This window comes from Maribacter sedimenticola (assembly GCF_900188415.1).
In the GTDB taxonomy this organism is placed as follows: domain Bacteria; phylum Bacteroidota; class Bacteroidia; order Flavobacteriales; family Flavobacteriaceae; genus Maribacter; species Maribacter sedimenticola.
Map to the genome: position 1 here is coordinate 230,686 of NZ_FZNV01000003.1, position 57,671 is coordinate 288,356.

At 38.7% G+C, this 57,671-nt stretch carries 40 protein-coding genes (2 of these 40 only partly in view); 16 read left to right on the forward strand and 24 right to left on the reverse strand.

The window, feature by feature from the left end; translation table 11 throughout:
- On the forward strand, positions 1–911 hold the 3' portion of the coding sequence (locus CHB68_RS10355; RefSeq protein ID WP_089260810.1) for a Pycsar system effector family protein. It extends 307 nt beyond the left edge of the window; 911 of the gene's 1,218 nt are visible here — the last part of the coding sequence; the start codon falls outside the window, past its left edge; the stop codon is at positions 909–911.
- Here CHB68_RS10355 and CHB68_RS10360 read toward each other — a convergent pair.
- The gene (locus CHB68_RS10360; RefSeq protein WP_089260811.1) at positions 900–3,272 is read right to left on the reverse strand and encodes a GAF domain-containing protein; all 2,373 of its coding nucleotides are present in this window, start codon (positions 3,270–3,272) and stop codon (positions 900–902) included. The genes CHB68_RS10355 and CHB68_RS10360 overlap by 12 nt on opposite strands.
- Before the next feature lie 110 nt (positions 3,273–3,382).
- On the opposite strand from CHB68_RS10360, the gene CHB68_RS10365 reads away from it, so the two are divergent.
- The 9 genes from CHB68_RS10365 to CHB68_RS10405 all read left to right on the forward strand — a co-directional run bounded on the left by CHB68_RS10365 (position 3,383) and on the right by CHB68_RS10405 (position 12,399).
- Positions 3,383–4,279, forward strand: a complete 897-nt coding sequence (locus tag CHB68_RS10365) for a metallophosphoesterase family protein (protein ID WP_089260812.1) — start codon at positions 3,383–3,385, stop codon at positions 4,277–4,279.
- Positions 4,280–4,283: 4 nt separating this feature from the next.
- Complete coding sequence (locus tag CHB68_RS10370) at positions 4,284–5,459, forward strand: helix-turn-helix domain-containing protein (RefSeq protein WP_089260813.1); 1,176 nt, start codon at positions 4,284–4,286, stop codon at positions 5,457–5,459.
- A gap of 75 nt (positions 5,460–5,534) precedes the next feature.
- The gene (locus tag CHB68_RS10375; protein WP_089260814.1) at positions 5,535–6,656 is read left to right on the forward strand and encodes an acyltransferase family protein; all 1,122 of its coding nucleotides are present in this window, start codon (positions 5,535–5,537) and stop codon (positions 6,654–6,656) included.
- Positions 6,657–6,771: 115 nt separating this feature from the next.
- Positions 6,772–7,461 carry an aquaporin Z gene (aqpZ, locus tag CHB68_RS10380; protein ID WP_089260815.1) on the forward strand — a complete coding sequence of 230 codons (690 nt, stop codon included), beginning with the start codon at positions 6,772–6,774 and terminating at the stop codon, positions 7,459–7,461.
- Positions 7,462–7,562: 101 nt separating this feature from the next.
- Positions 7,563–8,879 (forward strand): gluconate:H+ symporter, encoded by a 1,317-nt coding sequence (locus CHB68_RS10385; protein ID WP_089260816.1) that lies wholly within the window; start codon positions 7,563–7,565, stop codon positions 8,877–8,879.
- Positions 8,880–8,889: 10 nt separating this feature from the next.
- Positions 8,890–9,357 (forward strand): RidA family protein, encoded by a 468-nt coding sequence (locus CHB68_RS10390; protein WP_089260817.1) that lies wholly within the window; start codon positions 8,890–8,892, stop codon positions 9,355–9,357.
- A 5-nt stretch (positions 9,358–9,362) separates the two neighbouring features.
- Positions 9,363–10,475 carry a D-TA family PLP-dependent enzyme gene (locus tag CHB68_RS10395; RefSeq protein ID WP_089260818.1) on the forward strand — a complete coding sequence of 371 codons (1,113 nt, stop codon included), beginning with the start codon at positions 9,363–9,365 and terminating at the stop codon, positions 10,473–10,475.
- Positions 10,476–10,477: 2 nt separating this feature from the next.
- On the forward strand, positions 10,478–11,542 hold the full coding sequence (locus CHB68_RS10400) for a dipeptidase (protein WP_089260819.1): 1,065 nt from the start codon (positions 10,478–10,480) through the stop codon (positions 11,540–11,542).
- Between the two features lie 203 nt (positions 11,543–11,745).
- The gene (locus CHB68_RS10405) at positions 11,746–12,399 is read left to right on the forward strand and encodes a hypothetical protein (RefSeq protein WP_089260820.1); all 654 of its coding nucleotides are present in this window, start codon (positions 11,746–11,748) and stop codon (positions 12,397–12,399) included.
- A gap of 22 nt (positions 12,400–12,421) precedes the next feature.
- On the opposite strand, the gene CHB68_RS10410 is transcribed toward CHB68_RS10405, so the two are convergent.
- Together CHB68_RS10410 and CHB68_RS10415 are read right to left on the reverse strand one after the other, a co-directional pair.
- Entirely contained in the window at positions 12,422–14,596 is a 2,175-nt protein-coding gene (locus CHB68_RS10410) for an acylase (RefSeq protein WP_089260821.1), read from the reverse strand.
- A 46-nt stretch (positions 14,597–14,642) separates the two neighbouring features.
- Positions 14,643–15,689 (reverse strand): TPM domain-containing protein, encoded by a 1,047-nt coding sequence (locus CHB68_RS10415; RefSeq protein ID WP_089260822.1) that lies wholly within the window; start codon positions 15,687–15,689, stop codon positions 14,643–14,645.
- Between the two features lie 160 nt (positions 15,690–15,849).
- On the opposite strand from CHB68_RS10415, the gene CHB68_RS10420 reads away from it, so the two are divergent.
- Positions 15,850–17,589, forward strand: coding sequence for an ABC transporter ATP-binding protein (locus tag CHB68_RS10420; RefSeq protein WP_089260823.1), 1,740 nt, complete (start codon positions 15,850–15,852; stop codon positions 17,587–17,589).
- 225 nt (positions 17,590–17,814) lie between these two features.
- On the opposite strand, the gene CHB68_RS10425 is transcribed toward CHB68_RS10420, so the two are convergent.
- The 4 genes from CHB68_RS10425 to CHB68_RS10440 all read right to left on the reverse strand — a co-directional run bounded on the left by CHB68_RS10425 (position 17,815) and on the right by CHB68_RS10440 (position 20,924).
- Positions 17,815–18,147 (reverse strand): 2Fe-2S iron-sulfur cluster-binding family protein, encoded by a 333-nt coding sequence (locus tag CHB68_RS10425; protein ID WP_089260824.1) that lies wholly within the window; start codon positions 18,145–18,147, stop codon positions 17,815–17,817.
- 261 nt (positions 18,148–18,408) lie between these two features.
- Positions 18,409–19,467, reverse strand: a complete 1,059-nt coding sequence (locus CHB68_RS10430) for an NAD(P)/FAD-dependent oxidoreductase (RefSeq protein WP_089260825.1) — start codon at positions 19,465–19,467, stop codon at positions 18,409–18,411.
- 69 nt (positions 19,468–19,536) lie between these two features.
- Complete coding sequence (locus CHB68_RS10435) at positions 19,537–19,776, reverse strand: NifU family protein (protein WP_089260826.1); 240 nt, start codon at positions 19,774–19,776, stop codon at positions 19,537–19,539.
- A 5-nt stretch (positions 19,777–19,781) separates the two neighbouring features.
- Complete coding sequence (locus CHB68_RS10440) at positions 19,782–20,924, reverse strand: Mrp/NBP35 family ATP-binding protein (RefSeq protein WP_089260827.1); 1,143 nt, start codon at positions 20,922–20,924, stop codon at positions 19,782–19,784.
- A gap of 228 nt (positions 20,925–21,152) precedes the next feature.
- Between CHB68_RS10440 and CHB68_RS10445 the strand changes: the two genes are divergently transcribed.
- Entirely contained in the window at positions 21,153–22,811 is a 1,659-nt protein-coding gene (locus CHB68_RS10445; RefSeq protein WP_089260828.1) for an amidase, read from the forward strand.
- 196 nt (positions 22,812–23,007) lie between these two features.
- Here the strand turns inward: CHB68_RS10445 and CHB68_RS10450 are convergent, their stop codons facing one another.
- The 12 genes from CHB68_RS10450 to CHB68_RS10505 all read right to left on the reverse strand — a co-directional run bounded on the left by CHB68_RS10450 (position 23,008) and on the right by CHB68_RS10505 (position 47,145).
- Positions 23,008–23,673 (reverse strand): ABC transporter ATP-binding protein, encoded by a 666-nt coding sequence (locus CHB68_RS10450; protein WP_089260829.1) that lies wholly within the window; start codon positions 23,671–23,673, stop codon positions 23,008–23,010.
- Between the two features lie 68 nt (positions 23,674–23,741).
- On the reverse strand, positions 23,742–26,192 hold the full coding sequence (locus CHB68_RS10455; protein ID WP_089260830.1) for an ABC transporter permease: 2,451 nt from the start codon (positions 26,190–26,192) through the stop codon (positions 23,742–23,744).
- A gap of 12 nt (positions 26,193–26,204) precedes the next feature.
- On the reverse strand, positions 26,205–28,613 hold the full coding sequence (locus CHB68_RS10460; RefSeq protein ID WP_089260831.1) for an ABC transporter permease: 2,409 nt from the start codon (positions 28,611–28,613) through the stop codon (positions 26,205–26,207).
- Positions 28,614–28,647: 34 nt separating this feature from the next.
- Positions 28,648–31,038, reverse strand: a complete 2,391-nt coding sequence (locus CHB68_RS10465) for an ABC transporter permease (protein WP_089260832.1) — start codon at positions 31,036–31,038, stop codon at positions 28,648–28,650.
- Between the two features lie 42 nt (positions 31,039–31,080).
- Positions 31,081–33,480: an ABC transporter permease gene (locus CHB68_RS10470; protein WP_089260833.1), complete on the reverse strand. Its 2,400-nt coding sequence runs from the start codon at positions 33,478–33,480 to the stop codon at positions 31,081–31,083.
- Between the two features lie 227 nt (positions 33,481–33,707).
- Complete coding sequence (locus tag CHB68_RS10475; protein WP_089260834.1) at positions 33,708–36,140, reverse strand: ABC transporter permease; 2,433 nt, start codon at positions 36,138–36,140, stop codon at positions 33,708–33,710.
- 161 nt (positions 36,141–36,301) lie between these two features.
- On the reverse strand, positions 36,302–38,701 hold the full coding sequence (locus tag CHB68_RS10480; protein ID WP_089261251.1) for an ABC transporter permease: 2,400 nt from the start codon (positions 38,699–38,701) through the stop codon (positions 36,302–36,304).
- An 85-nt stretch (positions 38,702–38,786) separates the two neighbouring features.
- Positions 38,787–41,135, reverse strand: a complete 2,349-nt coding sequence (locus CHB68_RS10485) for an ABC transporter permease (RefSeq protein ID WP_089260835.1) — start codon at positions 41,133–41,135, stop codon at positions 38,787–38,789.
- 23 nt (positions 41,136–41,158) lie between these two features.
- A complete protein-coding gene (locus CHB68_RS10490; protein WP_089260836.1) occupies positions 41,159–43,576 on the reverse strand; it encodes an ABC transporter permease in 2,418 nt (805 codons plus the stop codon).
- 154 nt (positions 43,577–43,730) lie between these two features.
- Positions 43,731–44,426, reverse strand: coding sequence for an ABC transporter ATP-binding protein (locus tag CHB68_RS10495; RefSeq protein WP_089260837.1), 696 nt, complete (start codon positions 44,424–44,426; stop codon positions 43,731–43,733).
- 55 nt (positions 44,427–44,481) lie between these two features.
- Positions 44,482–45,732: an efflux RND transporter periplasmic adaptor subunit gene (locus CHB68_RS10500; RefSeq protein ID WP_089260838.1), complete on the reverse strand. Its 1,251-nt coding sequence runs from the start codon at positions 45,730–45,732 to the stop codon at positions 44,482–44,484.
- 60 nt (positions 45,733–45,792) lie between these two features.
- Positions 45,793–47,145: a TolC family protein gene (locus tag CHB68_RS10505; protein ID WP_089260839.1), complete on the reverse strand. Its 1,353-nt coding sequence runs from the start codon at positions 47,143–47,145 to the stop codon at positions 45,793–45,795.
- A 202-nt stretch (positions 47,146–47,347) separates the two neighbouring features.
- On the opposite strand from CHB68_RS10505, the gene CHB68_RS10510 reads away from it, so the two are divergent.
- Both CHB68_RS10510 and CHB68_RS10515 read left to right on the forward strand, forming a co-directional pair.
- The gene (locus CHB68_RS10510; RefSeq protein WP_089260840.1) at positions 47,348–48,712 is read left to right on the forward strand and encodes a sigma-54-dependent transcriptional regulator; all 1,365 of its coding nucleotides are present in this window, start codon (positions 47,348–47,350) and stop codon (positions 48,710–48,712) included.
- Positions 48,712–50,058 (forward strand): sensor histidine kinase, encoded by a 1,347-nt coding sequence (locus tag CHB68_RS10515; protein WP_089260841.1) that lies wholly within the window; start codon positions 48,712–48,714, stop codon positions 50,056–50,058. The genes CHB68_RS10510 and CHB68_RS10515 overlap by 1 nt, the downstream gene beginning before the upstream one ends.
- Before the next feature lie 2 nt (positions 50,059–50,060).
- Here the strand turns inward: CHB68_RS10515 and CHB68_RS10520 are convergent, their stop codons facing one another.
- Genes CHB68_RS10520 through CHB68_RS10540 form a run of 5 tightly spaced genes read right to left on the reverse strand, consistent with a single transcriptional unit; the run spans position 50,061 to position 53,529 of the window.
- A complete protein-coding gene (locus CHB68_RS10520; RefSeq protein ID WP_089260842.1) occupies positions 50,061–50,405 on the reverse strand; it encodes an MGMT family protein in 345 nt (114 codons plus the stop codon).
- Positions 50,406–50,419: 14 nt separating this feature from the next.
- Positions 50,420–51,046 (reverse strand): LysE family transporter, encoded by a 627-nt coding sequence (locus tag CHB68_RS10525; protein WP_089260843.1) that lies wholly within the window; start codon positions 51,044–51,046, stop codon positions 50,420–50,422.
- A 4-nt stretch (positions 51,047–51,050) separates the two neighbouring features.
- Complete coding sequence (trmB, locus tag CHB68_RS10530) at positions 51,051–51,719, reverse strand: tRNA (guanosine(46)-N7)-methyltransferase TrmB (protein WP_089260844.1); 669 nt, start codon at positions 51,717–51,719, stop codon at positions 51,051–51,053.
- Between the two features lie 52 nt (positions 51,720–51,771).
- The gene (locus CHB68_RS10535; protein WP_245838911.1) at positions 51,772–52,842 is read right to left on the reverse strand and encodes a sensor histidine kinase; all 1,071 of its coding nucleotides are present in this window, start codon (positions 52,840–52,842) and stop codon (positions 51,772–51,774) included.
- Complete coding sequence (locus tag CHB68_RS10540; RefSeq protein ID WP_089260845.1) at positions 52,843–53,529, reverse strand: response regulator transcription factor; 687 nt, start codon at positions 53,527–53,529, stop codon at positions 52,843–52,845.
- A gap of 184 nt (positions 53,530–53,713) precedes the next feature.
- On the opposite strand from CHB68_RS10540, the gene CHB68_RS10545 reads away from it, so the two are divergent.
- Together CHB68_RS10545 and CHB68_RS10550 are read left to right on the forward strand one after the other, a co-directional pair.
- Positions 53,714–56,539: a TonB-dependent receptor gene (locus CHB68_RS10545; protein WP_089260846.1), complete on the forward strand. Its 2,826-nt coding sequence runs from the start codon at positions 53,714–53,716 to the stop codon at positions 56,537–56,539.
- Positions 56,540–56,580: 41 nt separating this feature from the next.
- Positions 56,581–57,671: the 5' portion of a hypothetical protein gene (locus tag CHB68_RS10550; protein WP_245838912.1), read on the forward strand. It continues 964 nt past the right edge of the window; 1,091 of the gene's 2,055 nt are visible here — the first part of the coding sequence; its start codon is at positions 56,581–56,583; its stop codon lies off the right edge, out of view.

Here is a 57,671-nt window from a genome sequence, read left to right on the forward strand (position 1 = left end):
TACTGGCCACAAAATGGAATGCAAAGCCATCTAATTTAATGGAGGAAATCATAAGGGATGCGGATTCCTCACATTTTGCCCAAAGTAGTTATATTGAAACATCGGAATTACTACGTGAGGAGCTAAAATTACTGGGGGTTAAAAATTTTAGCCAAAAAGAATGGTTGCAAGGCAACATTCAAGTATTTAGAACAGACCACCAATATTACACGGACTATGCCAAGGAACATTGGTCAGAAAAAAAGGACAAGAATTTAAGAAAGCTGATCAAGGATAAAAAATCCGAGAAAAAAATTGCAAAAAAAGAACGGCTCAAAGCCAAATTTAAGGGCGAAAGTCCAGATCGGGGCATACAGACCTTATATAGGGTTACACTTAAAAATCATATTACCCTAAGTGATATTGCGGATACCAAGGCCAATATTCTTCTTTCTGTGAATGCCATCATTATATCGTTGGCATTATCCAATTTAATTCCAAAATTGGACAACCCGTCCAACGATTATCTCATTTACCCAACCGTAATCTTTGTTCTCTTTGCTATAGTATCAATGATATTAGCGGTTTTGGCAACTAGACCCAATGTAACCAGTGGTTCTTTTACCAAAGAAGATGTGGCCAACAAAAATGTGAATTTATTGTTTTTTGGTAATTTTCATAAAATGAAATTAGGTGAATACGAGTGGGCCATACAAGAAATGCTAAAGGATAAGGATTACATATATTCTTCCTTGACCAAAGACCTTTATTTTTTAGGAATAGTGCTCAATAGAAAATACACCTTGTTGCGTTGGACCTACACTATATTTATGATAGGCATGATCCTCTCCGTTATTGCATTTGCAATCTCGTTCAAGTTCTATGGCCCGGACAGAAAACTAGAATTATTGAGCCAAGTACTATTCCTTTAAGGTATCGATCAAATCGTTGTAAGTATAGGTTTTATCCGGAGCTTTCTCCGTTTTGTATAGGATTTCCGCACGTATGGCCTTAAGACCCGATACGCCCTGCAACCCCTCTAACTCAACAATCTCTATTTTGTTGGTAAAATAACCTTTAGATTTTAAGAACTTAATATATCTTAAATACTCCAGTTCATCTTTTTTCTGTGAATACACGATTGAAAGCATGCCTTTCTTGGTTAATCTTTCCTCGGTTCCCTTAATATATGATTTGTCTATCCTTTTCTTGATTACCTCATAACGGGCGTTATAGGTTCCATCAACATCAAATTGTTTTTCATCCATTCTAAATCGAATGGATAATGAGGTATTGTACACCAGTATTAATGAGGTGGCGTCTAACGGAACGGGCAACTCAGGTTTTAGGGCATAGTGCACATTTTCCATTTCACACATTACCTGTAATTGCCAAAGTCGAAGATTATTAAGATATAGCTGGTTATATTCCAAATCTTCTGATATAGATTCACCAATGTACATATTATGTTCTACTCCATCCGTCTTAAAGCGCTCATAATAATGTGGATACATGTTTTGTGCACTTTCTTGCTTCTTATCAATAACGGCAGATAATTTTTTATTGATCAGGGTTACACTTTCATCATAGTTTTTTCTATGATCGTAATATGAACCCGTACCCATATCAATCTTTGCCTCATAGGCAAGAATATGTTTTTCAATGGTACTATCGGATTTTTTTAAATGCTCAAAAACCGGTGTGATTTCATCGTGTACAAAATCAAATATGGCCTGCTCACTATTGGTGTACAACATTTCCTTTATACTTTCAAGGTGATTGTTCACCCTGAATATCAATTCTTCATAAATGGGCAGGTGCCACTTATCCATAGCCAAAGTAAGAACATTGGCTATTTCAGAAAGCTGTATCATTAAATCTCGCTGAATGGCAAGGTTTCTGGCCTTGGAAGAATCCTTAATATCAATTTGACCAAAAAGCGGATACACATCCTTAAAGATAATTTCCCTGAACGCAGTTGGTCTTCCTTCCAACTCATCTCCCATAAACCTTTTGGCCTCTTCCTGAAATTTCCAATATACAGAGGAATGCACAGAGGTACACTCATTCTGTATAATTGCATCTATCCTATTATTTTCCTCATTTTTGGCGCGTACCACGGCAGAAACGATAAAGGGCATTACATCGTCCAGCTTTTGCGCATTTACACCATTCAACACTCCTTTTCGTTCAGAAACTACTTCTAGAACGCCCAATAATTTTCCTTCAAAGGCAATGGGAGCAAAAATTGCACTCTTTATTTGCTGCTCCTTTAATGCAGCATAAGGCTCCACACCCTCATTTGTCTCCACAAAACGGTCAATATCGGTTATGATGAAATAAGCATTGTCATTGATCAACTTGTCATACGACTCCATGCACAAAGCGGTCTTGCAGCTTAAATGATCTTGACCATGTAAAAGAAAGCTATTGAAGCTCATGCCTATAATCTCCTCAAACCTATCGCTCTTGGCATCATATGAGGCAAAACCCACCTTTATATTGGGCAGTTTAAAGAAGGATTTGAAGGTCTCCTGCAATTCCTCCATGAAATTTACGGGACGTAAATTATTCTTGGAAATCAATTTTGATTTTATATCGGATATGGCCTGCTCTGCCGTAACGTCAAACAAGTTTGCTATAACAAAACCCTTGCTAATAAAACTTTCTGGCGGAATCTTCTCCATCCACAATGCTACGTCATATGGGTTTTCCAATAATTCATCTACATCGTCCTGGGTAATGTCTTTTGCTTTTTCAGTAGCAATAATCTCTATAAAATCTGCATTGTATAAAATTCTGTAGTGGCGCATAACCCCCTGCGCATCTGGTATATCATAAAAATAAGGTCTGCTGAAATCAAATTCAAATCCATAGTGGAAATTCAAGATCACAACACAGCTCATGATATAGTCCATACCTTCGCCAAGACTTCTCATTTCTGGCTGATATTCCTTACCAGCTTCACTGATTATCTTTTGAAAGCGTTTTGTTGACTTAATGATAACATCCCTGTACGGCAACGTGGCAACCTTAATTTCGTTGGTACTCAATGCCTCGGTAAAGGTATCCTGTAAAATTCTATCGATAACCTCCTTGTATTTTTCCAATAGAGCAAAATCCGTAAATCCGTCACGCAGTTCCGGATATTGGCTTTGGGCATCCAAAATGCGTTTGGCCGTTGCGGCCAAAAAAGGGTCATCTCCGGTCAATTGTTCCTCATACTTCCGCAGAAGTTTGTCAAAACTGACCAGATGCTTTAAAGGCATAACACTATTGTACGGATGGTTCATGTAATTCTTAGTCTACATTTATGCTGTAAAGTTACAAAACACCACAAGTTTTTTAGGAACTACTCCCATATGGTTGGCGGGATTTTCGGATATTTAACGAAAAATAGACCATGTCATCGGAAACCAGACTTAATAAAGCCCTTAAAAATGCCAAAGTCCTTTCCTTTGACGATACTTCCAAATTCATTCTGTTTAGTGACTGTCATAGAGGTGACAATAGTTTTGCCGATGATTTTGCCAATAATAGAAACATTTACTATCACGCCCTAAAATTCTATTATTCAGAAGGATTTCAATATTGCGAGCTTGGTGATGGTGATGAACTATGGGAAAACATTCACTTTGAATCTATTTTTGAAGCACATAAAAATGTATTTAAATTATTAAAACAGTTTCATCTAGAACATAGATTACACATGATCTGGGGCAATCATGATATGGTCTACAAGGATGAAGCTTATGTTAAAAAACACCTTTCAAGTTATTTTGAGCCTATTGACGATAAGGACAAATCGCTCTTTGAGGGCATAAAATACCATGAAGCCATTATATTAAGGCATAAGGAAACCCAACAAGAAATTTTTCTTACCCATGGCCACCAAGCAGATTGGTGGAACTATACTTTTTGGAGATGGGGCCGATTTTTAGTCAGGGTCCTTTGGAAACCTTTACAGGTATGGGGCATTGCCGATCCTACCTCTCCAGCAAAGAACTACACGGAACTTATAAAAGTAGAACGGCGTATAAAAAAATGGATTTTAAAGCATAACCTTTTGGTTACGGTCATAGGGCATACCCACAGGCCCCGTTTTCCAGAACCTGGTGATATCCCCCTTTTTAACGATGGTAGTTGTGTGCACCCTAGGAGTATAACAGGAATTGAGATAGAAAACGGAAAGATCTCATTGATCAAATGGCAGATCAACACTACCGATGATGGTACTTTACGTGTTGTACGTATTTTACTTGAAGGTCCCCAAAAACTAGAGGACTATAGAGAAAAGTAATGTAATGGTTACAATAAACGAACTTATAGACCAAATTCCTGTTAGGCATAATCTAACATCGGGCATTATGTTGTTGGGGGTGGTACAAAACATCTTTATAAGTCTTATAATGTTGTTAAAAAGTAAGGGAAACCCGCCCTTAAAATATTTGGCCCTAGCAATTTTGTTCGGTGCCATAATATTTTTAGATGTATATGTCTGTTACACCGGGCTAATGAAGCATGTACTTTTTTTAAACGATTCTACGGAACCTTTGGTCCTTTTATTGGGACCCATGATTTATTTTTCCATTTATGGTTTCTTAAAGCGGAGGCACATATCACTAAAACAAGGTTGGTGGCATTTTGTGCTTCCAGTGGGCTATTTTATGTCTCAAATTCCTTTTTACCTTGCACCACTATCAGTCAAACTTAATGCTTATCTAGGCGCATATTTTAATGATTTTCCCACTGCTAACGTAACAGAAAACTTTAATTACAGCTATCATTTTTTCAAGGATATTTTTGATTGGCTTATTCTGATAAGTCTTTTAACCTATACCATCCTATCAATGATCTTGGTTAGGGAAGAACATGCTAGAATTACTCAAAATGCGTCTACCGGCAACTATGCCAAATATATATTTACAAGAAACTCCGCGCTTATACTGTGTTTCTTTTTCTTACTTGTCTTTTGCGTATTTTATGTATATGATGATGATAAGGGTGATCAATATATTGCAATTTTCGAAACCGTAGTGGCATTTGCAACCACCTATATTATAGTTTCGGAATCACGCTTTTTTGATAAATCTTGGGTAGCGGACAAATATGAAACTTTAGGAAAACCTACCAAACAAATTTCATTTAAGGAAATAGAAACATTTGTTGATACAGAAGAGTATGTGCTATCCATAAATGCAAGTTTAAATGATCTGGCCGGACGCTTACAGATGCACCCCAACCAAATTTCAAAGGCAATTAATCTAGGGTTTGGCTCAAACTTTAATTCCTACATCAATTCTAAACGAATAGCCCTTGCAAAACAAAGACTTATAGATGCGCAATATAACCATCTCACTATTGAAGCTATAGGAGCATCTGTTGGTTTTAAATCCAAATCTGCCTTTTACAATGCTTTTAAGAAAGAAATAGGGTCTTCCCCTTCAAAATTTCAAAAAACAATTTATCCAAAATTGTAATTGTGGAGAGATTGGCGGTCCATTAGAACCACAAAGACATCTAGAATCTTCAAATTTGACCAAAACTTAACGGTCATGGATAAAAGGTTTAGAAGATACGATTTGGATTGGTTGCGTGTATTTGTCTTTTCGCTATTAATATTCTATCACGTGGGAATGTTCTTTGTTCCTTGGGGGTGGCATTTAAAAAACAATATCATTTATGAATGGCTAACCTGGCCTATGCTATTTTTAAACCAATGGAGATTGCCCATTCTATTCCTTATTTCTGGCATGGGAACCTACTACGCTTTTTCTAAACGCACCCTGTTGGAATTTAACAAAGAACGTTTTCTACGATTAGGTGTGCCCCTGCTCTTTGGTATGTTGGTCATTGTACCCCCTCAAATTTATTTTGAACGTTTGGCGGAAAATCAATTTCACGGATCCTACCTGAAATATCTTGGTACTATTGCATATAAGGGTGTTTACCCAGAAGGTAACATTAGCTGGCACCATTTATGGTTTTTGCCCTACCTATTAATATTTTCCATTCTTCTATCCCCCGTTTTCATTTTTTTAAAACATAGAAAAAATAAACTGATCAGTTGGACCAAGGGAATACTTCATAAACCACTGGGACTTTACATTTTTATAATACCATTGTATTTGCTAGAAGCATTTATGGAACCTTTTTTTGATATTACCCATGACCTCCTTAATGACTGGTTTAATTTCACTTCTTCCATGACCTTGTTTTTCTTTGGCTTTGTCCTGGTTGCCAATGAAGAGGTTTTCTGGATAGCTCTATCAAAAATCAGACAAAAAGCACTGAGATTTGGTATTTTAGGATTTATAGGTCTACTCTTAATCTGGCAATTGGAAGATGGTTACGTGGTACATTTTACCGAAGCATTTTTAAAAGTCTTTAATTTTTGGTCATGGATTCTTGTACTATTGGGTTATGCAGCAACCTATAAGAACAAACCAAGCAAATACCTAAGTTATGCCAATAGAGGAGTGTACCCATTTTACATCCTGCACCAAACAGTCATAATTGCATTGGCCTATTATGTAAAGGATTTAAACTGGGGGCTGCTTACCAAGTCTTTTGTTCTTATCATAGGTACATTCCTAATTTGCTGGTTTATCTATCATTTTATAATCTTAAAAATAAAAATTTTACATCCCCTATTTGGATTGAAAAAAATGGTTTAACATCTCATTGATCATAAAAAACTAGTTTAAAAATCCACCCTAAAACTTCAACAATTATGTGACTTACATAAGGTTTTGGTTTCTAAATATATAGAATCAATTAAACCTTATTAAAATGAAAAAATTTATTGCAGAATTTATCGGGACGCTATGGTTGGTCTTAGGTGGTTGCGGTAGTGCCGTCCTTGCAGCAGGATTTCCAGAAATGGGTATTGGCTTTGTTGGGGTATCCTTGGCCTTTGGACTCACCGTGGTTACCATGGCGTACGGCATAGGCCATATTTCCGGATGTCATTTAAATCCGGCCGTATCCATTGGTCTCTGGGTAGGGGGGCGTTTTGACGGTAAAGATCTATTTCCTTATATCATTGCCCAATGTATGGGGGCTATTGCGGGTGCTGCCATACTATTTCTTATTGCATCGGGTAAATCAGATTTTGTATTGGGCAATTTTGCCGCCAACGGTTATGGAGAGCATTCCCCGGGAGGATACAGTATGACTTCTGCATTCTTCATTGAAGCGGCTATGACCTTTATTTTTCTTTTTGTGATTTTAGGTTCTACATATACAAAGGCCCCAAGAGGATTTGCCGGCTTGGCCATTGGCCTTTGCCTTACGCTTATACACCTTATTAGTATACCGGTCACCAATACTTCTGTAAACCCTGCCCGTAGTACCAGTCAAGCACTTTTTGTCAACGATTGGGCACTAGGACAACTATGGTTGTTCTGGTTGGCCCCAATTATCGGTGCTATTCTAGCAGGAATTGTATATAAAATTATCTCCCCTGAAACTACGGATTAAATTATTCTCACATTAAGAAAGCACATCATATTTATATAAAATATGATGCGCTTTTATTTTATGGTATATTTAAAGTATCAACCAATCAACTCAACTTTAACATGCCATTATTCATTGTAATTTTAGGAATACTTCTACTCTTTGTACTTATTGCCCGTTTTAAATTAAATGCTTTTATCACCTTTATCATCGTATCCCTGTTCGTTGGTATCGCAGAAGGTATGGACCCCTTAAGTGTTGTGGACTCCATTCAGAAAGGTATAGGCAATATATTAGGTTTTCTCGTCATTATTTTAGGTTTGGGAGCCATGTTGGGCAAATTGGTGGCAGATAGTGGTGCCGCCCAACGTATAACTACAAAACTGGTAGAAAAATTCGGTAAAAAGAATATTCAATGGGCCGTTGTCCTAACGGGTTTTATAGTAGGTATTCCCATGTTCTATTCCGTAGGGTTCGTGATTTTAGTGCCCTTGGTATTTACCATTGCCGCAGCTACCGGGCTACCCTTATTATATGTTGGACTTCCAATGTTGGCCTCCCTCTCGGTAACCCATGGATATCTACCGCCACACCCAGCCCCTACTGCATTGGCATCTATGTTCAATGCCGATATTGGTAAGACATTATTATACGGTATTTTAGTGGCCATCCCAGCAATTATCGTGGCAGGCCCCTTATTTTCAAGAACTTTAAAGAATATAAATGCTACCCCTTTAAAGGAATTTATAAATCCTGTAATTTTAAAGGAAGATGAAATGCCCAGTATGGCCAATAGTATCATCAGTGCACTTTTACCCGTAATTCTTATAGCAATTGCCGCTCTTGCCCAGCTCTTTATGCCTACAGATTTCTTTCTAACAAAAATTTTAGTGTTTATGGGTAATCCTGCCATAGCCATGTTGATTTCGGTATTGGTGGCTATTTATACTTTGGGATTGGGCCGAGGCAAAAGTATGGCGGAAGTTATGGGTTCGGTAAGCAGTGCCATTACAGGAATTACCATGGTACTTCTAATCATTGCGGGATCCGGAGCTTTAAAACAGGTATTGATCGATAGTGGAGTTAGCGAATATATTGGTGGTATATTGGAACAATCTTCAATATCTCCTTTAATTTTAGCTTGGCTGATCGCTACGGTCATCCGTGTGTGCGTAGGTTCCGCAACCGTAGCCGGTTTAACGGCAGCAGGTATTGTACTGCCATTGGTGCAAGGCACCGGAGTTAGTCCAGAATTAATGGTGCTAGCCATTGGTTCCGGAAGTTTAATGTTATCCCACGTAAACGATAGCGGCTTTTGGCTCTTTAAAGAATACTTCAACTTGTCCGTAAACGATACCCTTAAAAGTTGGACCGTTATGGAAACAACAGTAGGGGTTATGGGGTTGATCGGTGTTCTGGTAATAAATATGTTCATTTAAAAAAATTAATATGCAAAAGAAACCTTCTGAAAGAATTAAGGAATTAGGGTTGGTACTTCCACCCGCACCGCCACCTGCAGGATTGTACAAACCGGTTCTTGTCGTGGACCATTTTCTTTATATATCCGGACAAGGACCCATGCAGAATGACGGTTCTTTGATTATTGGCAGAGCAGGCGATGATATGACCATGGAAGAGGCAAAATTAGCCGCAAGGCAAGTGGCCTTGACCATGCTATCTACTATACAGACCCATTTTGGCGATATCGATAAAATTAAACGTATTGTAAAGACCTTGGGAATGGTAAATTCCACTCCAGATTTTGGGCAGCAACCTTTGGTCATTAATGGTTTCAGCGAACTTATGGCAGCTATTTTTGGTCCCGATAACGGTGTTGGTGTTCGTAGTGCAGTTGGTATGATACTACCTGGCGGAATACCTGTTGAAATTGAGGCTCATTTTGAATTACATCATTAAATCTCATGAAAGACGACCACTGGTATTCCTTACACTATCCTGAGGAGGTTATTTCGCCCTCACTACTTGTCTATCCAGATAGAATACAGCAAAATATCAATACCATGATTTCTATGGTAGGTGATGTAAATAGATTAAGGCCCCATGTAAAAACCTACAAAAATGCCAACATCATTGGTATGCAAATGTTATCTGGAATCCACAAATTTAAATGTGCCACGATTCCCGAAGCAGAATTGCTTGGAGATTGCAACGCCAAAGATGTCCTATTGGCCATGCAACCTATTGGCCCAAATACTAAACGCTTTGTTGAACTCATAAAAAAATATGGCACTACCAAATTCTCTACCCTCGTAGACAACGCCAAAACTGTAAATCTGCTAGGTGATCTAGCTAAAGCGAATAATATTAAAATTTCGCTGTGGATAGATATCAATAACGGTATGAACCGAACAGGTATAGCTCCTGACCAAAAAGCATTGGCCCTATATAGAGCATTAAATGAACATGAGCATTTAATTGCCGAAGGTTTACATGTGTACGATGGTCATTTACGAAATACGAATCCCACTATACGCCAAGCAGATTGCAATACCGCTTTTGAACCAGTATTAAAATTAAAAGCCGCTATTGAGCAACTACGGATACCAAGTCCAAAAATAGTGGCTGGTGGTTCACCAACATTTCCATTTCACTGTAAACGGAAAGATGTGGAGGCCAGCCCAGGTACCACATTACTTTGGGATTCCGGCTATGGAACTCTTTTTCCAGAGATGAATTTTTTACCTGCGGCAGTTTTAATAACACGAATACTCAGCAAACCCACTACTGGTATTCTTTGTTTTGATCTAGGTCATAAATCAATAGCACCAGAAATGCCTTTTCCCCGAATAGAATTTTTAGACCTTGAACACAGTAAGCAAATTAGTCAGTCAGAAGAGCATTTGGTAGTTGAATATGACGACCTTACCATACCTGAGATAGGTGATGTGCACTACGCAGTTCCTAAACATATTTGTCCTACCGTAGCTAAATACGATACCCTTACCGTCGTTAAAGATAATGAGGTTATCGATCATTGGCCGGTAACTGCAAGAACCCAAAAATCTACTATTTAAACATGTTTATATTCGATGCCCATTTAGACCTATCCATGAATGCCATGGAGTGGAACCGCGACCTTACTTGGTCTGTTGAAGATATTAGAAATGGTGAGCAAGGTATGACCGACAAACCGGATAGAGGTAACAATACAGTATCGTTAGATGCTATGCGAAAAGGTAATATAGGACTCTGTATGGCAACGCAAATTGCCCGTTATGTCCATAAGGACAATACACTACCGGGGTGGAAATCACCCCAACAGGCCTGGGCACAGACACAAGGGCAACTGGCATGGTACAAAAGCATGGAAGATGCTAAAGAAATGGTTCAAATCACCAACAAAATTCAACTTGATGCGCACCTGGAACTTTGGAAAACCGATAATGAAAAGAAACCTATTGGCTATATATTAAGTTTAGAAGGTGCAGATTCTATTATCGACATCTCATACTTAAAACGTTCATATGATCAAGGGTTACGCGCCATTGGCCCCGCACATTATGGCCCCGGCACATATGCCCATGGTACCAACTCATCTGGTGGTATCGGTACCAAAGGAAGAGCGCTATTAAAGGAAATTCAACGTTTAGGAATAATTTTAGACGTAACCCATCTATGCGATATCAGTTTTTGGGAAACTATGGTGAACTATGAGGGTCCTCTTTGGGCCAGCCACAATAATTGCAGGGCCTTGGTTAACCACCATAGGCAATTTACAGATGAACAGATTAAGGAAATTATATCACGTAAAGGTGTTATTGGTGTTGTACTTGATGCTTGGATGATGGCTCCAAATTGGGAAAGAGGGGTTTCTACACCGCAATCTGCAGGGGTAAGTCTACAGCAAATGCTCGATAATATCGATCACATTTGTCAACTAGCCGGTAATGCCAATCATGTAGGCATTGGTTCTGACCTAGATGGCGGATTTGGAAAAGAACAAGGTCCTGCCGATGTAGATACCATTGCAGATTTGCAAAAATGTGTTCATTTATTAGAAAACAGAGGGTATGCACCTCAAGACATTGAGAAAATAATGAGCGGAAATTTCATTTCATTCTTAAGGGAAAACTTAAAATAATGTATTGAAAATATTATACGCATATTTAGTCTCACTCATATTATTACTCGGGCTTTCGGAGCAAAAACAAGAAAAAGACAGCGACTAACACTGCTAACAGCTACATTTCAACGAATTATATGACAATGAATTAATTTTTAACGAAGCCTTAAGTGCCCATGGCAGGGTATTTGTTATCTTTATTTCATCATATTGAGTAATAAATGAGAAATTCTTTTTTTCTTTTAATAATTATGGTTTGTTGTGCATTAACCAAGGTTTCCGCACAGTCCGAATTTCCTACTCCAAAACCCTTAAAAATTGAGGCGGCAAAACCTATTGAGCCGCAAGGCAAGACAAGTACGGGCAATGCTTTAAATATGCCTTCTCTGATCAAGGAACAGCCCAATATTGATATGAAATCCAGAAATCCGGTAAAAATGTTGCCCGATGAAGAATTGGTACAGGCAGGCACGGGCATGAAGATTGATCCAAGGGTTGGTCCTGGAGAGCGCCTAAATGGATCTGGACAATTTTTTGCAGACCAGTATTTAGGAGATATTAAAAGTAACGGAAAATATATTGGCATTGTTTGTAGAGATCATGAATATGTAGACGGTGACCGTGTTAAGATTTATATGAACGATATGGTCATTGAGCAAAATCTATTACTGACCGGAGCTTTTAAAGGAATTAATGTAGACCTACAAGATGGCTTTAACCGTTTGGACTTTGAAGCTTTGAACCACGGTTCCTCTGCACCTAACACCGCACAGGTAGATGTTTACAATGATAAAGGAGAGCTGATCTACTCTAACAAATGGTTATTATCCGCAGGTTCCAAGGCTACTTTGATCGTTACCAAAGAATCAATGTAGTCCTAATTTTTACTTAGTTCTTTTACTTACCAGGAACATACGTGCGTTTTGCATTTTTTAGAACATCATTACGATAATAAAGTACTTCTTTCCAATTTACATTCCTGTAACTATCAATCTGATCGTTAAAATGTGGCGAACCGGGATTACCACTTTGTCCGCCTGCCAGAATACTTTTAGCCTTAACCGTATCCCCAAATTCAACAACTGCGGCAAAACTGTTGCCCCTTGTACCATATAATTTTTTAGCACCATCCGTTGTATACCGAGCGCCATAAGCGGCCAATGCCCCCCACCTACCGGATGCAAAGCCTATAGGAATGCTTGGTTGTGCATCATCAAAATGTTGTACGATATCTCCTGTAGTTCGCTGATATCTATTTACCGCTCCCCACGGCATTTTCCACGTACCAAAATCCGCCGTTAGTTCATCAATCACCTCTTCAAATATCTTTAATGCTTCTTCTGTATGTGTGCCAAAATAAATCATACGTTCCATGTCACTCAACCCTTCCGGATGCGCTGCCCTACTGCCCATTGCCGTTCCATAAAAGTGGGCCAAGGTAATAGCTACTTGATCTTCTCCAGTAGTGTAATCCCAATCTTCTAAAATTTTTATTGGTTCCCTTAATTTTGGGTTTTTATCGTCATGCGAATTATAAGCCTTTACCAATCCAGGAATGAGCGCCTTAAAGGCTGGTAAAAATGGATCATGTGCCAATTGAATTAAACTATCTATGGTATATCCTTTACGATCTTTCAATAAGTCAATAGCATGTACTCCCCTAAAATTCTCTTGATCCCTGGACATATAATAGGGGTAATCTTCTTTGCTAGGACTAAATTCCAACGCTGCAGTATACGGAGTGGAATTACAATTCTGGATCCAACCATTTTCAGGATTTTTTATTAGAATATTTTCATCTACCGTATGCAATCCTTGCCAATCTGTCTTAGGGTCACTACCATCTACAGGTTGGGAATAGTTGAACTGAACGTCTCTTTTTGGAACAAAATTTCCATGAAAATATGCAATGTTGCCTTCCGCATCTGCATAAACCGTATTGTTGCTTGAGTTGGTTCGGATATCCATCATGGTCCTAAAACCCTTGTATCCACTTTGTTTTGTACGGATAAACGATTGTTCCAAAGCTTTTACAGGTTCCCACATCATGGCAGATGCCGTCCATTGCCCATCGGCAACATGGGTTATGGGTCCGTGGTGCGTTCTGTATGCAGGAAATTTTTTCTCTTTCAATACTTCTCCATCCAAATACTTCAAAAGTATTTCAGACGATGCTACAGGACGTAATTCTTCTCCGTATTGATACATCAATTCGTCATCGTTTTTTATAATCGTTTCCTTGAATTCATCCATAACATCAGTATAGGTTGATGTATGCATCCATCCGGTTTTTTCGTTAAATCCTTGGTAAACGAAAAACTGGCCCCAAGTTACTGCACCATAGGCGTTTAATCCCTCTTCAGAAACTACATGAACTTCTCCCCTAAAATAAAACGAGGTATGCGGATTGATCAATAATAAAGGATTACCGGACCGTGTCAGCTTACCCGAAATTGCAATTCCGTTAGAACCTTGAGGCTCCTCCACTTCCTTCTCTTTATTTAATTGCAACATTTCCATCTTGGGCAGCTCCATATCACTCTCATAAAAAGCGGCGATCTTCCTAGTAGAAATGCGCTCAATATCCCCACCAATAGAGCCTTCACTAAAATACATGGGCATCCATGGTTCAAAATGCGTCAGCAATTTCGGTTTTACTTCTGGGTGCGTATAGAGATAGTAATTTATTCCGTCTGCAAAAGCATCACATAATTCTTTTAACCAAGTAGGACTCTTTTCATAATTCGCTTTAGCTTCTTCTTCGGTCATAAAGAGTTTTGCGCGCAAATCGCTGTACAAGGCTTCTTCGCCATCTACTTCTGCCAATCTACCCGTTGCCCATATGTAGTTTTGCTCTACACGGTTAAAATCATCCTCGCACTGTGCATACAACAATCCAAAAACGGCATCTGCATCTGTCTTACCATAAATATGTGGCACACCATAACCATCCCTTATAATCTCAACATTTGCCGCTTGTGCCTCCCACTTATCCACTTTGGGGTTACCGGCTTTCTCCGTATTACAAGATAAAAATAGGATGAAGACCAACACATAAACTATTTTATTCATAACCACTATACTTTTATATCATTAAGGCTTATAAATGTACTTTATTTTACCAGCTGCCACTTGCACCACCACCGCCAGAACTGCCGCCCCCGCCAGAAAATGAACTAGAACTACCACCAGAAGAACGACTGCCCGAACCAAATGAATGGCTTCCTGATGAGGAGAATGTTTTTCTATAATAAGTCTTGTCATTTTTTAACCATGAAATACTTAGTTTGTCCTTGCCCGTTATTTTTAGTTTTATAAATGCAATGATAGCCGCTATACCAAAAAAGGGTAACAACAGCCATAATAAAAGCTTTGGTTCATCAAAAATTTGCATGACCATATCTTGGTCAGACGTATAAATACTATATGCAATGAACAAAGGAATTACCATGAACACCATACCAAACAAAGTTGATATAGAGCCTCCTAATAACATAAAAATACCGGGCAGTACACCTAACTTACCAATGAACACCCCTCTAAACACCTCTATTACGTTTTGATAACTCCTAAAGAAGAAAAAACCACCTACACCCATGAATATGGAAAGAAAAACACCAAGGAAGATGTTCATGTAAAGTTTTTCCTTGTCATGTTCATCAGCTATTTCTTGTTTAAATTCTTCTAATGCTTCGGGGTCATTAAGAAATTCAATAAGCTGATTCGTCGCATGATCAATACCATTAAAATATGCCTCTTCCTTAAAATTAGGAATCATGGTATTTCTTATGATTCTTGAGGCAACGGCATCGGTAATATAAGGCTCTAACCCATAACCTACCTCTATTCTTACTTCTCGGTCCAATTCTGAAAATAGAATCAGTAGTCCGTTATCTTTTCCTTCTTGACCAATTCCGTTTTGGTTGAACAGCCCATTGGCATAAGTCTCAATGGTTTCATAACCTAGTTGCTCTATAGTTACAATGACCAATTGATTGGTAGTAGCGGTTTCAAAATCTACCAAACGCTGATTTAAATCCATTTCTTGCTCTGGCGTAAAAATGTAGGCACTATCGGTTACAAAATCACGCAGCTCATAATAGTGTTCTTGAGCATTGGCACACAAACCAATTAGAAGAAAAAAGAAGATCGTTTTTTTAAACATTGAGCGGTAGTCTAGTTACTCAAATATAAAAACCTTTATCGATACCTTACAGCAATATCAAAATCTATTCTAGATTCGGTTAAACTTTAGAATTGAAGTAACTTGCGATTCATTACCGGTAGGTCTTGACCGGACATTAAAAACCAAACAAATTACCCCAATGGCAGAGAAAAAAGTAAGTATACTAACCGCATTTAAAACTATTATTTGGCCCAGAAGAAAACTTGTGTTATTGGGTTTATTATTGATCGTTATCAGTAAAGCGGCCAGTTTTGTGGCTCCGGTATCCTTGCGTTATTTTCTGGATGATATTGTTCCCAATAAAGATTATGATCTGTTAAAAGTTTTGGTGGCCGTGGTTATCCTATCCTTTTTGGTTCAGGCGGTCATGTCCTTTTTATTGACCAAAGTTCTTAGTATACAGGCCCAATATATGATTTCCGAACTACGAGCACAGGTTCAAAAACAAGTTCTTTCCTTACCCATACGTTTTTTTGACAATACAAAATCAGGTGCGTTAGTATCCAGGATAATGAGCGATGTGGAAGGTGTACGTAATTTGATCGGTACCGGACTCGTACAATTGGTAGGAGGTACCATTACGGCGGTGGTTTCACTCATTTTATTATTGAGAATTAGCCCAACCATGACCTTGCTTACCTTTATACCTCTTATTCTTTTTGCCCTTATAGCGCTAAAAGCATTTAAAATTATACGACCTGTTTTTAGGGAACGTGGAAAAATTAATGCGGAAGTAAAGGGTAGGTTGACCGAAACCCTTGGAGGTATACGTGTCATTAAAGGTTTTAATGCTGAAGAACAAGAGAGTAAGGTTTTTGAGGAAGGTGTTGACCGTTTGTATCAAAATGTGAAGAAAAGTTTGACCGCGACCGCAATTATGACCAGTTCATCCACATTTTTACTAGGCCTTGCTACTACGGGCATAATGATGGGGTTTGGAGGGTATAAGATGATGCAAGGAGAATTGACCACCGGCGAGTATTTTGAATTTACATTTTTACTTGCGCTCATGGTGGCCCCTATTGTTCAAATGAGCAATATTGGGAGTCAATTGACCGAAGCCTTGGCCGGATTGGACCGTACCGAAGAATTGATGAACAAAGTATCTGAATCTGATGAAAAGAACCGTACGATCAACCTGAGCAATATAAAAGGAGACATGGTTTTCAATGATGTGTCCTTTGCATACGAGGAGGACAAGGAGGTTTTGCACAACATAAGTTTTGAAGCGAAATCTGGTGACGTCATTGCCTTGGTGGGTAGTTCAGGGTCAGGAAAATCTACTATTGCTGGCTTGGCCGCAAGTTTTTTAAATCCAGACTCAGGAGAGATTACCATTGATGGGGTCGATATGGCCAAAGTGGACCTGACAAGTTTTAGAAAATACTTGGGAGTGGTTCTGCAGGATGATTTTTTATTTGAAGGAAGTATTAAGGAAAACATTCTTTTTCCAAGACCCGATGCTTCTGAGCAAGAATTACAGGATGCAATCAAAGCGGCTTATGTTAATGAATTTACAGATCGCTTTGAGGATGGTTTGGATACCGTAATAGGAGAGCGTGGTGTAAAGCTATCTGGTGGGCAACGGCAACGCATAGCCATTGCAAGGGCCGTACTGGCCAACCCAAGAATCTTGATTTTGGACGAGGCAACCTCAAATCTGGATACCGAAAGTGAATCATTAATACAAAAAAGTTTGGCCGAACTTACCAAGGGAAGAACAACCTTTGTCATAGCCCACCGCTTGAGCACCATTAGAAAGGCCAATCAAATTTTGGTCATTGAAAACGGACGTATTGCAGAACAGGGCACCCATGAAGAACTGATTGCCAAAGAAGGCAGATACCATAACTTGTTCACCTATCAGGCAAGGATATAAGATTGTTGTTGTTGGTTGTTGGTTGTTGGTTGTTGGTTGTTGGAAAATAAAAATATGTCAATTCGAGTGAATTGTCCAAGTATAAAAAATTTGTATCGAGAACACTCATTTATATCTCAGATATTCTCGATACACTTTTATATGTATGCTTTACTTTAAACTACAATCACGCGAAATGACTATAGTTCTGAAAAACCATTGTATTGTTTAGCTGATAAGAAACAGTTATACATCCTCTGGAGCTAGCTCTACTTTGAGTCCGTCCATTACTTCAGAAATATGCAATTGACAACCTAAACGCGAATTTTCCTTAACATTAAAAGCTTCGGACAACATAGCTTCTTCGTCATCGCTCATTTCCGGCAATTCGTGGTCAGATTCCACATAACACTGGCAAGACGCGCACATGGCCATACCTCCACAAATACCTATGGTTCCTTCTGGCGCCAGTTCATACGAACGTACCACTTCCATAAGGTTCATATTCATATCCGTAGGAGCATCTATTTCATGAGTTACTCCGTCGCGGTCTATTATTGTAATTTTTATATCGGTCATTAAAAGGATTTAGTAGTTAGGCTTTAGTGAACTAGTTTAGTTTATTCACTGAATTAGCACGTAAAATATTCTAGAAATTTTATTTGACTTTTCAATTAACTCAACTGTTTTTCTTATAAATAATTGACGCTTCAAGTTTAAAGATTTTTTAGTAACTAAAACTCCTAAATCTTGTGATTTTTACCACACCATTAAATCTTCCAAAATCTGATTTGTCATCTTAACCAATTCACTATTTCACCAACACACCAATTCACAACTTTACTCAATCTTCTTCACCACCGCTTTAGGCGCTTCTTTTTTAGTTCCGTCAAAACCGCTTACGCCGCCTACCGTGGTATATTTCATAACGTACTTTTTATCTGGGTGAATTTTCTGGAAAGCACTTTGGCACATTAGTGTAGCCTCATGAAAACCGCAAAGAATGAGTTTTAATTTTCCAGGATATGTATTTACATCACCAATGGCATAAATACCGGGAATATTGGTCTGATAATCAAATGTATCTACCTTAATTGCATTCTTTTCTATTTCTAGTCCCCAATCGCCAATAGGTCCCAGTTTTGGGGATAGTCCAAACAAGGGTATAAAATGATCAACCTCCAAAAACATTTCTTCCTTTGCTTCGGAAATTTTTCTGACCAGTACGGATTCTAACTTATTTTCCCCATTTAAACCTATGATTTCCGCTGGTGTAATTAAATTTAATTTTCCTTGGTTTTTTAGTTCCTGAACTTTTTCAACAGAATCCAGTGCTCCCCTAAATTCATTTCTTCTATGTATCAAGGTTACCTCAGAGGCTATATCTGCCAAAAAAATACTCCAGTCCAGTGCAGAATCGCCACCCCCGGCAATGACCACCCTTTTATTACGGTACACTTCAGGGTCCTTGATCATGTAAGCAACACCGTTGTCCTCATATTTGGACAGGTTATCCAACAGGGGTTTTCTAGGCTCAAAACTGCCCAACCCACCGGCGATTGCCACAATAGGGGCATGGTGTTCCGTTCCCTTATTTGTGGTGACCACAAAAGTACCGTCGTCTAATTTCTTAATGGTTTCCGCTCTTTCACCCAATGTAAATCCGGGCTGAAAGGATTTTATCTGTTCCATTAAGTTATTTACTAAATCCCCGGCCAAGATCTCTGGAAATCCGGGAATATCATATATGGGCTTTTTGGGGTAGATTTCAGCACATTGACCACCTGCCTGTGGCAAGGCATCGATCAGATGACATTTTAATTTTAATAGTCCTGCTTCAAAAACGGCAAAAAGACCCGTAGGTCCTGCGCCAATTATCAATATATCGGTCTTAATCATTGAAGAAATCGTTTACGCCTTTCAAAATTATAAATCCATTGATTCATAAATTATGATTTTCATCAGGATTTAACCACCTATATTAATTACGTTCTGTATTTGTGGCGCATATTTCTTAATGGTCATTTCCACACCGCTTTTAAGGGTCATTTGATTGACGCTGCAACCAACACAAGCGCCTTCTAACCTTACGGTTACCGACTCTTCCTCAACAGAGATTAGGCTTATGTCACCCCCATCACTCTGTAAAAAAGGTCTAATTTCAGCCAATGCTTTTTCAACATTCAATGTTAGTTCTTCAAACGTCATATCTACTATTTCTTAACTGCAGCACAACCTGCCATTGTTGTAATCTTTATTGCTTCCGTAGGTGGTAAAGTCTTATTTCTACCTACAACTTCCTGTACTACCTGCTTGGTAATCTCCTCAAATGCAGATTCTACAGGTGTTTGCGTCTGTAAAGCGGCCGGTCTTCCTACATCACCCGCTTCACGAATACTTTGCACCAAAGGTATTTCTCCCAAGAAAGGTACGTTTAAATCTTCTGATAGATGCTTGGCACCTTCCTTACCGAAAATATAGTATTTATTCTCCGGTAATTCCGCAGGTGTAAAATAGGCCATATTCTCAATAATTCCCAATACCGGAACATTAATGGACGCTTGTTGGAACATAGCAACCCCCTTTCTTGCATCTGCAAGGGCCACTTCCTGTGGGGTACTGACTACAACGGCTCCCGTAACCGGTAGCGACTGCATTATACTTAAATGAATATCTCCCGTACCCGGTGGAAGATCGATCAGCATAAAATCCAATTCGCCCCAATGTGCATCAAAAATCATTTGGTTCAAAGCCTTACTGGCCATTGGCCCTCTCCAAATTACCGCTTGATCTCTTTGGGTAAAAAACCCTATCGATAACAATTTAACCCCATAGCTTTCTACAGGTTTCATTTTAGATTTACCCGCTACATTTACCGCCAATGGTTTTTCATTGGCAACATCAAACATAATGGGCATGGAGGGTCCATAAATATCAGCATCCAAAAGGCCAACCTTAAATCCCATTTTTGCAAGGGTTACCGCTAAATTAGCGGTAACGGTAGACTTGCCCACTCCCCCTTTACCGGAGGCAACAGCAATTATATTGGTAATACCTGGAATTGGTTTCCCCTTTATTTCATTGACCTTATTGGGCTTTGCCGCAGGGGCTTCCACCTTTACATTGATCTTGATCTTAGCTTTTTCATAGACTTCCCTATGTATAATCTTTAAAATCTCGACCTCCGTTTTCTTTCGCGCCTGTAAACTTGGGTTCTTAATCGTTATATCTACCTCAACCTCATCACCAAAAATTTGAACATTGGTTACCGAACCACTCTCTACCATATTCTGACCTTCACCAGGCACTGTAATATGCTCTAAAGCTTTAAGGACATCTTTTTTCTCTATCTTCATTATATAAATTCATTCTTGACCTGCCCGTTTGCAAGTAGGCTACAAAGATAATCCTTAGATGTTAGATTATGAAGTTAGCGTATTGAAAATGAAGATGCCATTATAAATAGAATCTGTTATTGCCATAAGTTAAATTCTTACGGAATTCTGGCTTTTTCAATAAGCGGAACCTAGCAAAATCTGTACCTTAGAATTCCAGCACAATTTAAATAATAGTACGCCCCAACCATGATACGCATAAGATCACTTTTTACATTTATAACACTCTGCTTTATTTTAGCCTGTTCAGGCACCAAAAATCAATTTTCAAAAAAAGATGTTCAACGCTCCCAAAAACTTGTAGGCCTCAATTTTGACAAAAAATATATAGATACCCTTTATCCCTACCTACAGCGAAATAAAGAAGGGTTTGACAGTTTAAGAAAATACACTTTGGATGCCAACACCATTCCTGCCGTACAGTTTAACCCGCTACCCTTGAATTTTATTCCGCGTGCGCACAAAGGTTTTCCTGATTGGGAAATACCTGAAGATGTTGCTCTTCCTGCAAAAGAAGCCGATCTGGCCTTTTTTACCATTCCAGAACTAGCATCCCTTATTAAAAACAAAAAAATAAGTTCCGTAAAACTTACGCAGTTCTTTATTGACCGATTAAAAAAATACAACCCCATACTTCAATGCACTATAACCATTACCGAAGAAATGGCACTAAAACAGGCGAAACTACTAGATGAAGAGCTTGCCGCAGGCCTTTACAGGGGTATCTTACACGGCATACCCTATGGAGTAAAGGACTTGATGGCAGTAGAGGGCTATAGAACCACATGGGGCGCCGCACCGTACAGAGACCAGGAAATTAATATGACGGCCACGGTGGTCAAGAAATTACAGGCTGCGGGTGGGGTTTTGGTAGCAAAATTGGTCTCCGGCTCCTTGGCTCGTGGTGATGTATGGTTCAATGGCAAGACCAAAAACCCATGGGATACGGATCAAGGGGCCTCTGGCTCCTCTGCAGGTTCCGGCGCAGCAACTTCGGCCGGATTGGTTCCTTTTGCATTGGGAACGGAAACATTGGGCTCTATAACCTCACCCAGTACCCGAAACGGAATAACAGGTTTACGCCCCACGTACGGTAGGGTAAGTAGGCATGGCGTAATGAGCTTAAGCTGGTCAATGGACAAAGTGGGACCTATGGCCAGAAGTGCAGAAGACTGTGCCATTGTGTATAGTGTAATAACCGGCAAGGATTCCCTGGACGCTATGACCATGGATTTTCCTGACGGATTTGACCCTACACGAAATTATCGGGATCTTAAAGTTGCCTACCTAAAGAAAGATATAGAAAAAGATTCCTCGCTTAGCAAGGCCAATGTAGAAAAAGCCATTAAGACCTTTATAGAGATGGGAATAGACCTACATGAAGTGGAATTGCCAAAGGATATACCCTACTCTAGCTTTGATGTTATCCTAAGAGCAGAAGCCGGTGCATTTTTTGACGACTTGGTCCGTTCTAAAAATGTGGACAAAATGGTGGAACAAGATCAACGCTCAAGGGCCAATTCTTTACGCCAGGCGCGTTTTATACCAGCGGTAGAATATTTACAGGCCAATAGGCATAGACAGATATTGATAGAGAAAATGCAGACAATCATGAAAAATTTCGATGTACTTATCTCGCCGTCATTTGGCAATAGGCAATTGATCATTACCAACCTTACCGGTCATCCTGCCATAGCCATACCAACAGGACTGGACAAGGAGAAACACCCAACAAGTATTACCTTGGTGGGCAACCTATATGACGAAGCAAGTATACTCTTACTTGCCAAAGCATTCCAAGACCAAACTACGTTCGATGAAATGCACCCGGAAGGGTATACAGATTAGTTGTTGGTTGTTAGATTATTGAACTTCCAAGTAAAGTCCAGAACTATTTGTTTTTAAATGGATTATGATAACCTCATTATTCAATTAAAAAATTGCAAATGGATACGCTAACTGATATTCGAAAATAACAGTCTTACCCTAAGGTTCTCAACTACGATCAAAATGAAATTCCGTGAAAATCCAATTTTCAATACAGTTAAATCTTTCTACCGTCCAAAAGATTGATAATTCTTGAACCATAGCCGGCATTTTTTTCTGAATGGGTTACTTGAATAATGGTTACACCATCTTCCTTGTTCAGTTTTTTGAACAGCTCCATAATTTCCTCACTTTGTTGCGAGTTTAAATTTCCGGTAGGCTCGTCGGCCAATATCAATTTTGGATTGCCGATCAATGCACGGGCTATACCTACCAATTGTTGTTGCCCTCCACTAAGCTGGGTCGGAAACAAATCTTTCTTGCCCACGATATTAAATCTATCCAACATATCCGCAACCAATGCCTTACGTTCAGAACCCTTTACTTTTTTATACAGCAAGGGCATTTCCAAATTTTCCTCTACCGTTAGGTCATCCAATAAATGGTAAGATTGAAACACAAAACCTATATATTCCTTATAAAGATTTGAACGATATTTTTCTTTTAGGGTATGCACGGATTCGCTTAAAAAATCATACTCTCCTTCGTCAAAAGTATCTAACATACCAATAACGTTAAGCAATGTAGATTTACCTGAACCTGATGGACCCATAATAGAAATGAACTCTCCTTCTGCAACCTCTAGATTTATATCCTTAAGCAAGAATACACGTTGCCCGCCTTGTTGAACCCATTTAAAAATATTTCTTAATTGTAATAACATCTTATATATAGTGAATTAGTTGATTAGTGATATAGTGTATAAGTGATTGATGGTTAAAATCATATTTATTATTCCGCTCTTAAACTTTTAACAGGATTTATATTAGCGGAATTTACCGTTTTTACCATCATAATCATCAATGAGACCAATACCATTGCCAATCCGCTGATGGCAAAAATCCACCAACTGATTTCTGTCTTATTGGCAAATTCCTGAAGCCAGATATATAATCCGTACCATGCAAGGGGTGCCGCAATGACAAATGCTATTAAAACCAGTTTTAAAAAGTCTTTTGACAGTAAGAAATTAAGCTGTATTAAATTGGCACCAAGCACCTTACGTATTCCTATTTCCTTGGTTCTACGTTCCGTGGTGTGTATGACCAGACCAAACAACCCTAAACAGCTGATCAGAATTGCAAGACCGGTAGCCCATTGTAACAAGATTGAGGTTTTTTGCTCACTTTCGTAAAAACGTTTTACGGTATCATCCATAAACGTGTATTCAAAATCAGATGACGGGTACAGCTTGTTCCAAATCGTTTCAATTTTAGAAAAAGTAGCAGGCCAATCACCCGTGTTTTTACTGCTCAATTTAAAATGAATGGTTTTGAACTGTGTCCACCTACCCCTGTAGGAACCTCCTGTGAACCCCATTGGGGCCACACCATATTTTAGGGAATGTTGGTTAAAATCATCCATTACTCCAACAATGGGCAAGTTTTCATCATCCACCTTTAGATTTTTGCCCACAATATCTTCTGGTTCCGTTATTCCCAACACTTTTAAATACGATCTGTTGACCACAAATTCCCGAATGGAATCGTTCAATGGCATTCTACCGGCCACCAACTTTAAATCATAAAGTTGAAAATAACGGGCATTACCGTACATCAATTGTAAATTAGAGTTTACTTCCTTATCCCCTTCAACGAACTTAACACCCATGCTCATTGTAGAAAATGATGCCGGCGGATTTCCAGAAAGTACCACCTGATCTACCCCCGGCAATTCCTCCATCTGGCGAACGAACCTTGTTCGTTTTACGGCAGAGGTATCTCGCCATGGTGTTCGGAAATACGCAATAGCCTCTGTTTTAAAGCCCATATCCTTTTTCATGATATAGTTCAATTGCTTACCCACCATTAATGTAGCAATGATAAATACCTGTGCAATGACAAATTGAAATACGGTTAAATATTTTCGTAACGAACCCTTATCCGAACTGGGTAGCACCCGCTGTTTCAACACAGAAACCGGTTTGTACTTGGACATGACAATAGCAGGATAAAAACCCGATAAGACCGTTACCAAGAACAACATGAGGATTATACCCATAATTATCCAAGGATTATAGAAAAGTTCAAAAGTGAGTCCCTTAGGTATGAAATCCGAAAATTGGGCAAGCAGCCACTTGGACAGGAAAAAAGAAAGTGTTGCAGCGGCCAAACTCAAAATGAACGTTTCTCCCAAGAATTGGAGTACCAACTGCTTCCTTGAACTTCCCAAGGTTTTTCTGATTCCTATTTCCTTTGCTCGTTGTATGGCTTGGGCCGTATTTAAGTTGATAAAGTTTATACATCCCAAAAGGACAAGAATCACCGCCAATATCAATAAACTTTTTAATGCCGATAACGAAGTGCGACTATCATCAAAATCAAATGTATGATAATTTGGATTTAAGTGAATATCCGCCAATGGTTGCAAATGGTACGCACTGGTTCTGCCTATGGCCACCATTTCCGGTTCATCATGTTCTTTTGCTATACGTGAAAGGGTTTCTTGAACCTTTACAGGGTCTGCCCCTTGGGATAATTTCACGAACAATTGAGAGGCCGAGTTGGTATTGTTCCAATTTGCTTCGTTCACGGCATTGGTCATATCTTGGATAGCAGCGGTTTTTAAAGAGATGAATTCTTCAAATACAATATCCGTTCTTCCTTTAAAATTTTCCACAATGCCCGATACTGTTGCCAAAATAGTATCATTATAGACTACGGAATTTCCTATAATATTTTGCAGTGCCTGATCGGGAAAATATTTTTTTGCCCGTTGCCGGCTCAAAACTACCCTATTTGGCTCCGTTAAAGCATTATCGCTATTACCCACCAACCATTGATAATCAAACACCTTAAAATAAGAGGGGGAGGCATAGGCCACAAATTCAGGATCTTTGAACAAGTGACCCGTTACCTTATTTTGTACATGTAACGGGAATGCTGTGAATATTGGGGCAACAGCATTCAACTCGTTCATTTTAAGGTCCACCAACGCTTGCGCCAATGGCACGGTTACGCCTGCATTGTAAAAATCTCCATCCGGACTTTTAAAGGACGTAGTAACCCTATATATTTTATCCCCATCTGGATGAAACTTATCAAAAGTAAGATCATAAAATACCATTGCCCCAATTACAAAAGCAGCGCTAAGACCAATAGAAAGCCCCAAAATGTTTATCAAGGAAAACACTTTATTTTTCCAAACATTACGAAATGCGATTTTTAAATAATTACGTAGCATATTGGTTTAAATTTATTCCGTTCGTAAACTTTTCACCGGGTTGGCCCTAGCTGCCCTAACCGTACGTGTACCTATGGTAAGAAAGGCTATTACCAAAGCTAAAGCCCCAGCTGCTACAAAATACCATATACTTAAATTAATTCTGTAGGCATAGTTCTGTAACCATGAACGCATGGCCCACCATGCAATTGGTGAAGCAATTACAAAGGCAATCAATACCAATTTTAAAAAATCCTTGGTCAATATATAGGTAATTGAAGAAACACTTGCCCCTACAACTTTTCTAATGCCTATTTCCTTGGTGCGCTGTGAAACGATTAACAAAGACATTGCAAATAGCCCCATACAACTTAATATAATTGCCAGTATAGAACCACTTGTTATCATTTTAGCCGTTGTCTTTTCCCTTCTAAAAGTCCTATCTATATTTTCATCTAAAAAAGACCCTAAGAATTCTGCATTAGGCTCCAGTTTTTTCCAAGCATTTTCTATGGCTGCAAAAGAATTGGCCATATTTGCCGGTGATACTTTTACAAAGCCATAGGTAAGGTTTTGTTGCCTGCTCATAAAAAAAGTCATGGGTGCAATTTCCTGATCTAAATCCCTGAAGTTGTAATCTTTAACAACCCCGTAAACGGGATAGAATACACCATCATCAATCTCTAATTGTGAAACTAACGGATCTTGCTCACCCAATTCTTTGGCCATTGCCTCATTGATCACCACCCCTAAGCTATCACCGGCACTCTCAAAATTTCTTCCGGCTACCAAGTTTAACCCTAAGGTCTGAACATATTCATTGTCCACCACCAAAAAATTCGTCATTACTATACGGCCTTTATATTCAAAACCGATACCACTAGAAGACCTACTACCATCTTTTCCAAGTCCCAAATTACTGTCAGAACCGCTTACCGAAACTATATCCGGATTACCGTTCAACTCATCACGCAACAATGCTACCATATCATGACTATTACGCTTGCCGTTTAATGGAAAGGAGACCACCTGTTCCTTATCAAACCCTAAATCCTTATTTCGCATATAATCAATTTGACCCCATAACACCAATGTCCCAATAATCATAAGTATAGCTATGCCAAATTGAAATACCATAAGTACGTTCCTCACCTTATTATTACCGGAAGATTCCAACTTTCCTTTTAAAGACTGTATGGTTCCCAAACGACTCATCAATAGGGCCGGATAACCACCTACCAACATGGTAATAGCAAAAACCGTAAGTAAAAGTCCTATTAAAAACACAGGTGACATAAGTAGTTCTGAAGAAATCTGTGTATTGAATATGGATTTAAAATCACTTAAAAACACGGCACTGAATACTACACCTATAGTTATGGATAGTAAAAAGACAAACAAACTTTCACTCCAAAATTGAAAAAATAGTTGCTGCCTTTGTGCCCCTAAGGTTTTACGCATACCTATTTCCTTTAAGCGCTTTGCCGTTTTGGCAATACTCATATTTATATAATTTATACAGGCAATGAACACTATTAACAAGGCAATACCAAAGATGAGGTACGGCCCACTTCTACTCACCTCAACAAATCCGTTTTTAAAACTTGCAAAATGCACATCTTTAAGTGGTACTAGTTTAAGATTTATAAAACGGCCATTTTCATCTGCCGTGGCACCGTCTCTTTTTAACCGTTCTATTCCTTCCCCATAATGAAGATCAATAAATGCTTCACTGCTTTTTTCAAAGTCCGATGCCGCCAAACCTTCCTCAAGTTCTACATATACCGCATGATATTGTCTATCCCATGCTTCTTTACTCACCCCATATTCATTATGACTTTCAAATCTAGCAGCTATTTGAAAATCTAAATTGCTCTGTGGAAGAATATTATCCGCGATAGCACTTACCGTGAACGGTTTTTCTTCCCCATTGACCAAAAGATTAACTGTTTTACCTATAACCTCTGTTGACCCAAATAATTTATCTGCCCCATCTTTGGTCATTACAACAGAATTTAAATTTTCTAAAGGATTCTTGTCATTGCCATTACGAACAGGGAAGCTGAACATGGAAAAGAATTCCTGGTCTACCCAAATAACATCCATACTTACCTCTTTTCCCTTATAAAGGGCAAGCGTGCCGTCCTCAACACAGCGGGCAATACGCTTTACCCCTGGAACTTCTGAATATAATGCAGGGGCTAAAGGTGCTGGTTGAACGGCACCCACCTTAGGTCCTTTGGGTGTTTGTTCCGTACGTACAACTTTATAAATAGCATCTCCATTGGTATGAAAACCATCATAGGAAAGTTGAAAAACAGCGGCCATAGCCAACAATATTGCAACGGCAAAAGCTACCGACAATCCCGTTACATTTAAGCCGGTATTTGTTTTGTCCTTTACTAAATTTCGCCAAGCTACTTTTAAATAATTTTTAAACATGATTCTCGTTTTTGATTGATTGATGACGTATCTATCACTCCGTCCGTAAACTTTTTACAGGGTTTGCCAAAGCCGCACTTATGGCCTGAAAACTAACCGTAAACAGCGCTATAAAAAGGGCCAGTATTCCTGCCAATGCAAACACGGTCCAACCCAAGTCAACCCTATATGCAAAATCTTGCAGCCATTTGGTCATTAGCCAATATGCCATTGGGAACGCTATGGTAACAGCAACCAAGACCAGTTTTAGGAAATCCTTGGACAACATTTGCGCAATACCTAATACAGAAGCGCCCAATACCTTCCTGACACCAATTTCCTTTTTACGTTGTTCTGCCGTATAAGCGGCCAAGCCAAAAAGACCCAAACAGGCTACAAAAATTGCCAATACGCAAAATATAAGCCCCATGAACGCTGTTTTACGTTCTTGTGCATAAAGGCGTTCCATATTTTTGTCCAAAAAGACATATTCAAAGGCGGCATCTGAAATAACGGATTCAAAGGTTGATTTCAATTGGTTCAACGTTTCCGTTAGGTCTGCACTTTTAACCCGCATAAGAACAAAAGATTTAGCCTCACTTCTAAAATTATGGAACGCATAGGCCCCTATTGGCCTATGAAGAGATTCGTAATTAAAGTCATCCACTATTCCGGTTATTCTAGCTTTATTACCAAAACCTCCTATCAAAACATTTTTACCTATTGCTTCTTTCGGTGAATACCCCAAATAGTCTATGGCCTTTTTGTTCAGAACAACTTCTATAAGCGTATCTCCTTCCTGTTTTACCAATGGCAATGTTTTACCTGCCAACAGTTTTAATTTTAATAGCTCAATAACCTCGGCGTCTGAATGATTAGTACTTAATTGGAGACCACTTTCATCGTTCTCATTTTTGAACAACATACGACCGCTAACGGAAATGCCCGGAAAACCTTGGGCCATGGCTACATCAGATACGGAACTTAGTGATTTAAACTCCTCTACCAATGTTTGTTTAATAGCTGCTCCACGTATTCCTCCCGTGGTTACAGCAATTGTATTTTCAGGTTCATAACCCAGTTTCTGTTGCTGCATAAATTGTAATTGCTGGTTAATAACAGTTACGGCAACTATTAAAACCACCGATGCCGCAAATTGCAGAACCACCAATCCTTTCCTTAAAGTTATAACCCCTTTACCACTGTTGGTACCTGTATTTAAAACAGCTTTTGGTGAGGACCTGGAAAGATAAAAGGCAGGATAGGAACCGGCAACCAAGCTGGTAATTAACCAGAACAAACCCAATCCTAATAACATTTCTACGCGTAATAACAATGAAATTTGCAATTCCTGACCTGTTATAGCATTAAATGCCGGAATCAATAAAGCCGAAATACCTATACCAATAAGCAGGGAAATAAATGTTACCAAGCCTGTTTCCGCATAAAAACGCACAACCAAACTTTTTGAGGATGCCCCTAAAGTTTTATTTATACCAACATCTTTGGTACGCTTTTGCGATTTTGCCGTCATCAAGTTCATGTAGTTGACACAAGCGATCAATAAAATCAATAGTGCAAGAAATGTCAAGTTGCGTATTTCAGCAATGTCCCCAATATTGTTTGAATAGGAATTGACATACCCTGCAGAAAATAAATGTACTTTTTCCAAAGGCTGCAATGAAAACGAGAACCATTGCCCTGCCTTATCTACATTTTTATCCAAAACCGTTTGCATTTGCATCTCTGTGGTAGCAACAGATGCATTAGGTTCTAACTGGACATAGGTCTCAAAACTGGAATTTCCCCAACTTGGCTCCTTATACGCAAAAGTGGAACTAAATGAACCTATGGCATTATATGAAATCGAACTGTTGGACGCAAAATCCTTAAAAACACCTATAACCTCTAAATGATCTTCATTGTCCACTAAAATAGTTTTCCCAATAGGGTTTTCACCGCCAAAATATTTTTTTGCCGTACTCTGGGACAACGCTACCGTATTGGGTCTTTCCAAAGCCTTGTATGATTTGCCCTCTACGATCTGTATATTAAAAATCTCAAACAGTTCCGGGTCGCACCAGTAAAGTTCTTTTTCTAAAAAATTGGTGTTGCCAACCTTAACAAAAGCTGTTTCGCCAAAACCATGTCTTAAGATGCGGGCCGCCTTTTTTACGGTTGGTATATCAGTCTTAAGCGCTGGAGCTACTGCTGCGGGTGCCGTGCATAGTACTTGCTTATCATAACTTTCATCGGTATGGACCAAAACCCTAAAAATATCTTTCTTTTGCTCATATTCTGTATCAAAACTCCGTTCATAACTTATAAATAAGAATAGGACAATGGTAATGGCCAAGCCAAGGGAAAGCCCTAAAATATTTATTCCTGAGAACAATCTATTTGTCCTTAGACTTCTCCAAGCAATTTTTAAGTTGTTATTGAACATGATTTATTTTTTTGGTTTGATTGATACGTTATGACCTTTCCCTTATTCCGTTCGCAAACTTTTTACAGGGTTTGCCCTTGCTGCCTTGATTGCCTGAAAACTTACGGTAGCTATGGTTACCAACATAGCTCCCATCATGGCCAAGGCGAAAATCCACCATTTAAGAATTACCCGATACGGATATTCCTGTAACCAACCGTTCATAATGAAATAAGCTATAGGTACGGCAATAAAACAAGAGATGACCACCAACTTTAAAAAGTCCTTGGAAAGCATGTTCCATACATTAAAAATAGAAGCGCCCAATACTTTACGTACACCTATTTCCTTTTTACGTTGTTCCGCCACAAAAGATGTCAACCCAAATAGCCCCAAGCAACTAATTAAAATGGCAAGTGCCGTAAATACTCCGGACAGGGTTCCTATGCGCTCCTCGGATGCAAATTTTTCGCCATATTCACTATCAACAAAATCATATTCAAAAGGAATGTCAGGAAAATGCTCCTTAAACACTCGTTCTATCGTTGCAATATTTTGTGATGCACTTTTATCTGGATTTAATCTCAGGTTATAATAACTTGCATTATTGAACCGGTCATATACGTACATTCCTTGCTTTACCGGTTCATAAGGAGATTGCGTAATCATATCTTGAACCACCCCTATTATTTTTAATGGTGGATTTGGATCTTCATCATCATCGTCTCGTAACAACTGCCCTACAGGATTTTCCATACCCAAATATTTTTTGGCCGTTTCATTGATAAGAACGCCCAAGGAATCGGTTGCAAAATCCCTTGAAAAATCCCTTCCTTCTACAATTTTCATATTAAGGGATTTTGCATATTCCGGAGAAACCTCGGTCCATGCCAAATCTTCTTGAAAACCTTCTGGTTTCCCCTCCCAAATAAAACCGCTTCTATTGGACCATATTCTGGTGGTTGGGCTACTAGATGTTGACATTTCCACCACAGCACCTGAGCCAATGAATTCCGCCCGCATTAAATCATATTTTCCATTAAAGTCCTGACTAAAAGTGGGTATCTGTATTAACCCTTCCTTATCATACCCAACCGGACGGTCCTTTGCAAAATTTATCTGTTGCATAACAATAACGGTACCTATAATAAATGCAACGGAGACCGTAAATTGCAACACGACCAGTATCTTTCTGGGCAAACCTGCATATTTACCCGTTTTAAAAGTGCCCTTAAGCACATCTACGGGCCTAAAGGAAGAAAGATACAAGGCCGGATAACTCCCAGCCACTATTGCCGTGAACAATATAAATATCAAAGATGCCCCCCAAAACTTAATATTCCCCCAAGGAAAGGAAATCTCTTTTCTGGAGAGTTCGTTAAAACCGTTCAAGGATAGCAGCACCATTAATAAGGCCACGACAAAAGCAAACAAAACCACAATAAAGGATTCACTCAAAAATTGATAGATCAATTGTCCTCTCTGTGATCCAATAGATTTACGTATACCTACTTCCTTGCCCCTTTTCTCTGAACGAGCCGTACTCAAATTCATGAAATTGATACACGCCAATAACAATACAAAAGCACCAATGATACCAAATAGCCATACGTATTTTATACGACCACCTACTTGTTCACCATTTTCAAAATTACTTCTCAAGTACCAATCCTTCATAGGAAACAAAAAAATCTGAGCATCAAATTCCCTAGAATTTTCATTAAGGTCCTGTTTCACCATTTTAATGGAGTTGGATACTTGCTCCATTGTAGTATTATCCGCTAACTGTACAAACAATTGAAAGGAGTTGTTTCCCCACGAATCCTCTGCATTACGAATCCATTCGTTTACTGCTAAATACTTCTCCCAAGGAATGATATAATCGGTGTCGTTAAAGGAGTTATTTACCGGTATATCCTTATATACCGCGCTGACATTCAACTTATGCTCATTGCTTACCGTGACCGTTTTACCTATTGGATCTTCATTACCGAACAAGGCATCTGCGGTGGATGCGGATAACATAATAGAATTGATTTCGCGTAACCCATCCTTTTCGCCTTTTATAATTTCTAGGCCAAAAAGTTCCGGTCCATTTGGCTGCATATAATTACCCGGTCTGGATATGCTCTTTTCACCATATTTTAAGTAATGATCATTGGTCCAAGAACACATGATCACGTGTTTAAAACTATCGCCATAACCATCTTTTAAGGCTTTCTCCAAAGGTCTTGGAATGGCAGGGCCGGTACCTGTTTCGCCATTAAAGGTTTGCGATTGAAAAACTTGGGCAATACGATCTTTATTTTTAAAATAGTCGTTGTAGGTAAGTTCATCTTGAATCCATAGCCCAATGATGAGCGTAACCGCCATTCCCAAGGCTAGTCCACCCACATTTATAACAGTATACCCTTTATTTTTAAGAAGATTTCTCCAAGCTATTTTCAGGTAGTTCTTAAACATGATGTTCGTTTTTTGGTTGATATTTAGTTAATCCTAAACATTGATTGATTGATGATATAAAATATGGAACTAATTCCGTGCCATTATGTTAAGCATCTAATTACTAGATACTTAAATTACAAGTAAATTTTCATATGTAAAATATTTTGACAAAAGATGTACAATATATTTACAAGGACTACTTAAAAATTAGAATGTTACAAGTAGTTTATTACAACTAATCTTAACTACTCTGACCGTAAACTTTTCACGGGATTAACGATTGCCGCTTTTATACTTTGGTAGCTTACCGTTAGTATTGCTACGATAATGGCCAATACAGCTGCCAAAAAGAATACCCCAACACCAATCTCTATTCTATAAGAGAAATCTTCTAGCCATTTATTCATGACATACCATCCTACGGGCAAAGAAATCAATATGGCTACGCCTACCAATTTTAGGAAATCTACCGTAAGCCGATATGAAATCTGACTTACAGTAGCCCCCAATACTTTTCTAACGCCAATTTCTTTAGTGCGCTTCTCAGCATTAAAGGCAGCTAATCCAAATAATCCCAAACAAGCAATGAAAATGGATAGAATAGTAAAAATGAAAAATATCTGACTCAGTTTTTGTTCTGCTTCATAAGTGGTATTAAAGGCCTCATCCATAAACCGGTAATCGAAAGGTTGACCTGGCGCCATAGTGTTCCACGTATTTTCAATGGCTTTAATATTATCTGCATAATTTCCTCCACTCATTCTTACCGCCATGTTTTGGGCATTTGAATTTAAATGCATACCCAAGGCACTAATATTTGTACGCAGCGTTCTATAATGAAAGTCTTTAACCACTCCAATTATGGTATAGTAGGTAGGGTTTTCTTGTTCTATTTCTTCTGATATACGTAAGCCTAATGCTTCTTCTGCCGTTACATTTAAAATAGGCAGCGTAGCTTCATTGATTATTATGGCTGTAGAATCCGATGCATACGTCGGGTTAAAATCACGACCGGCAACCAATTCCATTTCCATAGTTTTTAGATAATCTGTATCTACGTCCCACTCTTGCATTTGTATGGCACTTTCTTGATCTCTAGAACCTTCTTCAAAGAATGAAGAGTCTGATCGCCAAGATGGTGTTGGGTAATAATTACTTAACGTAGCACTCTTAACAAAACCCATATTCACAATCTGTTCTTTAAAAGCCTTGGTTTTGGACCCTAATGCACCCAATTCATTTATTAACAATACTTGGTCCTTGGAGAAGCCCAGATCTTTATTCTGAATGTAATTCAATTGCTGAAATACCACTAAGGTGCTGATAATAAGAAATACCGAAATTGAAAATTGAAAAATAACTAGGGCATTACGTACCCTACCATTCCCCACACTTTCAGTACTATTACCTTTTAACGTTTTAACGGGTGTAAACCTCGACATAAAAAATGCAGGATAGCTACCTGACAATATTCCAAGTAACATAGTTGCCCCTATTAATGCCAGCCAGAATAAGGGCTGAGTAAACGGAATTTCAATTGATTTACCCGTAAAGCCATTGAAAAAAGGCAATGCTACCAGTGTAATCAATAGTGCCGCAAGTAAGGACACAAATGCAATTAATCCTGATTCGGTTAAAAATTGAAAGACCAAATTCAATTTATTTGAGCCCAAGGTTTTACGCACACCTACTTCTTTGGCTCTCTTTAACGAATGAGCCGTAGACAAATTCATAAAATTAACACTTGCCAAAATAATCAAGAACAGTCCAATAAAAGAAAGAATGTAGATATTCTGAATACTGCTCGTTGCACTCATTTCCGAGCTTTTATCTGAATGCAAATGAATATCGGTCAAGGGCATGGTGTGGTACCGAATGTAATTACCGGATGCCGCAAACGACTCTGCCGTCATACCCGGAAAATATTTTTGTGCCCATGGCAACATGTAGCGCTCTAACATACCTTGTAAGGGCTCTTGAAAATCCTCAGCCTTGGCCCCGGGAATTAACTTTATAAATGTAAAATAATTATTACCGCCCCAATTATCTTCTCTTGATGCCACGTTGCCCGCCATTGCCAAAAACACACTGTAATCATTGAAATAAGAATTTTTGGGCATATCTTCTATGATACCTGTTACCGTATATGTATCGGTATTATCCAACAATAAATTTTGACCTATAACATCTGTAGAACCAAAATGTTTTTCTGCTGCAGTTTTAGTAAGCACCAAAGAGTTGGTACCCGTTAATGCCGTTTTGGCATCACCTGCAAGTAAGTCTATCCCAAAGAATTCAAAAACAGTGGAATCGGCATAGGTAATATAGTTTTCTTTGGCACTTTTATTTCCTCCAACTTTCTTAACATAAGCACTACCTATAGTTCTAAAACGCACTGAAGCTTCTACCTGCGGATAGTCTCTTTTTAAAGTTTCCGCCATTGGTGCGGCAGCTTCCCCTGCCTTAATTTCCGCTCCACCAAATTTGATATCAGAATCTATACGATAAATCCTATCTGCATCGGCAAACATTTTATCGTAGCTAAGCTCATCGTAGATATATAGCGATATAATCAATGCCCCAGCCATACCTATGGCTAGACCAAATGTATTTAGAAAAGTGAAAAAGGCTTGCTTTTTTAGACTCCTCCAGGCTATTTTAATATAATTCCTAAACATAGTTCCCGTATTTTGATTGATGATGAATAACTTTATGATGTATAAAGAACTAAATTCGTGCCACTAACGTAATGAATTGATTTTCAGAATTATACATTTTCATACATTTAGAATAGTGTAAAATTTTTAGACAAAAATTGTCCAATCTTTTTACAGGTCGTTTATTCCGTTCGTAAACTTTTAATAGGATTTGCCCTTGCCGATCGTATGGCATGATAGCCAACCGTTATAATGGCGACCACCACCGCAACAAGTCCGGCCAGAACAAATACCCACCAATTTATATTTATTTTATAGGCATATATTTTAAGCCACTCGTTCATGGCAAACCATGCCAATGGTGTTGCAACGAAGATGGACACCAACACCAATTTTATAAAATCCTGGGACAATAAGGCCACTATACTTGAGACTTCTGCCCCCAATACTTTTCGTATCCCTATTTCCTTTGTACGTAGCATAGCACTATATGTTGCCAAACCGAACAATCCTAAACAAGCGATCAATATGGCCAAGAAAGAGAAAAGGGTAAACAGTTTTCTAAACCTAAAATCCGCTTGGTATTGCTCGTTGAAACTATTATCTAAAAAACGATAAAGAAATGGCCTATGCGGAGCCAATTCTGCCCATTTTTGTTCTACCTGTGCAATAGTACGCTGTATATCTCCAGTCTTGATCTTTAGAGATAGGTATTTCCCAAACCTGGAATAGCGCATGGACAATGGGGCCACTTCTTGGTGAAGCGACATATAATTAAAATCCTTAACGACCCCTACCACGGTGCCCTCCCTGCCCCATTGCTCAAATTTTTTACCTATAATATCTGCCGGATCGGCATATCCAAATGATTTGACCGCAGCTTCGTTAACGATCATTGCACTCACGGAATCCGTTACAAATTCCCTAGAATATGGCCTACCCGCAACCATTTCAATTTCATAATGAGGAATAAAATCAAAGTCTATTTCATACAAAAAAGGTTCATAATGTTCCATGCCACCATCTACCGTTTCTATTTCCGTGCCCGCTGCAGGGAAATGCGTTCCGGGCACAGTACGCGAACCTGCAACAGAACTAACCTCCGGTAATCGTTTAAGCTCGGTTTTGACCATTTCTATATTATCCAGAATTTGACCGTCCCAATTAAAATCTATTATCATTTGCTGGTCCATATCAAACCCTAAATTTTTGTTCAACATAAAACCCAATTGATAATATACAATTACAGTACTGGCTATTAATGCAATGGAAAGGGTAAACTGAAAAATGACCAAACCCTTTCTAAGATTGACCCCTTGTGGCGAAGAACTCACCAAACCCTTTAAAACCCTTGACGGTCTAAAACTTGACAATATAAATGCAGGGTAACTCCCCGCAAAAAGTCCCGTAAGGACTGCCACACCAATATATAGGGGCAACATGTAAGAACCAAAGACCTCATAAATGCTAAATTGTTTTCCGGTAATGGCAGAGAGCCAGGGAATACAAACCACAACTACGATCAAACCTATTGCCGCAGCTACCAAGACCATAATCAACGACTCGCTCAAAAACTGATACACAAGACCTTTTTTGTGTGCACCGATCACTTTTCTTACTCCTACTTCCTTGGCCCGCTCCATAGATCTTGCCGTTGCCAAGTTCATAAAATTTATACTGGCGATAACAAGTATAAATAGTCCTATAATGGCAAAAATGTAAATATTGGAAAGGCTACCTACCGTACCGGGTTGCCGTACCGCATCAGAATTTAAATACGCATCCTTTAAAGGCTCAAAGGAGACATTATAGTAATATTCCTTTTCTTCCTCTGTTTGATGTTTATCCAAGAATGCAGGCATTTTTGACTGAAAAGCAGCTAAATCAAAATTATTATCCACCAAAAAATAGGTGTAGAAATCAACATAACCCCAAGCATCGAATATCCCCGGTCTTGTCTGGTAGAACGAACTCATTGAAAGCAATACATCAAAATTGAAATGTGAGTTTTGGGGCACATCCTTCATTACCCCTGTAACCGTATACTTTCCGTCGTTAGCACGACCACCAACTCCTTCAATAACCTTGCCCATAGGATCTTCATTTCCAAAATACTTTTTTGCGGTACTCTCCGTCAAGACTACGGTATAAGGTGCCTCCAATGCAGTTTTGGGATTTCCGGAAAGTAAGGGCCAAGTAAAGACATCAAAAACAGTAGCGTCTACATAAAAACAATTACTTTCCTGAAAAGCATTGGCATTATACTTCAATAATACATCTGATCTACCGGAAAACTGCACTTTTTCAATAACTTCAGAAAAATCTTCCTTCAAGGCCGATCCTATAGGTGCATTGCCCCATATCCATTTGTCCTCTGCCTCGGCAGAGCCCATATGATGCACCACCCTATAAATTTGCTCTCCTTTTTCATGATAGTTGTCATATGAAAATTCATTGTTTATGAACATCAAAATCATAAGAAAACACGCCATACCTATAGCTAATCCTCCCATATTAACAACGGAATATCCCTTATTTTTCAATAAGTTTCTCCAAGCGATCTTTAAATAGTTCTTGAACATGCTTTTCGTTTTTTGATTTAATTTTATTAAGTAGCTTAAATAAATTTGCATCTTCAACTATGCGAAGAGATAATTATAAAATATACTACTCCGTTCTTAGACTTTTTACCGGGTTTACCCTTGCTGCATTAAAAGCTTGAAAACTAATGGTCAACAACGCTATTACAATGGCTACCGCCCCGGCAATTATGAACGCCCAAGCATTAATTGAAGTTCTGTATGCAAAACCCTCTAACCAATTCTGCATTAACAACCAGGCTATTGGCGTTGCAATTATTATTGCCATACCTACCAATTTCATAAAATCTTTAGATAATAAGCCCACAATACCTGTAATACTTGAACCTAGCACTTTTCGTACGCCAATTTCCTTTCTACGTTGGTCCGCAGTAAAAGCGGACAAGCCAAAGAGTCCCAAACAAGATATTAGGATAGCGAGCAGTGCAAAAACTTGAGAAAGGTTCCCAATTAACTGCTCACTCTTAAATTTGGCATCGTAAGTGTCATCTACAAATTCATATTCAAAAGGAAACGCAGGGTTAAACTTGTGCAACGTTGCTTCCATTGCATTTAGTGCCAATACTGTTTCCATACCCGTTTTTGTTTTTACATACATAAAACGTGCTTGACTAGGGTCGTTAAAAAAAATGACGGGATCACTTGAACCATACATATCTCCGTACACATAATCTTTTACTACGCCTATCACAGGATAATCTTCTTCTATAGTTTTACCTACGGCACTGCCGCTTCCCATAAGTTTAGCAAAAGATTCACTTACAATAATATTGACACTGTCCTGTGCAGGATTGTTACTAAATCCGCGTCCATCTATAATCTTCATTCCTGTAGTATTGAAGAAATCTGCTGTAATATCTCTAACCGATACCAGAACATCTTCAGTATCTACTCCGCCTTGCCAGGATAACCCCGATGTATTATTTCCACCGGATAAAATATCCGTATTAATGAACCCGATGCTTTCTATCATCCCCGAAGCTTTAATATCTTCTTCAATAGGTTTGAAGTTTTTGATCATATCACCGGTAACGGGAATTTTAACCAGATTCTCTTTATTGTAGCCTAAATCCCGTCCTTTTACATGCTGTACTTGTTGATAGACTATAATGGTACTAATGATAAATACTATGGATACAACAAACTGTGTAGCTACCAGCCCTTTACGTATCATTGAGGCACTTCCTTTTGTCCTTCTTGCTCCTTTTAAAACGTCTACAGGTTTAAAAGAGGACAAATAAAATGCGGGATACCAGCCTGCAACCAAACCACAAATCAATGTAATACTTAACAGCGTTAACAAATGCGTTGGGTTAAACAAGTTTAGCGCTAATTGTTTGCCGATCATCGTATTAAATTGCGGCACCAATAACTTTAACAAAAGCACACTTAACACGGCAGATAACCCTGCAGTGATTATCGCTTCTGCCATAAATTGAGAGATCAAACCTTTTCTCCCAGAGCCTAAAACTTTACGCACCCCTACTTCATTCGCCCTTTTCTCACTACGAGCCGTAGCCAAGTTCATAAAATTGATACAAGCAATTAATAAAATAATGAGTGCAATAAGACTAAACAGTCGTACATACGTTATTTGTCCTCCTACATTTTTACCGCCTTCAAATGCCGAACGCAAATGCCAATCTTTCATGGAGAATAAAAAAGCGATGGTTTCATCGTCCTCGGTTTTCAATGGCAGTATTGCCTTTACTTTATTATTGACCACATCAACATTTGCTTCGGGAGAGAGTTCCACAAACGTGTCAGAAAAATTTGCTCCATATTCTTTTACCCATTCATTATCCTTTGCAAATCGTTCAAAAGGAGCTACCCAATCAAAACTATAGGTTACGTTGTGCGGCAAATCTTCGTAAACTCCTGTAACCGTAAAATTAGTTTCGTTATTTATCTTAACCACCTTGTGCATTGCCGAGGTATCCTCACCAAATAATTGAGTGGCCGTTTCTTGCGAAATAACAATAGCATCTACATTTTTGAAAGCAGTTTCCAAATTACCTTCTACAAATGATAGACTGAACATACTTAAAAAATCAGGATCTGCGTAACGTCCATTTTTATTTATAGCTGTTTCACCTACCTGAAATAAAAAATCTTCTCCCTTTGTTCTTGCTGACCCGACAATTCCTGGCACTTCTTCTTTTAAGACCGCTGCTAAAGGACCAGGAGTAGCTTGAAAAAAGGTACGCCACTCACCTTCATATTGCTGATTGGTGGGTACATAATATACCACGTTTTGCTTATCAAAATTAGCATCGTAACCCACCTCATCTTCAACCCAAAGCAAAATCATGGCGGCACAGGTGATACCTATTGCCAAACCAAAAATATTCAGCATACTATAGCCTTTGTTCTTCCAAAGGTTTCTCCAAGCGATCTTTAAATAGTTCTTGAACATGATTTTCGTTTTTTGATGATGAATTATTCTTTCCTTAAACTTTTTAAAGGCTGTATCAGTGCAGCGCCTATAGATTGATAGCTTATGGTCAAAATAGCTATGGTCAATGCAATGAATCCTGCGATAAAGAATATGCCCCAACCAATAGTAATGTGGTAGGCAAAATCCTCTAACCAACGGCTCATTAAATACCACCCTACAGGTACGGCAATGGCGATAGAAATTATAATCAGTTTCATAAAATCTACGGTAAGCAATTTATAGATGCTTTTAAACGGAGCGCCTAAAACCAGGCGAATGCTGATTTCTTTTTTACGTTGTTCTACCATAAAGGCAGACAGTGCAAACAAACCTAAACAAGCAACTAAAATGGCGAACAGGGCAAAGCTGTTGAATATTTTACCCATGCGTTCCACATCATCATGCATATGGCTGAACTCTTGATCTAAAAAACTATAATTAATGGACTGACTGGGCACATTTTTATCCCAAACCGAAGTAATTGAAGCCAGGGCTTCATTCACATTTCCTTTTTCCAACTTTAGCGATATAGACCCTAAATCTTTACCGATTACGAGCGATAGCGAAGAAATATCTTCTTTTAAGGACTTAAAGTGAAAATCATCTATTACACCTATGACCTTAAACTGTTGACCGTTATTGTTTATTTCTTTCCCAATAGCATTTTCCAAGCCTAATTCACGTTGCATATTGGCATTTATAATAATTGAGTTTAAAGCATCAGACGCAAATTGCTTAGAAAAATCTCTTCCTGTTTTAACCGAAATACCCAGCGTTTTAATGTAATCATAATCTACTCTCCAGATTTGGGCAGGTATACCTCTACCTTCATTTCCTTCATCTTCCCTTCTAAATGTATTACCGTTTCTACTACCACCATCTACCGGCAAATAATTAGAAATGGTAGCCGATTTCACTTGTGGCAATTGTAGAAGTTGTTCTTTAAAATTTTCAGCACTTTCCCCTAAGATTCCGGTACCTTCTAGAACAACAACCTGTTCCTTATCATACCCCAATTCTTTTTGAAGAATAAAGTCCATTTGTTTGTAAATAATCAAGGTGGCAATGATCAGCACTACCGATGTGGTAAATTGAAAAACAACGAGTCCGCTCCTTAATTTGCCACTCTTACTGCCAATACTAAGACTTCCCTTTAAAACATTTACCGGTTTAAATGCCGATAAATAAAATGCCGGATATAAGCCCGCCAAAGCTCCTACCAAAAGAGCAGCAACTACTATTACCGGAACAAACCACCAAGCAGACCAAGGCATTTCTATCGCTTTAGATGCCATGTTGTTAAATGTTGGCAGTAATGCCCAAGCCAATAGCACGCCTAATAGAAAAGACACAAAACTAAACACCATAGATTCGGTCAAAAATTGCGTTATCAAATTGCTTTTATAAGCACCAATGGTTTTTCTTAAGCCAACTTCTTTAGCCCTATTGGCAGACTTTGCGGTAGAAAGATTAATAAAGTTGATTACCGCCAATAATAACACAAAACCGGCTACAGCGGCAAAAAGCCAAACAAAACGTATATCGCCATGCTTTAGACCATCTGCCATTTTAATATCCGAATACAAATGAATATCGGTTATAGGCTGTAGTTTGTACTTCATGGTTCTAAGCACCTCAATAAAGTCTGGAGCACGCCCTCGTTCGCGCTGTGCGGGAATAATATAATCTTCAACAATAGAAACCATTTTTTGCTCCAATTCCCGCACGTTCGTATGGTCATCTACCAACACATAGGTAAAGTAATTCTGGTTGGTCCAGTTTGCATTGGTGTCTTCAATGGGTAACAGAAAGTCATAGGCCAGATGTGAGTTTTTTGGAGCATCTTTCATGATCCCGGTTACCGTATACGGAGTACTCGCATCATTATCTAAAATGATGGTTTCGCCCAAAATTTTATCCCCATTAAAATACTTTGCCGCTTTGGATTCCGATATGACAATACTTTTTGGATTTGCCAATGCGGTTTTAGGATTACCTTGTTGCAACTTCACTTCCAAAAGTTCAAATGCTTCTTGATCCGCAAGCATAAAGCCGGTTTCCAAGTTATTTTGAGCTGCCCCAGCTAAGCGAATACCGCGTTTACCTGCCCCAAAAATTTCAATTGTATTTATTTTCCCTGCCTTTACTATTTCTGGAAAATCATTTTGCAAGGCTTCTGCAAAGGGTAATTGAAAGTGAGTGCTTTTCATGACTTCACCTTTGTACATGCCTTCTAACACTACTCTATATAACTGATCCTTTTTGGTATAGTGCTGATCATAACCTACTTCATTGTGAATGAATAAGGCTATTAAAAGACAAGCCGCTATACCAACAGCAAAGCCACCAATTTTAATGGTGGCAAATAGCGTATCCTTCTTAATACTTCTCCAAGCTATTTTAAGATGGTTTCTGAACATGGCTCTCGTTTTTATTGATCGATGATTTAATTATTATCCGTGATTAAGGGATAAGTTTGGTTGGTTGGTTTGGTTTGGTTGATTACTTATTGCCTGTCCCCACCTGAACATTGTTCAATGACGGACAAAATGATTGATTGATAAATAAACTCCCTTACATCATGGCACCTATAGCCCTATTCTGACTTTCAGTTACGATTTGACCGTCGAATAGATTTACAACTCTATGCGCGTAATGTGAGTCTCTGTCCGAGTGTGTTACCATTACTATTGTGGTTCCTTCTTGGTTCAATTCTGTCAACAAGTTCATTACTTCAATTCCGTTTTTAGAATCCAAGTTCCCCGTTGGCTCATCGGCAAGTATTAATTTCGGATTGGTAACCACCGCTCTTGATATGGCAACACGTTGCTGCTGACCACCTGATAATTGCTGCGGAAAATGTTTTTCCCTATGCGCTATTTTCATACGCTCCAACACCTTCATAACTTTTTCCTTACGTTCTGCCTTTCCCATTTTTAAATAAATCAATGGTAGCTCTACGTTTTCAAAAACGGTAAGCTCATCTATTAAATTAAAGCTTTGAAAGACAAAACCTAAATTACCCTTACGCAGTTGGGTACGTTGACTTTCCTTTAAACCACCAACTTCATTGCCGGCAAAATTGTAGCTACCCTCCGTTGGGTTATCCAGCATACCAATAATATTCAACAAAGTAGACTTGCCACAACCGGACGGACCCATAATTGCAACGAACTCCCCGTCCTCTACTTTTAGGTTGACATTGTTCAACGCCAAGGTTTCTACTTCTTCTGTTCTAAAACTCTTTTTTAGGTTTGTAATGGTTATCATGTTTCCTTCTTTTTGATTGTTATAATGACATCGAAAATTCTCTGATGTGACAGTTTTATTTTAAGACGATTCTTTCCGCTTCCCCGAAATTATCGTAGTTACTAGTTATTACTTTTTCCCCTGGTTCCAAGCCTTCCAATACTTCATAGTATCTAGAATTCTGTTTCCCTATTCTAATATTTCTTTTAATGGCTTCTCCCCCATCTGGATTTACTACAAATATCCATTGCCCGCCGGTACTTTGAAAAAAGCTTCCTTTTGGTAATAACAGCGCATCGTTAGATTCACCCAATTGTAATTTAATATTGTAACTCTGTCCTGAACGTATGGTCTCTGGCTTATTATCCGTAAATACCAAATCTACCTTGAACCTACCATTTCTAACCTCTGGATATACTTTACGTAAACGCAACGGAAATTCTGCGCCATTACGCTCTAAAACCGCTGTAAGGTCTCTTTTTACACGATCAATATAATGCTCGTCTATATCTGCCTCTATTTTATAATCTGTTAATACGTTGATTTGCCCTATGCGTTGCCCTTGAGCAATACTCTGCCCAATTTCGGCATCTAAAAACCCTAATTGACCATCTGCAGGAGCCCGTACATTTAAATGATCCAGCCTTTGGTACACCATACCCAATGTTTTTTGCATACGTGCCAAATCGGTATCCAGACCTCTTAATGAAGTTTCCCTTAATTCATCATCTTGCTCGGTCTGTAGCTTTACAATTTCATACTGCTTTTGAGACAGTTCATAGTTTTCTTTTGATAGTTGATAGGCTTCCCTAGAAATCAATTCCTCATCGAACAACGCTTTGTTCTGTTCGTAATTTCTCTTTAAACGCTGCAGATCTGTACTTGCCGTTGCCAATGACTTTCTACCTTCTACCTGTCTAGAATCGAAATTCAATTTTGTGGAACGCAAATCGTTTTGCTTTAATGCCAGGTTACTTTCACTCGCCAAAATCTGTTCGTACAGATTCATGTTTTCCAGCTTTAAGATAATATCGCCTTTTTTGACCATAGCACCTTCTTCTATTAACTTTTCGCTTACACGACCACCTTCATAGGCATCCATATAAATAGTTGCAATAGGCGCAACGTTACCGTTAATGGTAATATAATCATCGAACTTTCCTGCAGACACCTCAGCCACCGATAGTTTATCTTTCTCGGTTCTAAATGTGGATACCGAACTGGCAAATAACAGTTGGTAACCTACAAATAGTAGCAATACACCCAGGGCAATGTAACCGTAGTGTTTTGGCTTCAATCCTTTTTTCTTTTCTAATTTTATATCCATGGTAATCGTTTGTTCGTTCTTCGTTATTCGTTTGTTCGTTTGTTCGTTCCAAATAAAAATTTAGTTGGCTTCGATATTAAATACTGGTAGTCCTCGGTAAAAGTCCAATGTGCTTTTATTGATCTCTGAACGTAGTTTCACCTGTAAATTCTCATTTTGTGCACTCGCATATAAATTTTTGGCGGTAAAAAGCTCTAGAGCATTTATCAGTCCTTTTTCATATCTTTTTTGAGCAATGGTAAAGGCTAAATTCTGCGCCTCCATTTTTTGGTTGCTCTGCACCAATTCTACTACTAATGAATTATAATCTTGCACTAATTGCTGAATGGTTTGAAACAGCTCTTGCTCTTGTGTCTTTAAATTATTCTCTGCACGAAGCTTTTCTATTTTAGATTGCTTTACCTGTGATCGTGCAGACCAACCGTTACTAATAGGTACACTTAAATTTATTCCCCAGTACTGAGAAGTGTTATCCCTAAACTGCTGTCTAAAAGGCAAGGTATTCCCCAATGTGTCTCTTGTAGTTTCAAAATACCCAGTACCAATACCTGCAAAGAAAGAAAGTGACGGGTACAATCTTCCCCTGGAGACTGCAACTTGCTTTTTTGCTGCCTTGGCTCTTAACTCCTGTGCTTTTATCAATGGTAAAAACTCGCGAGCTTCGTTATAAACAGAATCAGATGTTATTTCGTTAACAGCTGCATCCGCCACTACTTGCGGCAGTTCTTTTGTAATTTCAATTTCAGAGGTGTTCTCCAAGTTCATTTCTTGAATCAAGGTTAATTTTGCCGTCGCCAATTGATTGGCACTTTGTGTTACGTTCAATTTATCGGTCAATAGTAACGACTCTGCCTCATAAAGATCGGCACCGGCTTTTAAGCCTAATTCTACCTGCTTTTCTACCAAACTGTAATTGGTTTGCGATACCGTTAATTGTTCTTTTGAGATTTCTACCAATCCTTCAAAAAACTGAATATCATAAAAGGCTTGCATTACCCTAAATGCCAATAAATATTTTTGTTGCAGCACATCTTCTTTGGTTGCCTTGAACAATAATTTAGATGCTTTAATGGCATTTATTTTTTGAAATCCCCGAAACAAATCAATGGAGGACTCCAACGAATAATTATTAGAGTAGAAATCCTGATTTACAAATGTTCCCGTATTGGGATCTTCTGCCCTACCATAATTAACAAGATAACTAGATGATGCATTTACCGAAGGCAACAAGTTACGAACCGATTGTCTATAGGTTTCTTTATTAGATTGATTGGTATACTTAAAATCATTCAACTGTAAATTATGCGCTAAGGCATATGAAACACATTCATCTAATGTCCAACTTTCTTGGGCAAATACAGATGCCCAAATGGTCAGCAGCAAAAGTGTCGTTATTTTAAATTTTTTAATCATTTTTCTATTGGTATGCCATTCTCTATACTATATGCGTGCCATAATTTTAAATTATTGATTTACAGTTATTTACATCATAATTAAATTTAATATTAATATATCAGTGTAAAAATGTTGTACAGATATTGTCAAATTTTTTTACAGTGATATGAAAATACAAACTTCTATGTGTAGATTTAAATGAGTTAAAAAGAATGTAACCATGATCGATGCAAAGATTCTTGTAATAGATGATACCAAAAGCGTGCTCAGCGCTCTTGAGATTTTGCTACAGTTTGAATATAAAAGTGTACAAACCATTTCTAACCCAAATTTACTTTCATCTTTTCCCAACCTTAAGGAAATAGATATCATATTATTGGATATGAATTTTTCTGCCGGGGTAAATACAGGAAACGAGGGTCTATACTGGTTGCGCGAAATAAAAAAGAAGGCTCCCCATATCTCGGTGATTATGATGACCGCCTATGGAGCGGTAGAATTGGCTGTTGAAGCCCTAAAAGAAGGAGCAACGGATTTTGTGCTGAAACCATGGAACAATGAACGCCTGCTTACAACGGTCAAATCTGCCTATGAACTTAGAAAATCACAGAAAGAAGTACAACACTTAAAACAGAAAGAGAGTAACCTAAAACAGGTTATCAATCAGAATTCCAATTACATCATTGGTAATTCAAAAGCACTTAATAGTGTAATGAGCCTTGTGCAGAAAGTTGCCAAAACCGACGTCAATATATTAGTAACCGGGGAGAACGGTACTGGAAAAGAACTTATCGCCAGAGAACTTCATAAATCATCTGCACGAAACAATGAGGTTTTTATTTCTGTGGATATGGGTTCTATTTCCGAAAATTTATTTGAAAGCGAACTTTTTGGCCATGTCAAAGGTTCTTTTACCGATGCCAAAGATGACCGTGCAGGTAAGTTTGAAGCTGCCAATGGCGGCACCTTGTTCCTTGATGAAATAGGTAATCTTTCCCTACAGATGCAGGCCAAATTATTGTCCGTAATTCAGAACCGGGTAGTGGTACGTGTGGGATCAAACAAACCCATACCGGTAGATATTAGATTAATTTGTGCAACCAATTGTAACCTTGATCAAATGGTTGCCGATGGCTTATTTCGCGAAGACCTTTTGTATAGGATCAATACCATACAGGTTCAAGTACCCCCATTAAGGGAACGCGACAATGATGTGCTGGTCCTATCTGATTTCTTTCTTAAAAAATTCGCCCATAAATATGGAAAACCAAGTTTAAAAATCAACCAGTCTGCCCAAGAAAAATTAAAAAATTATGCCTGGCCGGGGAACGTAAGGGAGTTGTTACATACTATGGAACGTGCGGTTATTTTATCTGAAGGAAATGTCTTGAAACCGACCGATTTTCTTTTGGAAACAAAGACGAACATGACCGTTGAAAACGGACCTAAAACTCTTGAAGAAATGGAATTGGTCATGATTAACAAAGCGTTGGACGATCATGACGGAAACTACAGTGCTGCAGCAGATCAACTAGGTATATCTAGACAGACCTTATATAACAAACTTAAAAAATTCAGTAAATAATGGTCAGCAAAAGTATTTACTATCAACTTGTTCTAAGAATTGTTCTCATAGCAGCCTGCGCTTTGTTGATCGCTTTCCTATCCTTTAAGGAACACTATCTACTTTCCATACTGTTCGGGTTTGTATTTATTGCACAAGCTTACGGACTTGTACATTATGTAAACCAGACCAACCGAAAAATTGCCTACTTTTTCGATGCGATCAAGAATGAGGATTTCACCTTACGTTTTCCAGAAAAACTTAGTGTAAAATCAATAGAAGAGCTGAACCATAGTTTGAATATGTTGAACAATATGATTCAAGAAATTCATCTTAAAAAGCAAGCCCAAGAACAGTATTACGAGGAAATTTTAAAACAGGCCGATATTGGGATATTTACCATAAACGACAAGGGCCACATTTTATATGCCAACCCAACCGTACAAAACCTGCTCAACTACAGACCCCTTAACCATGTTAAGCAATTAAAACAAATAGACCCCAACCTATACGGATTGTTTGAAAACTTGAAACCTTTTGAAAGTACCATCTATGCACTAGGCAATGAACGGGGCAAAAAAGAATTGACCTTAAAATGCACCCCAATATCCATAGAGAACAAACAACTATTATTGGTCATTGTCCATGATATTCAAAAAGAACTGGATGATAAGGAAACAGATTCCTGGGTTAAACTTATTAGGGTATTAACACATGAAATCATGAATACCATTACCCCTATAACCTCTATTTCAGAATCAATATTAAAATATTTTAAAAAAGGAAATCAACTTTCTACCCCAGAAGAATTTGGGGAACAACAGATAAAAAATTCGGCCAAAGGTCTGGAAGTCATTAAGGAACAAGGTAATGACCTTATGAGTTTTGTACAATCCTATAGAACCTTCTTGAGTGTACCGGAACCTGATCGGGAACTTATACCCGCCTCTAAACTCCTAGAAAAAGTTAGAATGTTGCTCCAAGAATATACCAATGGCCATGACATTGTTTTAGAAGTATCTGCGCACCCGGAAAATCTGGAACTTTATATTGACGAAAAACAACTGACCCAAATTCTTTTAAACCTGGGCAAAAACGCACAACAGGCTTTAATAGGTCATGAAAATGGGGTAATCACGATTAAGGCAGGAGAGGATGTAAACGGCAAACAATTTATTACCGTAACCGATAACGGACCAGGAATTTCTCCTGAAATGTTAGATGAAGTATTTGTTCCTTTTTTTACCACAAAAAGCAACGGAACCGGAATAGGACTAAGCCTTAGCAAGCAAATCATGCGCATGCACGGTGGCTCTATACGTGTTGCATCCAATGAAACAACGACATTTACCTTAACGTTTCAATAAGACTATAGCTCTGCACGTAATTCTATGTACGGGTCCCAGAAATGTTTATCTAAATTCACTATTTGCAAATCTTTAATTAGAACACCTTCTGCCTCTAACAATTGTTGCATGAGGTTGGTACCATCAAAATGATGTTTGCCCGTTAACAATCCTGCTTTATTGACCACCCTATGGGCAGGAATATCTTCCATGTTATGAGATGCGTTCATTGCCCAACCTACCATTCTTGCACTACGCGCCGCACCCAAATATTTTGCCACTGCACCATAGGAGGTCACGCGACCCTCTGGTATTAACCTAACCACTTGGTACACCCTTTCAAAAAAGTTTTCATTTTCAGGTTTCATAGGATGACAAAGTTTTAATTAAACAATCTTAAGCAAGTAATAATGAACAATAGTACCATTAATCCACTTAAAATGTAATTACTGTTCTTGGTAAAGGCGGTTGTTTTATGTTCCCATTTTTTAAAATAGATAACGTACAAATACATGGCCCAAAACGTTCCGCTACCCGCCGCAAGAATGAACAGGACCTCGTCCATAATCATATAGGTCATAAAACCTTGGGAATGAAAAACGGTATTCAACCCACTATAATAAGGAATTGCCAAAAGATTGATAAGGGCCAGAAAAATTCCTTTGGAGAAACTGTTGCGCTTTTTGGCATCGGTAATGATAAATGGCCTATTCACTTGTTTTCTTCCTTTTATAAAAAAGAAAATGGCCAATATAAAAAATACCAAAAGCGCTGTTTGCAACAATAATTCCACCACATGTTGGTTTCGGGAAATCAGTTTTGCTATACGCACCGCAATATAGGTTTGCAGCATAACCGCAATGGCCACGCCCAAAGCAAAAATCAATCCGTTTGCCTTTCCTTTTTCAACACTGGTCTTGGCTGCATTTAAATTAAGCAGCCCGGGTGGCAACGATGCTAAAAAAGCGGCTGCGAAGGTAAATACAAATAAGGTTGGCAATTGTTGCATTTGATCAGTTTACCTTGAACCTAATAAAGGTAATAGGTTTTCCCTTTTCAAGATACTGATTTTCATAGAAAGTCTGTATTTCCAAAACCTCTTTGGGGCTTCCTTCATTCTTATACACATCATGGTTGGCATACAGGACTTCCAATCCTAGTCCATGTAGCAGTCCTAAGGTATAACCGTGCATAAATTCACTATCGGTCTTAAGATTAACAGTACCGTTGGACTTTAAAATTTGCCTATACCGTTCCAAAAACGCCTTATTGGTCATACGATGTTTAGTGCGCTTATATTTAATCTGTGGATCGGGAAAGGTAATCCATATCTCGGTAACTTCCTGGGCCCCAAAAATATGGTCGATCAATTCTATTTGGGTACGTACAAAAGCAACATTGGACAAGTTTTGCTCAATGGCCATCTTGGCACCTTTCCAAAAACGGGCGCCCTTAATATCAATACCTATAAAATTCCTATCCGGAAATTTCTTCGCCAGACCAATGGTATATTCCCCTTTTCCACAGCCCAGTTCCAAAACTATGGGATTATCATTTTTAAAGTGTGCCTGCCATTTTCCTTTAAGCGAAAATCCGCCCACAACCTCTTCCCTAGTTGGCTGAATAACGTTTGAAAACGTTTCGTTTTCCTGAAATCTCTTTAATTTATTTTTGCTTCCCACAATTTTCTTATCAATACAAGGGCAAAGCTAAGAAAAAACAGAAGCTTAGCGCTTACTGCTTATCCTCTATTTGGGAAGAACTTTTCTCTAGGGTAAAGGAAAACTCAGAACCTACCTCAACTGCACTTTCCACAAAAATTTTCTCCCCGTGTGCCTCAATGACATGTTTAACAATGGCAAGGCCCAGACCAGAACCACCCTCACGCCTACTACCACTTTGGTCTACCCTATAAAAACGTTCAAAAAGCCTTGGAATATGTACTGCCGGTATTCCCTCACCATTGTCCGTGACCCTTACAATTACTTTATTCTTCACTAGATTTTCAACGCTAATTTCCGTGGTACCTTTTTCATTTCCGTATTTAATGGAATTGACCAAAAGATTGGTCAATACCTGCTGTATTTTTTCTTTATCAGCATAAACCATAATGGGCTCCGGGTAAGGAATATCAAAGGTGAGGGTTATATTTTTCTTATCGGCCTTCATTTCCAACAGGTCAAAAACGCTCTGTATCAACTCTATGATATTGAACGATTGTTTTTCCAACCTAAGGTCCCCAACTTCCAATTTGGTAATAAGGTCCAGGTCTTTAACAATATAGATCAATCTATCAACCGCCTTGTTCGCCCTATAAATATATTTTTTCCTGACGTTTTTATCATCGATCGCACCATCCAATAACGTTTCCAAATATCCTTGTACGGTAAACAGCGGTGTCTTGAGCTCATGGGATACGTTGCCCAAAAAATCCTTACGGTACTCTTCCCGTATTTTTAAAGTATCGATTTCTATTTTCTTGTCCTTGGCAAATTTTTCAATTTCCGCGGTCAATGTGCGCATATCCGTGGTTACCGGATATGAGGGCAAAGTGGAAGACTCCAACAACTCCACATCATCATAGATCTTTTTGATCTTTTTGTAAATAAACTTATCTATTCTTATCTGTAAGGTCACGAAGGAGGTCACAAAAAGTGTAAGCGCGGTAACTATAACCACTACCCAGTTCAACTCATTGAACGACCACAGCAAAAAGGCCATGACCATTGTACTGATCAAAGCGATATAAACAGATGAGCGAAATGCAAATCGATATGATTTTTTGGAACGTACCGGCGCTGCCATTTATAGTACAAACTTATATCCTACCCCTTTTACCGTCTTAAAATGGTCTTCACCAATTTTTTCTCTAAGTTTTCTAATATGGACGTCTATGGTACGGCCTCCTACGACCACTTCATTACCCCAAACCTTGTCCAGAATTACATCTCTTTTAAATACTTTACTGGGCTTGGAGGTCAACAATGCAAGGAGTTCAAATTCCTTTCTGGGCAGAATAATCTCAACTCCTTTCTTGATGATCTTATACTCTTCCCTATTGATAACGATATCACCTACCTTAACAATATCCTCTTGGGCGTTTTCCTCGTTCTTAAGACGTCTTAAAAGTGCATTGACCTTACTTACCAATACTTTTGGTTTTATGGGCTTGGTAATATAATCATCTGCACCAGCATCAAAACCGGCCACTTGGGAATAATCCTCTCCCCTTGCGGTCAAAAAGGTTATGATGGTATTTTCCATACCAGGTGTCTTTCTTAAAATTTCACAAGCTTCAATACCATCCATCTCTGGCATCATTACATCTAAAATGATCAAGTGTGGTAATTTTTTCTTTGCCTTGGATACTCCGTCCGCCCCGTTTTTGGCAGTATATACATCATACCCCTCGGCAGAAAGATTATAAGCTACGATTTCAAGAATATCCGGCTCATCATCAACTAAAAGTATCCTAATATCCTTCTTTTTCATGGTTTTCTAATTGGATTGATTCGCTCAAAAGTAAAGATAATACTATTACAGAAACGTCTCTTAACATTGATTTAATGTAGTAACATTTAGGTAACACTAAAAAAATAAAGGTTTAACATGGGGGTAACCCGACCTTTACAACTACTGACGTCCTTTGCCGCTGATTAAAGAATAGAAATAACTGATGAACAAATTATTAATTTTTACATTCCTATTTGCGCTGGTAAATGTGACTGCACAGGATACCGGAAGCATTGTTGGTACATTAACGGACAAAGAAGTTAATGACGAACCCTTGGCATTTGCCAATGTTTTGATCAAAGGCACTACAAAAGGTACAACCTCTGATTTTGATGGATTATATGAAATATCCGGTGTTGAGCCTGGTATTTACACAATTTCCTATAGCTATTTAGGATATGAAACGGTAGAAATACCCAATGTTGAGGTAATTGCGGGTAAAGTTACCACTATAGATGTACCCTTAAGTGCATCTCAAGGAGTTTCCCTTGACGAAGTAACCGTTACGACCGTGGCAAGAAAGGACTCTGAAACCGCTTTGTTATTGGATCAGAAGAGAGCCGTTGAGATAAAGGAAAGTATTGGCGCCGTAGAACTTGCGAAAATTGGCGTTTCCGATGCCGCAACGGCAACTACTAAAATCTCTGGAGTTACCAGTAGTGAAGCTACCGGGGATGTTTTCGTAAGAGGTTTGGGCGATAGATATCTGTCCTCTACCTTAAATGGTTTGCCCGTACCATCTGACGACATCGACAAAAAGAACATAAACCTATCCTTATTTCCTACGCGTGTGCTCCAGAATGTGAGCATCAGTAAAACATACGGGGTAGACGGGTCCGCAGACCAAGCTTCAGGTAACATCAATATTACCTCTAGGGAATTGGCCGGATCAAGCGAATTGGCCGTAGGAGTATCCGGCGGTGTAAATTCAAATGTGGCCAAAAGCGGTGTATTCGATAATTTCAAAATCTCGCAAAATTCAAAAAATACCACATTTGGATTTTATGACCAAAGCCTTACCACCCAACAGTTAATCACAAATCAAGGCTGGAATACTTTGCAGCAAGAAAACCCAATGGATTATTCCATGTCCATAACCGCAGGTAAAAAGATAGCGGAACAACTTTCTGTTTTCTTTACCGCTTCCCATTCACGCTCTTTTGAACATAGGGAAGGTTTATTTAGACAATTTCGTTCCAACTTTATAGATGATACCATTACCGATGCAACTACGTATCAAAAGAAAATTGTTAATAGTGGCCTATTGGACATAACGTACTTGGCCAATGCCAAGAACAAGATAAAATCTAGTACATTTTTTGTAAACAAGCTAGACGAAAATGTTTTTGAAGGCGGGCGCAACGGGGAAGCCACTATTTTTGAGGAAACCAGTCCAAGTGAAGGTTTGTTCCAATTTATCAGGGACCAAAATACAAAGCAGACAAGATTGTTGATCACCCAGTTAATAGGTAGACACCAAATTGGTGAAAAAAATACTTTGCAATGGGCAGGTGGGTATAACCTTCTAAATGCGGATGAACCAAACAGAATTAGGAACGAAGTCAATTTTGACCCAGATGGTACATTGGTGCAACTTGGTAGAAATGGCGGTTTTCAACAACGAAAATCAAACCAGAAAATAAAGGACAACGAATTCAGTGCCTACTTAAAGGATGAACTTAAGGTTATTGATGAGGAAAATAGAAACTTTAAACTCAACTTTGGAGTTTCCTACAGGAACAAGGAGCGTGATTTCAGCTCTGAGTTTGTTGGGGTAGAAGAAATAAATACCAATGCGGTCAACCCTACCTCTATTGACAATTTAGGTGTAATTTTTCGCCAATCATATTTTGATGCCGGACTTTTGGAAATTAACCTTTTAGGTTCCAATGCAAATGGCGAAAGAAAGGATATTTATTTGGGAACCCTAGATTCAAAAGCGGCGTTCTTCTCTTTTAACGTAGGCCTGGACCAATGGAATTTTGATGCAGGATTAAGATACCAGAGAGATGAAATAGATGTAACCTATGACATAGGCAACCTATCTCCAAGAACAGGTGAAAGTAATCAAGATTACAGCAATTTTTACCCTAGCTTAAATGTAAAATATACGATCAATGACCTTCATGCATTGCGTTTGGCGGTTAGCCGTACTATTACCCTTCCGGAATTCAAGGAGATCGCACCTTTCAGTTATGTTTCCCCAACAGGGCAGATTACACGCGGTAATCCAGATTTGATCGCTTCCAAGGATATCAACCTAGATTTAAAATGGGAATATTTCCCATCTGCGGGAGAATTAATTTCAGTAGCCGCTTTCTATAAAGATATCTCGGATCCTATCAACAGGGTTAGGGAAAGAGGTTCCGCCGGTATTTTCTCATATTTCAATTCTGGTGAAAAAGCAGAGATATTCGGTCTGGAAGCAGAGACCAAATTAGACCTTGTAAAACCTACCTTTAACGATGATGGCGATGCATCTGGTTATAATCTGAACATGGTTCTTAACGTAACCCGTATGTGGCACCAACAAGATCTAAAGGAAATATATAATGAGCAAGGCGGTCTACTAAGAAGCTTCCAATACAAAGGAATTACAGAGACCGATTTACAAGGCGCCTCTGACTGGATTTTTAACACCAGCCTAAATTATGATACGGCAGGTGACAATCCTTTTGCCATATCCTTGAACGCCAATTATGCATCAGATAAAATTTATTCTTTAGGCGTACCAACGGATCAAACCAATAGAGACATATTCTATGATGACGCTATTGTAGAAAAGGGATTTGTAGTACTAAATGCACAAATCAGCAAAGAATTTGGCGAGCATCTTAAAGTAAGCCTTTTAGGAAATAATTTATTGAATCCAGAAATAAAACAAACTCAACTCGTTCGCAATCCTGTTACAGAAATAGAGCAGGAACAAACTGTAAGTTCATACTCAACCGGCATGGGCATTAGCCTAGGTCTTAATTACAAGTTTTAATGCAAACCAATTAATAATTAGTAACCTTAATGATTTTTATTATGAAATTGAAAACGAGAAATTTTGTAAAAGTTTTTGTCCTAATGGCAGCAATGACATTTGTGAGCTGTAGCAATGATGACAACGATCCGGACGATGGTCCAGATGCAGTAACACCAACTTGTACCGATGGTATAAAAAACGGTGATGAAACAGGGGTTGACTGTGGTGGTTCTTGTACTGCTTGCGAAGATACCAACCCAGAAGAAAGCACTACTTTAACCGGACAATTATCCGAAGAAAGAACGCTGGATGCTTCTAAAACCTACACTTTAGAGAAAAACTACAGTATTGAAGCCGGTGGTAAATTAATTATCCCTGCAGGTACGGTAATCAATGCAACGGTGGAGTCCGGTGATGAAACCGAAACGTATATCGTTGTTCAAAGAGGTGGGGAAATAGATATCCAAGGTACTGCTGCGGCTCCCGTAATTATGCAATCTACAGGTGGAGAAGCCGGTCAATGGGGTGGTTTGGTCTTATTAGGAGACGCTACTACTACTGAAGGTGTTGACGCAACAGCAGAAGTTGGCAACTTTAAATACGGGGGGTCTAACGATGCCGATAATTCCGGATCCATTAGCTACTTGATCATAAAACATGCCGGTGCGCAAATTAATGCGGAATCGCAGTACAACGGACTTACACTTTACGCAGTAGGTTCTGAAACTACTATTGATAACGTAGCTATGATCGATGGGGACGATGATGGTGTTGAGTTTTTTGGCGGAACAGTTTCTGCTACCAACTTATATTTTGAAAACAACCAAGACGATTCTATCGATTGGACAGAAGGTTGGAACGGAACCGTTACCAATGCGTATGTACTGCATACAAAAGAAGGTTTCTCAACTGCAGTTGAAGCCGATAAAGCAAACGGAAATCCTAAGCTAATAAACTTTACGGCAGTTTCAACGGTAGGTGGTACCGCTTTACAATTTAAAGCAACTTCCGGGGCTACAATTACCGGACTTTCTTTAAGTGGTTATGCTACTTCAATAGACATGAAGGACAATGGTCCTTTGGCCAACGTAATCATAGATGGTGTAGCTGGCGACCCAGAAAATAGCTATAATTCCAATGCAACTGTAGA

Coding starts and splice junctions, on each gene's coding strand:
- aqpZ (WP_089260815.1), top strand. CDS start 6,772: ATGAAAAAATTTATTGCAGAATTTATCGGGACGCTATGGTTGGTCTTA.
- CHB68_RS10395 (WP_089260818.1), top strand. CDS start 9,363: ATGAAAGACGACCACTGGTATTCCTTACACTATCCTGAGGAGGTTATT.
- CHB68_RS10400 (WP_089260819.1), top strand. CDS start 10,478: ATGTTTATATTCGATGCCCATTTAGACCTATCCATGAATGCCATGGAG.
- CHB68_RS10435 (WP_089260826.1), bottom strand. CDS start 19,776: ATGACGTTTGAAGAACTAACATTGAATGTTGAAAAAGCATTGGCTGAA.
- CHB68_RS10505 (WP_089260839.1), bottom strand. CDS start 47,145: ATGATTAAAAAATTTAAAATAACGACACTTTTGCTGCTGACCATTTGG.
- CHB68_RS10360 (WP_089260811.1), bottom strand. CDS start 3,272: ATGAACCATCCGTACAATAGTGTTATGCCTTTAAAGCATCTGGTCAGT.
- CHB68_RS10370 (WP_089260813.1), top strand. CDS start 4,284: ATGGTTACAATAAACGAACTTATAGACCAAATTCCTGTTAGGCATAAT.
- CHB68_RS10500 (WP_089260838.1), bottom strand. CDS start 45,732: ATGGATATAAAATTAGAAAAGAAAAAAGGATTGAAGCCAAAACACTAC.
- CHB68_RS10440 (WP_089260827.1), bottom strand. CDS start 20,924: ATGAAGATAGAGAAAAAAGATGTCCTTAAAGCTTTAGAGCATATTACA.
- CHB68_RS10445 (WP_089260828.1), top strand. CDS start 21,153: ATGATACGCATAAGATCACTTTTTACATTTATAACACTCTGCTTTATT.
- CHB68_RS10430 (WP_089260825.1), bottom strand. CDS start 19,467: ATGATTAAGACCGATATATTGATAATTGGCGCAGGACCTACGGGTCTT.
- CHB68_RS10515 (WP_089260841.1), top strand. CDS start 48,712: ATGGTCAGCAAAAGTATTTACTATCAACTTGTTCTAAGAATTGTTCTC.
- CHB68_RS10450 (WP_089260829.1), bottom strand. CDS start 23,673: ATGTTATTACAATTAAGAAATATTTTTAAATGGGTTCAACAAGGCGGG.
- CHB68_RS10425 (WP_089260824.1), bottom strand. CDS start 18,147: ATGACCGATATAAAAATTACAATAATAGACCGCGACGGAGTAACTCAT.
- CHB68_RS10490 (WP_089260836.1), bottom strand. CDS start 43,576: ATGTTCAGAAACCATCTTAAAATAGCTTGGAGAAGTATTAAGAAGGAT.
- CHB68_RS10390 (WP_089260817.1), top strand. CDS start 8,890: ATGCAAAAGAAACCTTCTGAAAGAATTAAGGAATTAGGGTTGGTACTT.
- CHB68_RS10410 (WP_089260821.1), bottom strand. CDS start 14,596: ATGAATAAAATAGTTTATGTGTTGGTCTTCATCCTATTTTTATCTTGT.
- CHB68_RS10455 (WP_089260830.1), bottom strand. CDS start 26,192: ATGCTACGTAATTATTTAAAAATCGCATTTCGTAATGTTTGGAAAAAT.
- CHB68_RS10540 (WP_089260845.1), bottom strand. CDS start 53,529: ATGAAAAAGAAGGATATTAGGATACTTTTAGTTGATGATGAGCCGGAT.
- CHB68_RS10385 (WP_089260816.1), top strand. CDS start 7,563: ATGCCATTATTCATTGTAATTTTAGGAATACTTCTACTCTTTGTACTT.
- CHB68_RS10520 (WP_089260842.1), bottom strand. CDS start 50,405: ATGAAACCTGAAAATGAAAACTTTTTTGAAAGGGTGTACCAAGTGGTT.
- CHB68_RS10365 (WP_089260812.1), top strand. CDS start 3,383: ATGTCATCGGAAACCAGACTTAATAAAGCCCTTAAAAATGCCAAAGTC.
- CHB68_RS10495 (WP_089260837.1), bottom strand. CDS start 44,426: ATGATAACCATTACAAACCTAAAAAAGAGTTTTAGAACAGAAGAAGTA.
- CHB68_RS10475 (WP_089260834.1), bottom strand. CDS start 36,140: ATGTTTAGGAATTATATTAAAATAGCCTGGAGGAGTCTAAAAAAGCAA.
- CHB68_RS10485 (WP_089260835.1), bottom strand. CDS start 41,135: ATGTTCAAGAACTATTTAAAGATCGCTTGGAGAAACCTTTGGAAGAAC.
- CHB68_RS10480 (WP_089261251.1), bottom strand. CDS start 38,701: ATGTTCAAGAACTATTTAAAGATCGCTTGGAGAAACTTATTGAAAAAT.
- CHB68_RS10405 (WP_089260820.1), top strand. CDS start 11,746: ATGAGAAATTCTTTTTTTCTTTTAATAATTATGGTTTGTTGTGCATTA.
- CHB68_RS10525 (WP_089260843.1), bottom strand. CDS start 51,046: ATGCAACAATTGCCAACCTTATTTGTATTTACCTTCGCAGCCGCTTTT.
- CHB68_RS10415 (WP_089260822.1), bottom strand. CDS start 15,689: ATGTTTAAAAAAACGATCTTCTTTTTTCTTCTAATTGGTTTGTGTGCC.
- CHB68_RS10510 (WP_089260840.1), top strand. CDS start 47,348: ATGATCGATGCAAAGATTCTTGTAATAGATGATACCAAAAGCGTGCTC.
- CHB68_RS10375 (WP_089260814.1), top strand. CDS start 5,535: ATGGATAAAAGGTTTAGAAGATACGATTTGGATTGGTTGCGTGTATTT.
- CHB68_RS10460 (WP_089260831.1), bottom strand. CDS start 28,613: ATGTTTAAAAATTATTTAAAAGTAGCTTGGCGAAATTTAGTAAAGGAC.
- CHB68_RS10465 (WP_089260832.1), bottom strand. CDS start 31,038: ATGTTCAATAACAACTTAAAAATTGCTTGGAGAAGTCTAAGGACAAAT.
- CHB68_RS10535 (WP_245838911.1), bottom strand. CDS start 52,842: ATGGCAGCGCCGGTACGTTCCAAAAAATCATATCGATTTGCATTTCGC.
- CHB68_RS10545 (WP_089260846.1), top strand. CDS start 53,714: ATGAACAAATTATTAATTTTTACATTCCTATTTGCGCTGGTAAATGTG.
- CHB68_RS10470 (WP_089260833.1), bottom strand. CDS start 33,480: ATGTTTAAGAACTACCTGAAAATAGCTTGGAGAAATCTTCTTAAAAAT.
- CHB68_RS10420 (WP_089260823.1), top strand. CDS start 15,850: ATGGCAGAGAAAAAAGTAAGTATACTAACCGCATTTAAAACTATTATT.